A 56605-nucleotide genomic window follows, 5' to 3' on the forward strand; every position below is an offset into this window, starting at 1 on the left:
GCTGAGGAAGGCCACGAGCTGCGAGAGCGTCACGATGGCCGCGTCGCTCCAGCCCGCGTCCGCGAGCGCCCGCAGGTCCTTGGGGTCGGCCTCGCGCGGGCGGAACACCAGCAGGTGCGCGTGCTCGAAGGCGGCGGCGAGCCGCGCCCCGAGCGCTTCGGGCTGCCGGGCCCGGTAGCGCAGCCCTTCGTCGCTCTCGGCGGCGAGCGGTCCGTCGGCGGGGTAGGCGCCGTAGGGGCCGGTCGTACTCCCGGCCTCGATCTCCAGCCGGACCGCGCCGAGCAGTTCGGGAGCCAGCTCGGCGAGCCGGTCGGCGTAGAAGCGGGCGGTACGGGGATCGCTGTGCAGGCCAGTCACGAAGGCCGCCACCGCGTCCCGCTCGACCAGCGAGACCGCGCCGGGCACGTCAGGGGTGAGCAGCGCGTCGAAGCCGCGCTGGGCGTGCTCGCGGGCGTCCGGCCGCCGGTCACGCAGGCGATCGAGCGGGGAGTCCGGCTCGATCCCCACCAGGTGGTCGATCACGTCGATCATGTGGTGCTCAATTCCGTGGTGTTCGGGGCCCAGCCGAACGCGGGGGCGACCTCGGTCGCCAGCAGTTCGATGGAGCGGAGGATCAGCGGGTGCGGTGGGTCGACCGAGTGCACCTGCAGGACCAGGTCGGTGACCCGGTCGAGCGTGGGGTCGGCCTTGAGGCTGTCGATGACGTCCTGCGGGGTCCCCACGTGCACGTCGAAGGCGGTGATGCGGTCGCGGGAGGTCTCGAAGGGCAGCCGGGCGCGGCTCAGCCCGCGTTCGGCGTACCGCAGCGCCTCGGCCCGGCTGTCGGCCACGAACGCGGTCCGCGACGCCACGATCCGGGGCGCGGTGCCCGCCGGCAGGTTCTCGTAGTAGGCGTCCACGATGGGCCGCTGGATCTCCGCCAGCGTCGCCTCGGGATGCTCCTCAGGGCGTGGCTGGGTACGCGACAGCATCAGCCCGTTGCCCGCCCGCCCCGCCCTGGCGCCGCCGCTCACCGAGAACGTCGCCTCCCAGACGGCGTCGAGCAGGCGCGGCGCCGCGGGATAGAGCCGGTTGCCGCCGCCGAGGTCGCGGCCCGACCAGGCGTCGACGAGCACCGCCAGATGCTCGGCGTAGACGGCCGCCCGCCGCGCGCTCTCCTTCCCGAACGCGGTGAACGACGACGGCGTGCCGCCGCTGCCGACGCCCACTTCGAGCCGGCCGCCGGTCAGCAGATCGAGTACGGCGGTGTCCTCGGCAACGCGTACCGGATGTTCGAGCGGCAGCGTGATGATGCCGGTGCCGAGCCTGATCCGGCTGGTACGCGCGGCGACGTGCGCGAGGAAGACCAGCGGCGCGGGCAGTCCGCCCTCAGCGCCGTCGAAGTGGTGCTGCGCCACCCACGCCGTGTCGAACCCGAAGGACTCCGCGTGCCCGATCTGCTCGGCGGCCAGCCGGTAGCGCTCGTCAGCGGGCACCTCGTCGAGCAGTCGGCTGAAGAATCCCAGCCTCATCGCACCGGCTCCGGGATCGCGGCCAGGAGTTCGCGGGTGTAGTCGTGCTGTGGGTCGGTGAAGACCCGTTGTGTGGTTCCGAATTCCACTATGCGTCCCTTGTTCATGACGGAAACGGTGTGTGAGATCTGGCGCACCACCGCGAGGTCGTGCGAGATGAACAGATAAGTCAGCCCCAGGTCACGCTGGAGCTCTTCGAGCAGGTCCAGGATCTGCGCCTGTACGGTCACGTCGAGCGCGGAGACCGCCTCGTCGAGCACCACGACCCCCGGATCGACGGCCAGCGCGCGGGCGATGGCCACGCGCTGCCGCTGGCCGCCGGACAGCTCGCGTGGCCTGCGGTCGAGCAGGCTCTCGGGGAGCGCCACACGTTCCATCAGATCACGCACCCTGCGGCGGCGGGCGGCGCGGTCCCCGAGCCGGAAGTTGCGCAGCGGCTCCTCCACGATCGCGGCGATGGACTGCCGGGGGTCGAGCGAGCCGTAGGGGTTCTGGTAGACGAGCTGCACGTGGCGCCGGAAGTCGCGCCCCGCTCTCCCCCCGACGACCGTTCCCGCTCCGGCGATCGTGACGGTGCCGGAGGTGGGCTCGGCGAAGCGTACGACCATGCGGGCCGTGGTCGTCTTGCCCGATCCGGACTCGCCCACGAGAGCGTGCGTGGTGCCGGGGCGTACCTCGAAGGACACCCCGTCGACAGCGCGGAACGGACGTCTCCCGACGCGGAACTCCTTGACCAGGTCGCGGACCACGATCGCGGGCTCTTCGTCAGTGGCCTCCTCTACCGCGCGGAACTCGCGCACGGACAGCGCGGGCGCGTCGCGCAGCAGCTGCCCGGTGTAGGCGGCCTGCGGAACTGACAGGACCTGGCTCGACGGGCCCTGCTCCTCGATCCGGCCGTCCTTCATGACGATCAGGCGGTCCGAGCGGTTCGCGGCGATGCCCAGGTCGTGGGTGACCAGCAGCACCGCCGTACCGAACTCGGCGCGCAGGTCGTCGATGAGATCCAGGATGCGCCGCTGCACCGTGACGTCCAGTGCGCTCGTCGGCTCGTCGGCGATGACGAGCCGCGGTTCCAGGGCGATGGCGATGGCGATGAGGACCCGCTGACGCATCCCGCCGGACAGCTCGTGCGGGTATTGGCGGGCGCGCGTCTCCGGGTCCGGCAGGCCGACGCGGGTGAGCAGGTCCACGACGCGGCGGGAGATCGTACGACGGTCGCCGCGTTTGTGGATGCGCAGGACCTCGCCGATCTGGGCGCCGACGGTCTTGACCGGGTTCAGGGAGTTGGACGGGTCCTGCGGGATCAGGCCGATCTGGGCGCCCCTGATCGATTCCATCCGGCGGGTGGACCAGGTGGCCAGGTCGGAGTCGCCGAGCAAGATCTGGCCGCTGTCGAGGGTGGCGTTAGGGGGCAGCAGGCCGATGATCGAGTGGGCGGTGGTCGTCTTGCCGGAGCCGGACTCGCCGACCACCGCGACCACCTCGCCGGGCTCGACCGTGAAGGAGATCCCCTGGACCGCCGGCCGGGCGTCGTAGGAGACCGCGAGGTCGCGTACGTCCAGGAGGCTCATTGGTTGGGGCCTCCAATCGACCAGCTCATGTCGTGTTCCTTCCGATCGAGCGGCTGATTCGGCTCGCGGCCAGTACCACGGCCACGACCACCACGCCGGGCAGCGTCGTCAGCCACCACGAGGTGGCCAGGTAGTTGCGGCCCTCCGAGATGAGCAGTCCCCATTCGGGCGTCGGTGGCTCGGCGCCGTAGCCCAGGAAGCCGAGCGTCGAGATGGCCAGGATCGCCACCCCGAACTGCAGGGCGGCCAGCGCGATGACCGGGCCGAGCGAGTTGGGCAGGACGTGCCGCCAGAGCACGGCCGGGAACCGGCCGCCGCTGCCGAACGCGGCCTCCACATAGTCGGACCGGCGCACCCGTACGACCTCCGAGCGCGACAGGCGGGCGAAGGCGGCGACGGACCCGATGCCCACCGCGATCGCCACATTGACCGTGCCGGGACCGAGCAGGATGATCACCGTCAGCGCCAGGAGCAGGCCGGGCACGGACAGCAGGACGTCGGCCACCCGCATGACGGCGTCGTCGAGCAACCCGCCGGTCGACCCGGCCAGCAGACCGAGCAGCGTGCCCGCGAGCAGACCCACGGCGACGGCGACGAACGCGCCCGACAGGGAGTGCACGGAGCCGTGCACCACGCGGGCGAACAGGTCGCGGCCCACGGCGTCGGTGCCGAACAGGTGCTCGGGGCTCGGCGGGCGCAGCTTCTCGGCCGGCACCCCGGCCAGCGGGTCGTACCCGGTGAACAGGGCGGGCACGACGGCCCAGAGCACGACGAGAGCGATCGTCAACCAGGACAGGATCTTCACGCCGCCGCCTTCAGCCGGGGGTCGAGCACCGGGAACAGCAGGTCCACGCCCAGGTTGACCAGGACGAACACGGTGCTCGCGAGCACCACGACGGCCAGCATCACCGGCGTGTCCTGCGCGTTGACCGCCTGCTCGGTCAGTCGTCCGATGCCGTTGCGGCCGAAGACCGTCTCGGTGACGACCGACCCCGCGATGAGCTCGCCGAACGTCATCCCGGCGACGGTCAGCGCGGGCAGCACCGCGTTGCGAGCCACGTGCCGCCACAGGATCCACCACCGCGACGCGCCCTTGGCGGCCACGACGGGTACGAACGGCTGGGTGTACACCTGGTCGATGCCGCGTGCCAGCACCTGCGCGATCGGCGCCGAGATCGGCACGGCCAGCGTCAGCACCGGCAGCAGGAGTTGCTGCGTCGGGCTGCCGCCGATCACCGGCACCAGCCCGAGCCGGAAGGAGAACACCTGGATCAGCAGGATCCCCAGCCAGAAGGCGGGCACCGAGACGAACAGCGACGGCACCGCCAGCAGCGCCCCGCGCAGCCAGGACGTACGGCTGTACCCGGCGGCGAAGGCGAGCACCACGGCGATCAGCAGGGCCAGCGCGAACCCCGCCGTGGCCAGCTTGGCCGTCTCCGGCAGCGCCTCGGCCAGCCGTTCGACCACCGGCGTGCCGGTGTCGATCGAGTAGCCGAAGCCGCCGCGCAGGAAGCCGAGCAGCGTGTGGAGGTAGCCGATGATCGGCGGGTCGCCGCCGCCGTAGTAGGCGCGGATCTCGGCGATCTGCTGGGGCGACAGCCCGAGCTCCGGGTTCTGGAACTTGATCAGGATCGAGTCGCCGGGCAGGAGCTGGAGGAGCACGTAGCCCGCCGTGAAGGCGGCCCACAGCACCAGCGCCGCCTGCCCGACGCGCAGCAGGACGTATCGGGTCACCGCTTCGACAGCCAGACCGAGTAGAACGTGGGCCTGGCCACCGCCTCGAAGGCGACACCCTGGACGTACGGGGCGGCGCCGTAGACCTGCGGCTCCTCGAACAGCGGGATCGCGTAACCCTGGTCCACCACGTAGCGCTGGATCTCGCCGACCTTGGCGTCGCGGGCGGCCTTGTCCGCCAGGGCCGACTCCTCCTCCAGGAGCTTGTCGAGCTTGGTGTCCTTGGACAGGATGACGTCGCGGTTCTGGCTGTGGAAGTGGCTCTTGATCACGTCCTCGTCGGCGCGGCCGACCATCGAGTGGGCGATGGCGGTCTTCTCCGCGTTCTTGATGTCGACGGCCTGGGTGCCGGCGTCGGCGGGGCGGATCTCCAGCTTCACGCCGATCTTGGTCCACTGCTGGGCGATGAGTTCGAGGGTCTGCTTGGACAGCGGCTGCGGGCCCGAGACGAAGACGCCCAGCTGGAGCGGCTTGCCGTCCTTGGCGCGGATGCCGTCGGCGCCGCGTGCCCAGCCGGCCTTGTCGAGCAGGGCGTTGGCCTTGGCCGGGTCGTAGGCGAGCTCCTTGGACAGGTCGACGTACCCATGGGCGAGGTGGCTGAGGACCGAGGTGGCGACCGGGTAGCTCGGGGTGAACAGGGTGTCGACCACCTCCTTGGCGTCGGTTCCGGCCTGGAGCGCCTTGCGTACGTCGAGGTCGCTGAGGATGCTGTTGCCGGGCCGCAGGTAGAGGCCGTTGTTCACGCCTCTGGTCGGCTCCGCATAAATCTTGAAATTCGCGTCCTTGACGGTTTTTTCGTCATAAGCCTGGACGTAGCGGACGTAGTCGGCTTGGCCGGAGGCGAGCGCGCCCACCCGCACGTTGTCCTCGGGCGTCACGATGATCTTGATGGTGTCGAGGTACGCGCGGCCCTGGTGCTTCGACGACGCCGGCGCCCAGTTGTAGTCCTTGCGGGCGGTCAGGTCGATCTCCTTGTCCACGACCTGTTTCGCCACGGTGAACGGGCCGGACCCGATGACGTTCTTGAGCTGGCACTGCTGTTCGTACGGCAGCGAGATCGTCTTCTTCGACACCAGGCCCGCGCCGATGACCGAGGTTCCCTGCAGAAAACCGGGTGACGGCTTCTTGAAATGGAAGCGCACGGTTCTGTTGTCGATGACCTCACTACGTTCGTAGTTGTTGACGAACTCGGCCGGGGGCAGCTTGAGGTCGGTGTCGCCGAGGCCGTACACGTCGAAGTTGGCGGCCACGGCCGAGGCGTCGAGCGGGCTGCCGTCGCTGAAGGTCACGCCGTCGCGCAGGTGGAAGGTGTATTCGGTGGCGTCCTTGTTCACCTCCCACTTGGTGGCGATCCACGGCTCGATCCGCAGCGTCTTCGGGTCCTGCCAGGTCAGCTTGTCGGTGAGCTGGTTCAGCACGCCGCCGTTCGGATAGAAACCGGCGGCGGGCAGGTAGAGGCAGGTGGGCGGCTGATGCTCCAGGTAGGTCAGCGTGCCCCCGTAGACGGGTGCCCCTCCGGCGGCCTGCGCCTGGACGGCGGGACCGCCGCTGCCGCAGGCGGCGAGGAGCCCCGAGACGGCCAGCCCCGAGGCGGTGAGCATGGTGAGCGCGGCGGAACGCATGGGACATCCTTCACGGTGGTCGCTGGAACTAAAACCACCATATCCTACCTAGATAGTAGGTATATAACCCACCTCTGCCCTCTCGGCGGCCTGGCTGAGCGCCGCGTGCTCAGTGGCCTGATCGAGCGCCGCGTGCTCGGCGGCCTAGCTGAGCGCCGCGTGCCGGGCGGGGGACGTCAGCGGGGGACGCTATTCGCCCGTCACACCGTCGATCTGCTCACGCAGGATGTCGGCGTGGCCGTTGTGGCGGGCGTACTCCTCGATCATGTGGACGAGGATCCACCGGTGGGAGCAGTCCTGCCCGTGGCGCTGCTGCTTGCCCAGGGCGTCGAGCGGCACCCCGGCCGACACCTCGCGGGCGTGCTCGATCTCGGTCTGCCAGGTCTTGAACGCCTCGTCGGCCGAGGCGGTGTCAACGTCGTCGAAGTCCGCGTCTTGGTTGGTGTCCTTGCCCCACAGCTTCGGGACGTCCTCGCCGTTCAGCACCCCCCGGTACCAGGCCCGCTCCACGTGAGCCATGTGACGGACCAAGCCGAGCAGCGACATGGTCGACGGCGGGGCGGAACGGTGCCGCAGCTGCTCCTCCGACAGGCCCTCGCACTTGACGGCCAGGGTCTCGCGATGCCAGTCGAGCCAGTTGGTGAGCATGGCGCGCTCGTCGGCGATGAAGGGGGGCGGGATGCGATTGTCACTCATGCTGCGCAAACGTAGCTGACCGGCCGAGTTACCGTCGAAGTAGACCATCCAGGATGGTCTGTTTGGCGAACCAATAGCTGGAACGAGGAGTCGAACGGGTCAGGGGCGGAAACGGCGGGGGGTCGTGATCATGAGGGGTCTGGTGGCCGCATTGGCGGTGGTCACGTTGACATCGACATCGTGCGGGGGGATCGGGCAGGCGTCCGAGGTGTGGCAGGCCTCCGTCCGCTCGGAGGACCCGGTCGTGACGGTCGCGCCGACGTGGATCCGCGGGCTGCGGGTGGTTCGCGACAACGGCAACGAGGGATCCTGTGCCTGGTCGACCACGTACCCGCAGGTGCCGGGCGCGCAGCCGCTGACGGACGCGCTGCGCCGGCTGGTCGAGGCGCGGCGGGCCACGTTCCTGAAGTGGGCGCGGGAGAGCGGGTGCGGCGAGCAGGACGGGAAGGCGCCCGAGCTGAACGTCGGGTTCGGCTTCGTGGCGGCCTCGGGCGATGTGATCGGGGTCCGGTTCACCGTCTACCAGCTCGGGGGCGCGGGCGACGGCAAGTCGACGACGTCGCTCTGGTACGACGGGGTCAAGGGCCAGGTCGTGCCCGCCATGTCGCTCATCGACGCGGCGTCCATGAGCGGGTTCGAGGCGCTGACGGAGAAGGTGCTGACCGAGAAGGCGCTGACCGAGGAGGCGCGGCTCGCCGACCGGAGCGCCCAGACGCTCGACGACCTGGGTTTCACCAAGGACGGCGATCTGGTCGTGACCTTCGACGAAGGGGAGGTGGCGGCGGGGGCCGTCGGCCAGGTGCAGGCCGTGTTGCCGCGCGCCGAGGTGGAGCCGCTGCTGTCGGACTTCGGCCGGCGGGCGCAGGCCCAGGTCATGCGTCCGTCCGGCCGCATGGCGCTGCCCGGATATACGGCGGACGGCTCGGTCGACTGCCGCCGGGTCAAGTGCGTGGCGCTCACCTTCGACGACGGCCCGAGTCCGTACACCCCCAGGTTGCTCCAGTATCTGGCCAGGTACCGGGCGCGGGCCACGTTCTTCGTCGTCGGGCAGAACGTGGTCGCCCGCCCCGGCGTGGTGCGCGGCGCCCTGCGGGCCGGGCACGAGATCGGCAACCACAGCTGGTCGCACCGCGACCTGACCAGGCTGTCCGCCCGTGCGGTGCGAGCGGACCTGGCCAGGACCGACCAGGCGATCCGGAAGGCGACCGGGGTGACGCCCACGCTGGTCCGCCCGCCGTACGGTGCCTTCGACCGCGTCGTACGCAGGCAGTCGCCGCACCCGCTGGTGCTGTGGAGCGTGGACACCCTGGACTGGTTGTACCGCAACAGCGGCCACGTGACCCGTGCCGCGGTCGGCCCAGCGCGACCCGGATCAATCATTCTTTTTCATGACATCAGGCCGACCACCGTGGCGGCGATCCCCCAGGTGCTGAAGAGGCTGTCCAAGCGCGGCTTCCACTTCGTGACGGTCAGCGAGCTGTACGGTGGCCGTCCCCCCGCGGTCGCCGTCCAAGGCCCGAGCCCGAGGCATCCATGACCCCTCAGAGGTGGACGTACTCGTAGTCGAGCGGACGGCCGTTGATGCCGTTGCGCGGCGGGGCCAGCCAGGCGGCGATCTTGCCGGGTTCGTAGACCGGCCGCATCAGGCTGTGGACGTACGCCTTGTCGGCGGGAGTGGGCAGCCAGCGGTCCCGGTCGCGCTCCCAGGTCGCCTGGTCGACGAGGCGGCCGTCCGGGGTGAGGTGGTGCCCGGCGAACGCGCCGACCTGGCGGTTGAAGCCGACATGCGGCAGGTACAGGGTGGCGACGCCATCCAGGATGCGGTTCCACCGGGTCAGGCCGGTGGCGCAGTCGGCGATGTACTCCCCACGCAGGTCGGCGTTGAGCGCGGTCAGCGCGGGCAGGCGCACGTCGGCCAAGCGGCCGTCCACGACCTGCTGGACGGTGGTGGCCGCCTCGGTGAGCAGGTGGTCGTCCTTGCGCCGTTCCTCCTGCCAGCGGCCCTTGAGCCCGGCTGTGTAGTAGTTGGCCACGTTCGTGGAGGTCTCGCCGCCGAACAGGTCCAGGCTGACGCTGTAGTGGAAGTTGATGTACTTCTGGATGACATCAAGCGGGATGCCGCCATATTTCTGGACGTCGTCGGTGTCGTGCTCGCGCATCAGCGTCGCGGTGCGCTCCACCACCCGGTCCACGCCGGTGGTGCCGACGAACATGTGGTGGGCCTCCTCCTTCAGCATGAACTCACACGTACGGCTGAGCGGATCGAACGCGCTCTCCTTCAGCGTGCCCAGCTGGTACTTGCCGTCGCGGTCGGTGAAGTAGGTGAACATGAAGAACGACAGCCAGTCCGGCGTCTCCTCGTTGAAGGCGCCCAGGATGCGCGGCGAGTCCTCGCTGCCGGAGTTGCGCAGCAGCAGCGCGTCGGCCTCGTCGCGACCGGCGCGGCCGAAGTAGGCGTGCAGCAGGTAGACCATGGCCCACAGGTGCCGGCCCTCCTCGACGTTGACCTGGAACAGGTTGCGCAGGTCGTACAGGCTGGGCGCGGTCAGCCCGAGGCGGCGCTGCTGCTCCACGCTGGCCGGTTCGGTGTCGCCCTGCACCACGATGAGCCGCTGCAGCTCGGCGCGGAACTCGCCGGGCACCTGCTGCCAGACCGGCTCTCCCCGGTGCTGGCCGAAGGCGATGCGCCGGTCGGGGTCGCGCTCGGCCAGGAAGATGCCCCACCGGTATTCGGGCAGCGCCACGTGGCCGAAGTGCGCCCAGCCCTCCCGGCCCACCGCCACCGCCGTACGCAAGTAGACGTCCTGGGTCGGCAGCGCCGGTCCCATCTCGCCCCACCAGCGCAGGAAGCCGGGCTGCCACGACTCCAGCGCCCGTTGCAGCCGCCGGTCCTCGGCCAGGTTGACGTTGTTCGGGATGCGCTCGCCGTAGTCGATGGACATCTCACACTCGCTTCCGGTCGAAGGCGGGCCGCTGCCCGGTGCCGTAGCGGCGCAGCGCGCCCTCGGGACCGGCGGCGTTGGGCCGGTTGAACACCCAGTTCTGCCAGGCGGTGAGCCGGGCGAAGATCTTCGTCTCCAGCGTCTCGGGGCCGGCGAAGCGGTGGTTGGCCTCCATCGCGGTCAACGCGTCCGGGCTCAGGGCCGCCCGCTCCTCCAGCGCGATGCGTACCTCGTCCGCCCAGTCGATGTCGTCGAGCGCGAAGGTGACCAGGCCCTGCTCCTCCGCCTCGGCGGCGTCGATCTCGCGGCCGGTCTCCTGCCGCAGCTTGGCGAGGTGGCCGGGATCGCCGAGGAAGCGGGCGGCCAGCCGGGACAGGCCGTTGCCCATGGGGAACGCGCCGAAGTTCGCCTCGGTGAGGGTGATCGCCGTGCCCTCTTCGTCGTACATGTACTGGCGGTCGCAGGCCAGCGCCAGCTCCAGCAGCGGCCCGGCGAAGCAGCTGCCCGGCTCGATCAGCGCGATCAGGCTGCGGCTCGTCACGTCCAGGCGTTTGAGCGTGCGCTTGAAGTAGTGCCGGATCTCGTCGGCCGGCCAGTCGTCGCCCTGCCACGCCTCGAGTACGCGCCGGGCCTCGCCCTCGGTCTTGATCACCCAGGTGCCCAGCGCCGGCTCGTTGGTGCGCAGCCGCAGGATCAGGTCGTCCAGCTCCCTGGTGAGCGCCAGTGGCCAGGACTCGATGTCCTGTCGGGGGCCGTACGCCGTGATGGTGACCAGCCCGTTCGCCCGGTCCAGGTCCGCGGTGACGTTCGGGTAGCGGATCGCGTCGGCGCTCACCTCGCGCTCCAGCGGGGTCAGCGCGATCCCCTTGGCGTCGCGCGGGCGGGTGGAGCGGGCGGCGGCCTCGGCGGCGCGCTGCCGTACCGTCTCCTCGAACCTGCTGCGCGGCACCGCCTCGTCGACCAGGCCCCACTCCACCGCGCGCGAGCCGCGCACGCCCTCGCTGCGCGTGGCGAACACGTCCGCCAGGTCCTTGCGTACGCCGCGCTTGTCGACCAGCCGGGTCAGGCCCCCGGTGCCGGGCAGTACGGCGAGCAGCGGCACCTCCGGCAGCGACACGGCCGTGGAGCCGTCGTCCAGCAGGATGATCCGGTCGCAGGCCAGAGCCAGCTCGAAGCCGCCGCCGGCCGCCGTGCCGTTGATCGCCGCGAGGTAGGTCTGGCCGGAGTTCGCGGTCGCGTCCTCGATGCCGTTGCGGGTCTCGTTGGTGAACTTGCAGAAGTTCACCTTCCAGGAGTGCGATGACCCGGCCAGCATCCTGATGTTGGCGCCCGCGCAGAACACCTTCTCCAGGCCGCCGGTGATGATCACGGCGCGGACCTCGGGGTGCTCGAAGCGCAGGCGCTGGACCGCGTCGTACAGCTCGATGTCCACGCCCAGGTCGTAGGAGTTGAGCTTGAGCTCGTAGCCGGGGACCAGGCCGCCGTGCTCATCCACCTGGAGGACGATGCGGGCGATCTCGCCGTCGTACTCGACGCGGAGGTGGCGGTAGCGGTCGGGGTGGGTGTCGAAGGACACCTCGGGCGCTGTCTCGGACACGTCCCTATTTCGACATCCTTTTTTCGCTGCGTCAAGCATGTGTAGCATTTAATAGGGTGGCTGGGAAAGCGCTTCCCGCCGCCGGAGGTCCGATGCCCGCGCACCGCATTCACGACACAGAGCCCGCGCTGACCTGGGAGGACGCGTTCCTTTCCGGCAACGGCGAGTACGGGATCATGGTCTACGGCGAGCCGCACGCCCAGCGCGTGGTGTTCGACCATCACCGCTTCGTCCTGCCCAACGGCTCCCGCGACCTGCGCCCGCCCGCCATCGCCGACCGGCTGGAGGAGATCCGCGAGCTGATCCTGTCCGGGCGGGCCGCCGAGGCGCAGCGGGTGGTGGCCGATGGGCGGAGTCTGACCTGGACGCAGGCGTTCCATCCGGGGTACGAGCTGGTCGTCGAGGGCGCGTTCGCCGCCGGGCCCTATCGGCGGGTCACCGACTTCGCGACCGGGGAGATCGCGGTCACGTCGGCTGGGCGCGCACACCACGCGTTCGTCTCGCGGGCCGACTCCGTCGTGGTCCAGCGGCTGACCGGTGAGCTGAGGCTGCGTCTGACGGGCGAGCTGCCGGGCAAGCCCGACGACGTCGTCTACCAGACCACTGCTTACGAGAAGGGTGGGCACGTCTTCCTGAGTGCTCGCGGCGCCTATCCGGCCGGGCTGGGCGCCGCCGGGTTCGAGGGGCTGACGCTCGTCCTGGCCGCCGACGTCTCCGTGTCCGGCGACGCGGTGGTGACGCGGGGCGAGACGCTGCTGCTGACGAAGCTGGACCGGTACGAGGAGCCCGGCTGGGGCACCGACCGGCTGGAGGCCGCTCTCACAACCTTGGCCGGGCATCGGTACGACGAGCTGCTGGCGCGGCATGTCGCCATCCATCGGCCCATCTACGAGCGGGTCACCCTCGACCTGGGTGTGGCCGGGGACCCGCCGGTCCGCGAGCTGATCGCTGAGCCTGGTCCCGCGTTGGTCGAGCGGTTGTTCCACTCGGGCCGCTACCTGCTGCTCAGCTCATCGGGCGTGCTGCCGCCCCGGCTCACCGGTCTCTGGCTCGGCGCGTGGGGAGCGGCCTGGTCGGGTGACTTCACCACCGACGCCAACCTCAACCTGCAGATGGCCGGGGTGAACATCGGCGCGATGCCCGAGCTCATGGCCGGGTACGCCGCCCTGATCCGCGACCAGATCGACCACTGGCGGGTCAACGCCCGCGAGATCTACGGCGTCGACGGCATCCTCGCGCCGAGCCGTACCGACGGGGAGAGCGGCTACCTGTTCCATTTCGACGAGGACTGGCCGTGGACGATGTGGCTGGCCGGGGCCGACTGGCTGCTGTACCCGCTCCACGAGCACCACCAGGTCACCGGTGACCTGCCCGAAGAGCTGCCCGGCTGGCTGGCGGAGGCGGCGGCGTTCTGGGAGGAGTTCCTGGCCGGGTCCGACTTCGTGATCGTGCCGTCGTTCTCGCCGGAAGTGGGTCCCGAGGGCTCCTCGTACGCGAGCGTCAACGCGACGATGGACATCGCGGCGGCCCGGCACGCCCTGGGCCTGGCCGGATCACCGCTGGCCGAGCGGCTGCCGCCGTACCGGATCGACGAACGGGGCGCGCTCACGGAGTGGGCGTGGGACGCGGCCCCGCACGAGGATCACCGGCACGTCAGCCACCTCTATCCGGTGTGGCCGCTGCACGAGATCAACCCCGACGACGAGCCGGAGCTGGCCGCGGCCGCGCACCGCGCCCTGGAGCTGCGCGGCGACGAGAACCTGTCGGCCCACGGCAGCCTGCACCGGGCGCTGGCGGCGGCCCGGCTGAAGGACGCGGGGCTGGCCCAGGCCAACCTGATGAAGATCCTGGGCATGGACATGCTGTTCCGATCGCTCATGACCGCCCACAATCCGGGCCGGGAGATCTACAACGCCGACGCCGCGCACACCCTGCACGGGCTGGTCATCGAGCTGCTGGTGGACTCCCGGCCGGGGGTCGTGGAGCTGCTGCCCGCCGTGCCCGAGCTGCTGCCGAAGGGGACGATCCGCGGCGTCACCTGCCGGGGGCGGGTCGTCGTCGAGGAGCTGACCTGGGGAGAGGGGAGCGTGCGGGCGGTGCTGCGCTCGCCCGTGGACCAGCGGATCACCCTGATCCACCGCGCCTCCGGGCACCGGGAGGAGGTCGAGCTGGTCGCGGGCGAACCGCACCTGGTGGCCATCGACGGCTGAGGGCCGTGAAAGCAGATCGCCCCATCGGTTGAGTACAGGTGTGACTGCCAATATGACGGCTCGGCTCCGGCTCGTTGATCCTTCGGGGGCGATCAGCGACGCGGACCTGGTGGAGGCGTCGTACCGAAAACCCGAGCGGTTCGGGGAGCTCTACGACCGCTATATCGGGGAGATCCACGCGTACCTGGGCAGGCGGCTCGGTCAGGAGGCCGCCGACGACCTCGCCGCCGAGGTGTTTCTCACCGCGTTCAGGAAGCGCACCACGTTCGATCGCGAACGCGGGGAGGTGCGTCCCTGGTTGTACGGCATCGCTTCTAATCTGATCGCGATCCATCGCCGTACCGAGACCAGGAAGCTGGCCGCGCTGCGCCGCAGCGCGGCCGCTCCTGCGGGCACGGACCACGGTCACGAGGAACGCGTGGTCAGCCGCGTCGACGCCGCGAACGAGCAGGCGCGGCTCACGGCGGAGCTCCAGGCGCTCTCGGATGGGGACCGGGACGTGCTGCTGCTGAGCGCCCTGGGCGAGCTGAGCCATGGGGAGGTGGCCGAGGCGCTGGGCATCCCGTACGGCACCGTCGGGTCCCGTCTGTCACGGGTGCGCAGGAAGCTTCGTGCCGCCCTGGGCGGCGTCAATCCCTTGCTTGGAGGCTCTGATGGATGATTACCGGGCGGTGCGCGAACTGCTGCCCGCGCCGCCGCTGTCGCCGGAGGTCCGGCGGGCCGGGCGCGAACGGCTGGCCGGCGCGTTCGCTCACGAGGGGGCTCGGCGGCGCCGCAGGGCCGCCAGATGGAGCACGCTGGGGCTCGGCCTGGCCGGGGCGGCCGCCGTGGCCCTGCTGGCCACCACCTCCGTGTCGCCGGGCGGGTCGCCCGCCACGCACAGTGCGGTCGCCCCGATGAGCGCCAACCAGATCCTGCTGGCCGCCGCGACCTCGGTGGCCGCGACGCCCGACGCGGGCTCCTGGTGGGGCAGCAAGGTGGTCGACGGCCGCGAGTTCTACGACCCGGGCCACCACTACCTGCTGCGGCAGAGCAAATCGATGGAATCCTGGATCCCAGCGGATCCGGAGGCCCTTACCTGGTACCGCGAGACCTACCTCGGCGCCGTGCCCGTGGGCTCCGAGGGCGCGGCCGCCTGGCGGGCGGCCGGCGCGCCGACGACCTGGATCTACGGACAGGGCAAGACGCCCGGCCTGATCACCGACGACCGGGCCGAGGGCATCGTCCGGGCGGCGCGGGGCAAGCCGTGGACCTTTTCCAGCGAGGACTGGGACTTCCGCATCCTCCTGGCCGGTAAGCCGCTGACCAGGATGAACGAGGTGCCGACGACTCCCGAGGGGCTGCGTGCGCTCTTCTCCGACGTGGACGATCGGGTGCTCGTCGACAACGCCGTGAGCCTGCTCGTGTACGCGCCGGTGACGAGCGAGACCCGGGCCGCCGCCTACCGGCTGCTCGCGTCGATGCCCGGGGTCTCGGCCGTCGGGCAGGTGACGGACACGCTCGGGCGTATCGGGCAGGCCCTCGAATACCAGTCCGCGCAGCGTCCCGTGACCGAGTACGCGGGGGGCACCCGTACCCGGCTGGTGATCGATCCGGCCACCGGGAAGCCCCTCTCGATCGAGACGCGCGCCACGGACGATGGCCGTCTCCTGGAGTTCACCGCGATCCAGGAGAGCGTCTGGACAGATGACAACCCACTGAAGGAGCACAAGTGAGATCGCTGATCGCCGCAGTCGCCGGTTTGGCCTTCACCGGAGCGCTCGCCGTACCCGCGCAGGCGACCCCGCCCGAGGGCAAGTACTGGCGGGTCGACACGATCCTGAGCAGGACCCATCCGCGTCCGGTCGGCAGCGGCTACTGGCTGGCGGAGCGGCAGGCGTCCACCGTCTGGCAGTCACCTGAGGGCAAGAGCTGGTTCGGTTTCCGGCCGCTCGGGGCTCGGCCCAAGACCGAGAAGGACGAGGCGGCCTGGCGCGCCGACGGCTCCCCGACCTCGTGGACCTACCGTACGGAAGGCATGAAGATCTCCCTGTCCACGGAGCCCGGTGAGGGGCACGTGGGGCCGACGAAAGGCGCCCCCAAGGGCTTCCGCCTGGGCGAGAGGTACGTGACGTACCAGCAGCTCCAGGATCTGCCGTCGGATCCGGTCGCCCTCAAGAAGTATGTCGTCGCCGGCGTGAAGACCTGGATCAAGGAGGCCGCGGACGAGGCGAAGACCACCGCCCCGAATTCCAAGATCGAGGACTGGGAGTCCCACCTCGACCGTTACGTGGCCATCGATCTGAGCCGGATGCTCTGGGAGAACCCGGTCCCGCAGAAGGTCAGGAGCGCCGCCTTCCAGGCGTTCAAGACCACCAAGGGCGTCACCGACGTCGGGCGGGCCCAGGATCCGCTGAACCGCTCCGGGCAGAAGTTCGCCCTGCCGACGCTCACCACCAAGGGCACGGTGCTCAAGCAGCAACTCCTCATAGACGCCAAGACCATGACGCTGCTGGCCGAGTACACCGACACCACGGTCGACGGGAAGCCGTTCCCGGCCAAGACCAAGGTGGAGACGTACAAGGTGGGCTGGACGAACGAGCAGCCCGCCGTCCCGGACGGCAAGTAGGGCCACGAGGACTCGCCCGTCAGGGCGAGTCCTCGTCAGGCATCAGCGCACGACGGTGCAGCCGACCCACTTGATGACGTGCTTGTCCTTCTTCGTGAAGAACTCCGCGCCCTTCTTGCTCTTGAAGGCGCGCTTGTGCAGAACGCCCTTCTCATCGCGGAACCGGACATTGACCCGGCCGCCTTCGCGGTGCTTGACCACGCACTTCATCTTCTCGTCCGGCCCGCAGGCGTCGTCCTCGGGGCCCAGCCGCTCCGAGAAGACGCGCATCTTCTTACCCCTGATGAGCTTGCCGTCCTCATCCTCGAACCGGCCGTCCTTGAGGCTGATCCTCTTGCCCTCCTCGCCTTTGAACATGACGTCGGGCTCCGAGCACTCCAGGATGGGCGCGACCTGGTCGCTGGTGATCAGCTGGGGCTGTGACGGGTCGTCCGAGGCGAATGCGGGGGCGGACACGGCAGCGGTGGTGCCGAAGGCCGCCACGGCGATGATGGCGGCACCGAGTGCGCGTCTCATGTGACTCTCTTCTCTGACGGTTCTCTGAGGGTTGTGAGCTGTGACGACCGGCCGGTCACGATGAAGACTGCCGGGCCGGGTGTTAATTCCGTGTATGACAAAAATTGACCGCCCGTATTGACGATCTCGCAGGCGGCGGCTAGCGTCGTCTCATAATTGACAGGAAACTTTCCTATAAGTTTCTTGTCGGGCCTCCCACCCACCCCCAAAACCGCCGGAGGTCGGACCACCATGAGACACACGATCCTGAAGAAGGGCCTCGCGGTCCTGGCGGCGCTGCTCCTGCCGCTGACCGCGACGGTCGCCGCACCTACCGGCGCGTACGGCGCCAGCTCGGTCGCCTTCGCCGCCGCCTGGGCCCCGTGGACCGCGTACACGGCAGGGACCCGCGTCACCTACAACGGCGTCGACTACGAGTGCGTCCAGAGTCATACGTCCCAGCCCGGCTGGGAGCCGCCGAACGTACCCGCCCTGTGGAAACCGGTCACCGGCGGCGGCACCGACACCACCGCGCCGTCCGTGCCCGGCAACCTGCGTTCGACGGGCACCACCTCCAGCAGCGTCTCCCTGGCCTGGGACGCCGCCACCGACAACGTCGGCGTCACCGGCTATGACGTCTATCGCGGCTCGACGCGGGTGACCACGGTCACCGGCACCTCCTACACCGACAGCGGGCTCGCGGCCGCCACCAGCTACACCTACACGGTCCGCGCCCGTGACGCCGCCGGGAACGTCTCGGCCGCCGGCAACTCCGTCACCGCCACCACCTCGGGCGGCACCGGCGCTCCCGGCCAGCCCGGCACGCCCAGTGTCACCGGCACGACCGGCAGCTCGATCGCCCTGTCGTGGGGCGCCTCTTCCGGAACCGTCACCGGTTACCGCGTCTACGAGGGGAGCACGGTCAAGGCGACCGTGACCGGTACGTCGGCCACCATCGGGTCGCTGGGCGCCTGTACGTCGCATACGTACACGGTCAAGGCGTACAACTCGGTGGGCGAGTCCGCGGCCAGCGCCCAGGTCACCGGCGCGACCACCGGGTGCACCGGCGGCGGCAACAAGGTGCTCGGGTACTTCGTCCAGTGGGGCGTCTACCAGCGCGGCTACCACGTCAAGAACATCGACACCAGCGGCTCGGCCGCCAAGCTGACCCACATCAACTACGCCTTCGGCAACGTGACGAACGGGCAGTGCGCCATCGGCGACAGCTACGCCGACTACGACCGCTTCTACCAGGCGGGCGAGAGCGTGGACGGCGTCGCCGACACCTGGGACGCGGGCGCGCTGCGCGGCAGCTTCAACCAGCTGCGCAAGCTCAAGAAGAAGTACCCGAACCTGAAGGTGCTGTTCTCCTTCGGCGGCTGGACCTGGTCCGGCGGCTTCGGCCAGGCCGCGCAGAACCCGACCGCCTTCGCCAACTCCTGCTACAACCTGGTCGAGGACCCGCGCTGGGCGGACGTGTTCGACGGCATCGACATCGACTGGGAGTACCCGAACGCCTGCGGTCTCAGCTGCGACAGCAGTGGCCCGGCGGCGTTCAAGAACGTCATGTCGGCCCTGCGCTCCCGCTTCGGGTCCGGCAACCTCGTCACCGCGGCCATCACCGCCGACGGCACCAGCGGTGGCAAGATCGACGCGGCCGACTACGGCGGCGCCGCTCAGTACGTCGACTGGTACAACGTCATGACGTACGACTTCTTCGGCGCCTTCGCGGCGCAGGGCCCCACGGCCCCGCACTCGCCGCTCACCTCGTACGCGGGCATCCCGACACCGGGCTTCTACTCCGACAACGCCATCCAGAAGCTCAAGAGCAAGGGCGTGCCGTCGAACAAGCTGCTGCTCGGCATCGGGTTCTACGGCCGCGGCTGGAGCGGGGTCACGCAGTCCGCCCCCGGCGGCACGGCGACAGGGCCGGCGCCCGGCACGTACGAACAGGGCATCGAGGACTACAAGGTGCTCAAGACCCGCTGCCCGGCCACCGGCACCGTCGCCGGCACCGCGTACGCCTACTGCGGGGGCCAGTGGTGGAGCTACGACACCCCGAGCACGATCGGCGGCAAGATGAGCTACTCGAAGAGCCAGGGCCTGGGCGGCGCGTTCTTCTGGGAGCTCAGCGGCGACACCACCGGCGGTGAGCTGATCACCGCCATGAAGAGCGGCCTGGGGTGACCATCCTCACCTTCTGAGGGCCTTGTCCGGGCCGGTTCCGCGTCGCGGGGCCGGCCCTTTCGGCTTTCCTGCCCGGTTGGAGGGTTGACCCGGGAGCTGCGTGGAAATCTTGAAGTCATAACGCTTCGTGATCGCCCACTAACTGTCAGCTCATGATCTCCGGGGGTGATGATGATGGACATGCTTCCGCCGTCAGCGTTCATTCGCAGGACACCGACCCCGCCACGACGGCGGTGGGGATCGGCGTGCATGGCGCTGGCGCTCGCCGGGGCCATGGGCTTCGGTAGCGGGCTCGGATACTCGGTGGGCCGGACCGTACAGGAGCGTCAGTCGTCGCTCCGGCCACGGGTGGCGGCGATGTCGGTCACGACCGGTGAGGCCGCGCCGTCAGCCCCTGAGCAGGTCAACGCGGCGCCGAAGCCCGCTGCCCGCCCAGTTGCCCGTCCGGCTGCTCATCGAGTTGCTCATCGGGTAGTTCGGAAGGCTGCCCATCCTGCTGTCGAGCGGAAACATCGCGTCAAGACCGCGAAGACCCGCCATCATGTGAGGGCCGAGCACCGCTCGGCTTGCGTCCGACTGCAGGGACTCAGGGCACGACTGTGCAGGACCCTGTTCAAAGAACACTGACCGCCGGGGGCCGCCGGGCGAAGAACACGAACTCCAGGCCGGGCCGGTCGGGCGCACCACGGACTTCCTCCACGGTGTACCCATGGGCGACCAGCGCCGCCTCGACCTCGTCACGCTCGCGGAAGCGCAGTGTCGAGTGCGAGGTCAGCACCTGCCCGTCCGAGCCGAAGACGTGCGTCCCGCGGAAGGTCACCAGCGGCCCGCTGACGTCGAGCACATCGCACCAGCTCTCCACCGCGCCGACGCCCTGAATCTCGGTGACCTTGTACGTCGCCGCGCGATCCCACCCCTCCCAAGCGCGTTTCGCCGGATCCCGGGTCTCGAACACGAGATGTCCACCGGGCCGCAACGCGTCGTAGACCCCACGTAACGTCCCCTCCCAATCGCGCGGGTCCATGATCGCTTGGGCGACATTTCCCGTCATGGTGGCCAGATCGACTTGCATCGGGGGAAGGGCCGTCGCGTCACCGTGGAGCCAGCGCACCCGCTCGCCGTTCGGCTTGGCCCGCGCGACATCGAGCGACGCGCGGGCCGGGTCGACGCCTATGACGTCGACGCCGCGACCGGCCAGGAGCAGCGCGAACGTCCCCGTCCCGCATCCCACGTCCAGCAGGGTACGGGCACCGAGCTCATGGACGATGGCCACATACGCGTCCAGATCACCACGGTCGGGGTCGAGCGCGTCATAGATCGAGGCCAGACGCGGATGTTCGAACATATCGTCAGCCATCAGGCCACGGTATGCCGCAGAGCGTGCTCGGCTGTACTCAGTTTCCGGCCAGCTTCTTGGCGAGCTCCTCATCGGAGTTCGCCTTCACGAGCCGGCAGGGCGCGATCGGGCTGCCGGCCTTGGCCAGATAGGGGAGGAACGCATAGTCCATTCCGGCGTAGTTACCCGGTCGGAACTCCAGGACGAGCGTCTCCTCCGGGCGCATGAAACGGGGGGAGATCACGAAGGTGTCCTTGTTGATCGGCGCGGCGACGTCTCGGGAGCGCCAGTTGTCCGGCTTGTCGAACTCCTTGCGCTGCTGCTCGGTCATGTTCTTGGTGCTCGGCGGGTCGTAGGCCAGGTCCGCGCCGACGAAACGCCCACGGGCGCACTGCTTGTCCGCTTCCGTGAACGTCACGTCAGCCACGATCCCCGCGCTCCTGAGCATGGCCTCCAGCCCGTCGGGGTCCCGGAACTCCTTGACCGTCACCTGAACGGTGCCGTCGGCGTTCTTCACCACCGCGTACGCCGCACTCGGCGCCCCGGAGACCAACGGCACGGCCACCAGCGCGGCCGCGGCGATGCCCGCGACGGCCAACCCCGCCAGCACGGGACGACGCATCGGCGTCCAGGAGGGCCGACGGCGGGCGGGCGGGGTCGCCACGATCTCCGCGAGGAGGTCCTGAACGCCCTGGCCCATGGAAGGCTCGGCGTACTCGGCGGCCGGATCGATGGCGGACACCATGCGGTCGATCTTGTTCATCGGGTTTCTCCCCTCAGCGCGGTCATCACAGTGACCTCGTCCGTCGCGGTCGTGTCGAGCAGCCGAGCCAGTCGTTTGCGGGCCCGATGCAGCCGGAGCCGGGCGGCGGTGCTGCTGCAGCCCAGCACCTTGGCGATCTGCGGGCCGGTCAGCTCCTCCCAGCAGGCCAGGGCGAGCACGTCCCGGTCGGCCGCGTTCAGGGCGGCGAAAGCGGTGCGTACGGCCTCGGTCCGTGGGTCGGCGGCCGTCTGCCCCTGTCCGACGGCCAGTTCGCCACGGAGCCGCGAGGCCAGCGCGGTACGGCGCGACTCGCCGCGCCGGTGATTGGCCAGGACCCGCCGGGCCGCGCCGTACAGCCAGAGCACGGCGGCCTCGCCCTCGGGTACGTCATCCAGCCGCCGCCACGCGGCGAGGAAGGTCTCCGCGATCACATCGGCGACGTCGTCCACGGAATCGGTACGACGTATCGCATAGCGATGTACTGCCGGATAACAGGCGAGATAGAGCGCCTCGAAACGATCTCGCGTGTCGGGTGGCACGCGTTGATCCTGCACGGGTGTCTCCTAACCGAAGAATGCCGGAACACCTCACTAGGTGTCCGGCATCTCCGCAAGTGTTTCCACCCGTGCCCGGGGGACCCTTGCGTCTGAATAACAGATAACGGTTGAAGAACGCGGCATGGCGATGCGGTGTGCAGTAGAGCAGCATTGAGGTCGTGGCAGGGATCTCCGTCTGGCGGCGGGCGAGTCTGCGTCACGGGCCCTATGTGGCCCGGGCGATGGCCGAGCTGCGCTCCTGGCCGGCTCTGGCGGTCAGTGACACCCGGCGCGGCGTGGCCTTCGCGGTGCGGGGCACCGAGATCCTGCGCCCGTCCGGCCGGGACGAGGTGCACCTGCGTCTGACGGCGGCGGCGATCGACCGGCTCGAACCGCATCTGCGGGTCTGCGACCAGGTGCACGCCTGCGCCGACAGCGCCTGGGTGGCCGTGCAGGTGGACGCCGAACCCGACCTCGAACTGCTCCTCGCCCTGACCAGCGTGGCGATCAAGGCACACGCCTCGTAAACCTGGAGCCGACTGGCCGCCGCTAACAGGAGGCCGACGTCAGGCCGCCGCGTGAACCCGCAGACCGGCCTTCCGCCACACCTTGAACAGCCGCCTGGCCGAGCCACCCACCGGCCCGACCGCCTCATAGAGCACCTTCGACGAGACCGGCTCGGCAGTCTCCACGGCGGTCATCCTCGAACCCGGCGTCGAGCAGCAGGTTGCGATAGGAACGGGCGGCCCGGGGACTGGTCACCTGGTCGGCGCGCGCGTGGACGATGGTCCGCGTGAGCGCCGGGTCGTCGGAGTCGATGACGAGGGTACTTCATGTCGACATGAAGTCAAGTACCAGCATGAGCAGCGGATGAGTCCTGGGCAGGCTCCTATGGCTGGGCCTGCTCGGCCATCATGCTGGTGATGGCCTGCTCCGCGGTGGTGTGGATGTTCAGGGCCGATGACAGGCCGGTGATCTCGAGGATGCGGGCGGGTGCGCCGCGTACGGCCGCCAGATGGAGCGCGGCACCCTGTTCGCTCAAGGCCGCGTTGAGGCGTATCAGCAGGTGCAGGCCCATGCTGTCGAGGAAGGTCAGCCCGCCCAGGTCGAGCAGCAACGGCTCGCCGGCACGGACCTGCCGACTGAGGTAGGTCTCCAATTGGGCGGCGTTGGTGGTGTCCACCTCGCCGGTCACGGTGATCAGCACGCCGGTGATCAGGCGTTGGCTGTCCAGGCTCAAAGGGGGCATGGCGGCTTGACGGCCCGCTCAGCAGGCGGCCGACTGCGGCACGACGGTCATGACGTCCTCTCAGGGCTGGCCGAGTACGGGCGCGATTCCTTCCTCGCATCCGAACTTTAATCCCGAAGACCGATACCGGAAAGACTTTTCCCCATAGGATCTTCTGGGAAGAGAGGGTACAGTCCGCCCCGCAGCTGCTGTTAACCGCCGGGGGCGGAGAAGGTGAAGACCCGTGAGCGCATCCGACGACCGTTCGTCCACTTGGACGTTCCTGACCCATCACGCCCGCGTCCTGCTGGAGATCGCCCGCGACCCACAGGCGCGGATGCGCGACATCGCCGCCGGCATCGGCATCACCGAACGCGCCGTGCAAGGCATCGTGACCGACCTGCACCAGGCCGGCTACCTCTCCCGCGACCGAGTCGGCCGCCGCAACCACTACAGCCTCAACCTCGACGAGCACTTCCGCTACCCGACCGAGGCCGGCCTGCCGATCCGGCTGCTGATCGACATGTTCACCCAGCACGACCTGCCCGGGCGCCCCACCACCCCACAACCACACGAGTGACGCACGGGTTTCTGGTGGCTAGCGTTCGTCGGCGTCGGCGGGGTAGTCGGCCGAGCGGCTGACGTCGGCCCATTTCTCGGTCTCGGCGGCGCGGATCTCGGCGGCCTTCTGGGCGGAGGCGACGGCGTCGCTACCGAGGAGGAGTCGCCGAGGTGGGTCGTCGTCCCGGACCACGTCAATGATGATCTTGGCGGCGCGGGCGGGGTCGCCGGGCTGGGTGCCGTCGGTGTCGCGTCGGAAGCGGTGGAGGGCGCCCACGGTCTGCTCGTAGTCGGGGCCGACGGGGTGGATCTCCATGGAGGAACCCTGCCAGTCGGTACGGAACGCCCCCGGCTCGACGATGATGACCTTGATGCCGAAGGGCGCGACTTCGTTGGCGAGGACTTCGGAGAAGCCTTCGACGGCGAACTTCGCGGTCTGATAAGCGCCCATTCCGGGGGTACCGCCGACACGTCCTCCGACGGAGGAGAACTGTACGAAGACTCCTGATCCTTGGGTGCGCAGGACGGGCAGGGCGGCCCGGGTGACGTTCACGACGCCGAAGAGGTTGGTCTCGATCTGGGCGCGGAAGTCGTCTTCGGCCATCTCTTCGATCGGTGCGCTGTTGCCGTAGCCGGCGTTGTTGACGACCACGTCGAGGCCGCCGAAGGCGTCGGTGGCCGCCTTGACCGCTCGGGAGGCCGCGGCGGCGTCGGTGACGTCGAGTGCGACAGCTCGGATCCGGTCGCCATGGCGGGCCACCAGGTCATCGAGTTGTTTGGGGTTGCGTGCGGTGGCGATGACCTGGTCGCCCGCTTCGAGGACGGCTTCGGTGAGGCGGCGTCCGAGGCCGCGTGAGGCGCCAGTGATGAGCCATGTCTTGGTCATGGGTGGTTCCTTTGCTCGATTAGCTGTCACATAAATGTAGCACTTACTGACTTAATCTCAGCATAACTGTGACGTAAAGCTATGCCATGTGCTACGCGAGGGGGGTATGTTGGGCAGGTGAGAGCAGACGCGACACGCAACCTGGAACGCGTCCTGAGCACGGGCGCCCGCATGCTCGCAGACGACCCCTCAGCGACCATCGCCGCCATCGCCGCCGAGGCGGGGGTGGACCGCCGCACGGTCTACCGCCGCTTCGCCTCCCGCGAAGACCTCATGGCCGCCGTCTACGGAGCCCGCTACGACGCGGTCGAGCAGGCCATCGAGGCCGCCAGACTGCGCGAGGCCCCGGTCGCGGTCGCGCTGCATCGCTACGTCGAGGGCATCATCGCCGTCAACCGCAAATGGCCCGTGGAAACGAGCCTCATGCTCCGCGAGATGGCGATCCGCGAGCGTCGCCGCAGTCTGATCGACGAGGTCGACGCCTTCCTGCGGCGCGCCACCGACGAGGGCCTGCTGCGCTCCGACCTGCCGCGCGGCTGGGTGGCCACGGTCCTGCCGTCGCTGATGGAACACGCCGCGGCGAACCTGTCCGAGCTGAGCGCCGCACAGGCCGCCGACATCGTGGTCGACACCCTGCTGCGAGGAGTCGGCACCCCACCGGCCCGCTGACCCGGCTGCTTACCGGGCTGCGCGAGAAGAAGTGGCAGACGGCCGACGCGCTCTGGCCCCGACGGCTGCTACGGTGATAAACGCTCGTGTTCAGACCTTAGGAGACCAGACATGGCAGGTGACGACGACATCTCCGGGTGATACCGGAGGTTGACCGGCCCCGGCAGGCGCGCATGACCGCCGCCGACGTGGCCCTCGTCGTCGTACCCCCAACCCTGTCCCCTTGCCGGGCCCATTCGCGCGCCCGGGTCTCGTATCGAGGTCTGTCGCATGTCCGATGCGTTCATCATCTGTTCCGGCCTGTCCTTCTCCTGGCCTGACGACACCCCTGTCTTCAACGACCTGTCCTTCACCGTGGGCGGTGGCCGTACCGGCCTCGTCGCCCCGAACGGCGCGGGCAAGAGCACGCTGCTCAAGCTGATGGCCGGCGAGCTGCGGCCCTCCTCCGGCGGGGTCGCCGTCGAAGGGGTGCTCGGCTACCTGCCGCAGAACCTGCCCCTCGTCGGTGAGCCGACCGTGGCCGAGGTGCTCGGCATCGCACCGGTGATCGCCGCGCTGGATGCCATCGAGTCAGGCGACGCGAGCGAGGAGCACTTCACCACGATCGGCAACGACTGGGACATCGAGGAGCGCACCCGTGCCCAGCTCGACCGGCTCGGCCTCGCGGATATCGGTTTCGACCGGCGCCTGGGCACGCTCAGCGGTGGCCAGGTCGTCTCGCTCGGCCTGACCGCGCAGCTGCTCAAAAGTCCCGAGGTACTCCTGCTCGACGAGCCGACGAACAACCTCGACCTCGGCGCGCGCCGCAGGCTCTACGACGTACTCGGCGAGTGGACCGGCTGCCTGCTCGTCGTCAGCCACGACCGGGCCCTGCTCGACCGCATGGACCGCATCGCCGAGCTCGACCGAGGCGAGGTCCGCTTCTATGGCGGCGACTTCACCGCGTACGAGGAGGCCGTACGCGCCGAGCGGGAAGCCGCCGAACGGAACGTGCGCAGCGCCGAGCAGGACCTCAAGCGCGAGAAGCGGGAGATGCAGCAGGCCCGCGAGCGGGCCGAGCGCCGGGCGGGCAACGCCGCCCGCAACCTCAAGAACGCCGGGCTGCCGCGCATCTTCGCCGGGAACATGAAACGCGGCGCCCAGGAGTCGGCCGGCCGGGCGGGCCAGATGCACGCCTCACGGGTCAGCGACGCCCAGGCCCGGCTCGACGAGGCCGGGTGGGCGCTGCGCGACGACCAGAGGATCGCGCTGGAGCTGCCGGGGACGAACGTACCCGCCGGACGCACGGTCTTCCTCGGCGAACACCTGCGGACTCGCGGCCTGTTCGCCGAGCCGGGCGTCGACCTGACCGTACGCGGCCCCGAGCGCATCGCGCTGAGCGGCCCCAACGGTGCGGGCAAGTCCACCCTGCTGCGCCTGATCAGCGGCGAGCTGGAGCCGGACGGCGGCACGACCAGGCGGGCAGACGGGCGGGTCGCCTACTTGTCGCAGCGACTCGACCTGCTCGACGTCGAGCGCACCGTGGCGGAGAACCTGGCCGCCTTCGCCCCCGGCATGGCGGCGGCGGAGCGGATGAACCTGCTGGCCCGCTTCCTGTTCCGCGGCGCGCGTGCGCACCTGCCGGTGGCGGCGCTGTCCGGCGGCGAACGGCTGCGGGCCACCCTGGCCTGCGTGCTGTACGCCGAGCCGGCGCCTCAGCTCCTGCTGCTCGACGAGCCGACGAACAACCTCGACCTGGTCAGCGTGGCGCAGCTGGAGGGCGCGCTCATCGCGTACCAGGGAGCGTTCGTGGTGGTCAGCCACGACGAACGCTTTCTCGCCGCGATCGGCGTACAACGGTGGCTGGAGCTGGCGGACGGTCGCCTCCTGGAGACCGGAGGTCCCGCCGGTGAGTGACGCGCTGGTTGCGCGCCCGCTGGCAGGGCCACCACATTCGCCTGCCATGAACGTCCTCAGGAAGCCCGGACGAACGCGGGGAGCGCCTGCTTGAGCTGGGACGAGAACGGCAGGGGTTCTGTGTAGTGGGCCGCGGTCCGGCTGGGGTCCTCCTTGAGTACGTGGTTGATCCCGGTCAGGCGGATGAAGTCGGTGGCGGCGGGGGCCTTCGCCAGCCCAGCGGCCAGGTGCTCGACGTCGTCGCAGCTCACCTGGATGTCCGCATCGCTGCAACTCAGCAGAACCGGGGTGTGCGCCTTGAGCCGGGCCGCCACTTTGGCCGGGTCCTCGCGGTCGACCTCCGACAGGAATTTCGCGTTCGCCGGGGACAACACGTTCGACAATCCGCCGGGCAGGTTCGCCGCGACCGTGCCGTTGGCGCGCAGCGACGCGACAGCCCTGGCCAGGGCGTCCTCGACCTCGGCCGCCTGAGCGCCGGTGATCGTACCTGCCTGCTGTTGGGCCTTGATCTGGGTGGTGATCTGACCGCTGAGGATGTCGAGGTATCGGCGGCTCAGCGGTTCGAGCAGGCCGAGGCTGTGGATGCGCGTCTTCGATCTCGATTTCGTGGCGAGCAGGAGGGCGAACAGAGCGCCCTCGCTGTGCCCGATGACCGTGAGCCGCCGCTTGTCGGTCTCGGGCCGCCGGGCCAGGAAGTCCAGCGCCGCCCTGGCCTCGTGTTCGAATGGGGCGATGCCGATGTCGGCGATCTTGGACGCGTACGGCCCGAGGCCGGTCTTGCCGCTCCCGAGCTTGTCGTAGCGCAGGCTCGCCACGCCGCCGGCAGACAGCACCCCGGCTAGGGTCTTGTACGTGTCGATCCCGCTGAGCCCGGCGCTGTTGCCGTCGCGGTCGGTGGGACCGCTGCCCGCGATGATCAGGGCAGCCGGGACCTTCGCGCCCGGCCGGGCCGGATGGCGCCAGGTGCCGTAAACGATCATCCCGTCCACCTGGAAGCTCACTTCCTCCTCGACCCAGGCGGGGGTCGTACGAGAAACGGCGGCCATGGGGGAGGCGGTTACGCGGGTTGCCGATCCGCTCCCGCACCCGCTCACCAGAAGGGCGAACGCGCACAGACCGGCGCCCAGACGCGGCGCGCGATCATTCCGTGCGCGTACGAACTCACGTAAGAACATCACAGGGTCACTTCATCTCTTTGATCCGAGTGGTTTACGCAGTGTCGGGACGCCGGAGGAAAAGCCCGGCGACCTTGCCGTCCCCGTCGTAGGCGACGCGGGCGGTCAGCTCGCCCGCCTCGAAGGAAAGCGGGATGTCCACGATGGTGTGGTCGCCCGCCTGGTGGGGCACCGGCTCGCCCATGCCTTCGTACGCGCCGACCATGCCGACCGCCTGTGCCCAGGTCGCGGCCAGTTTGGTCGCGCTCAGGCCGGTGGCGACCGTCTCGTCGAAGTCGCGGCGTACTTCCTCCCAGCGGCCGTCGGTGAGGTCCGCGACCAGGGCGGCAGCGCGGTCGGCGGCGCCGGGCAGCATCTTGTCGATCATGGGTGTTCCTGTCCTTGGGTCGAGTGGCCGGCCGAACCGCTGGAAGGCCGCCTGCCGGCTGGAGCCGAGCACGTCGCCGATCTCCTGCCAGGTGTGTCCCGTCGCGCGTGCTCTGTCGACCGCTGCCCGCATGGCCTGGTCGACCGCCCGCGCGAGATCCCGGGTGGCGACCACCGCGTCCAGCGGGGACGCATCCGGAGCGCTCAGTCGCTCCGCCAGCCTCCGGGCTGTGTCCGCCAGGTCGGTCGGCGCCGCCACTTCCGTCACGTCGTCAATATTTGCTTTACGAGGTGAGAATGTCAAGCTTTCATTTACATCCTTGGCGCGGTCGCGGATGCGTCGCGCGGCGCTACGGCAGGTGGAGTCGCAGTATTCGCGCTTGCGCCCGCGTCCTGGCAGGGAAGGCATTGGTTTGCCGCAATGCCGACAGGCCTCGGTGTCATGCGGTTCCGGCACGCCGCCGCTCCTTAATATCGTGCTGTTTTCAGTGGCACGTAATAATACTCCGAGGCAGCACGAAAAACATCCGGCGACTGCTCGCCTGGGAAAGGCCGGTCCTTCCAACGCGAGTGGATTCGGTGATCGAGATCGCGCCGCGAGGCTGTTTCAGGAGCGGATCCGGCCGGCGCCGGTCAGGCGGCCGGGCGGGGCAGTGTGCAGTCCGGGAGGGACAGGTCCAGCACTGAGCCGGGCGCCAGGCAGGCGGGCACGGCCGCGACCTGCTGCCCATAATGGGCGCCCTTGCGCACCGTCAGGTGGCCGGCCGCGTCCACTTCACACGGATTGTTCTCCGTGCAGCTCTTCCCGTCGTCGTTGCTCGTGCTGTGCAGCCCGACCACGGTCTGCCCGTCCGGGGCGATCAGCGGTGACCCCGAGGCGCCGTGCCCCGGTTCGCAGGCGCTGGTGTACGTGAGCGCGTTCTCCTGCTCGTACCCGCCCTCACGCAGCCCCGGCACCACGGCCTGCACCGCGCAGCTCCAGCGGCGGCCCCAGTTGCCGGACAACAGGTCCACCCGGTCACCGGCCGCGGCCGGGGTCGTGGTGAGGTCGAAGACCTTGGCGTCGGCGGCGGCCAGCTCCGCGTAGGTCCGGTTCAGGCGGTACAGGGCGATGTCGGTGCCGGTCATGGTGGCGTACACCAGCCGGGTCGTCCTGGCCTCGACCTTGGGGTAGCCCTCGCGGTCGGTGATCGTGACCGGCTGGGCGGCCGGCTGATCGACCAGCGCCGACCCCGGCGCGGGGCGGGTGCCCTGGACGCAGTGGCCGTTGGTGAGGAGCAGGGCCGGATCCTCCGCCCGGTCGCTCCCGGTGCGGACCACGGCGCCGGAACATTCACCGAACTGCGCGGCACCCTCCAGGGACGGCATATGCGGTTCCGGCGGAACCGCGCTGCCCGTGACGATGCCCCGGATCCACTTCCGGTACACCGACACGTCGCTGTACACGGTCGGTGTGTCATTGCTGTTGCTGCCGCTGACCGCCCCGGCCAGCAGCCAGCTGCCACTGCGGCGGACCAGCGCCGGGCCGCCGGAATCCATGTTGGTGGCCGAGATGCTTCCGTCCGGGCTGCCCACGCACAGCTCACGCTTCGCGGTGATACCGCTCACTTCACATTTCGAGTCGGGCTGCACCACAGTGTCGGCCTCGCGCAGGCGGTCCGGATAGCACTTCGGCGCGCGCTCGTCACAGGTCACGCCCCAGCCGATGATGCGGGTGGCGGTTCGGTCGGCCGGCGTGACCGGCGCGATCCGCGCCGGCTTCGCCCGAACCGGGGTACGCAGGTGCAGCAGCGCGAGATCCTTGCCGTAGACCTCGGTGGAGTACCGATAGAACCTGTCGACCTCGGCCAGTTCGCCGCCGGAGGTCACGCTCAGGGAGCCGACGCGCACCCGCCAGCCCCGAGGGGTGCCGACCGGCGCCTGATTGGGCGTACGGGCGCAGTGGCTCGCGGTGACCACCCACTGCGGCGCGATCAGTGTGACTCCGCAGACATGGCCGTCCGCGCGCGGGGACTCGGCGCGCTGTAACGAGCCCATGAACGAGTACGGCCGTACCGACTCGACGCCGCCGCGCAGGGCGAACGACGGAGTCGCGGTCGCCGCCAGCGCGGCCAGCGCCACGGGGACGACGAGAAGAAGACGATTTCGCATTTGCGACACCCTGCGCGGTACAGGTGTCCATGCGGCGGCGGTCACGTATCGGCGGCCGCTTGGCTACGTATTGGGGATGTATCAGGGGCTGACACACACTCGATACGTAGCCAAGCGGTCGTGGATACGCGACCGCGACAGCGCGGACACTCGCACCGCGCAGGGTGGCCAACCATGCCCAACACACTTCACCTCCCTCGTACTCGCGTCGCATTCGCGGCTTTCGCCTGCCTCGCGGGCCTGCTGGCCGGTTGCGGCGACGCCAACGGGTCGAGCGGGCCGCCGAACAACTCGTCGGCTTCCGCCGGTACGGCCGACCAGAAGTACACCGAATGGGAGGTCAAGTTCCGGTCGTGCCTGAGTGACAAGGGCTTCGTGCTTCCGAAGGAGGCCGGAAAGATCGACTTCGGCGACCGGCAGGACGCGTACGAGGTAGCGAGGGACGCCTGCATCAAGGAGATCGGCAAGCCGCCCACGGCCTCTGACGACCAGCCGAAGATGTCCGACAAAGAAGCGAAGGAGAAAGAGCTCAAGACCCTCCAGTGCCTCCGCGATCACGGGTACAAGGTCAAAGACCCCGCTCCAGGGCAGGCCGCACAGGTCGAGGTGCCTGATGGCGTCTCGCAGGACGGCTTGACGGAGTGCTACCGCAAATGACCTCCGGAAAGCCAGAGCGCGCCCTGCGGGGACACGGCCGCACGTAGGGGCCGGCGATCACCCCCCTCGCTGGCATCGCCCTCGGCGCGGTCGCGACCTTGACGGTGAAAGACCGTCATGAACCTCCTCATCAGTGACTCTCCGAGAGGCGGCTCCAGGGACGTGGTGTCTGTCCGCCGGACCGCCCCGCATCATGGCCGTTGGGTGGTGGCCCCAGGTCGGCTGTTAACGCTCACACGTCTTCTTCTTGGTCGCGGTTCCTTTTCTGTCAGATGGTCGTGGTGACAGGTCGGAGCCAATACGAGAGGAAGAGGCGACGTCAAGGACGGCACTTCGCGCCCACGAGGGGGCGGCGGACGGGCGTGCGGCTCATCAGGCGTTATCGGGGGTCGCCGCCCGTGGCGGCGAGAGCGTCACTCTGAAACTTTCGCCAAAACCTTGACACATTTCGGGATGGTTTCCAGACTGTGGCCCAAGGCGGCCTCCTCCTGCTCGTGGTGGTGCGCGGCGAGGACCGCCGTTCGCGATGCCCTGGTGGTGTGCGTTCCCTGATCACGGGACGCGGCGTCGATCGTGCGGGATGACCCCCGCGTGTCCGCTTTCTCGTGATTCAGTCTGGAGCAGCCAGTCATGGGGATCAAAGCCATACTTCCGCCGCGGCCTCTCAGGAGCCCGCGGGTGCTGATCGCCGCCGCCGTCGGCGTCCTCGGCGTGGTCACCGCGGTGATCGTACCGACCATGCCGGCCGGAGCGGCGGCGAGTACGCTCGGCGCGGCCGCCGCGCAGAGCGGGCGATACTTCGGCACCGCCATCAGCGCGGGCCGGCTCGGCGACTCGCAGTACACCACGATCGCCGGCCGCGAGTTCAACATGGTGACGGCCGAGAACGAGATGAAGATCGACGCCACCGAGCCGAACCGGGGCCAGTTCAACTTCGCCAACGGCGACCGCGTCTACAACTGGGCCGTGCAGAACGGCAAGCGGGTGCGCGGGCACACGCTGGCCTGGCACGGCCAGCAGCCCGGCTGGATGCAGTCGCTGTCGGGCAGCTCGCTGCGCCAGGCGATGATCGACCACATCAACGGCGTCATGGGCCATTACAAGGGCAAGATCTACGCCTGGGACGTGGTCAACGAAGCCTACGCCGACAGCGGCGGCGGCCGGCGCGACTCCAACCTCCAGCGCACCGGTAACGACTGGATCGAGGTCGCCTTCCGCACCGCGCGCGCCGCCGACCCGGCCGCCAAGCTCTGCTACAACGACTACAACATCGACAACTGGACCTGGGCCAAGACGCAGGGCGTCTACAACATGGTCAAGGACTTCAAGGCCCGCGGCGTGCCGATCGACTGCGTCGGCCTGCAGTCGCACTTCAACAGCGGCAGCCCGTACAACAGCAACTACCGCACCACCATCTCCAGCTTCGCCGCCCTCGGGGTGGACGTGCAGATCACCGAGCTGGACATCCAGGGCGCCTCTCCGCAGACCTACGCCGCCGTGGTGAACGACTGCCTGGCGGTGGCCCGTTGCGCCGGCATCACGGTGTGGGGGGTACGCGACCAGGACTCGTGGCGGTCGGGTGACACCCCGCTGCTGTTCAGCGGCGGCAACAAGAAGCCCGCCTACGACGCGGTCCTCAACGCCCTCAACTCCGCCTCGCCGGACCCCGACCCCACTCCGACCCCGACGCCCACCCCGACTCCGACACCGACACCGGTCCCGGACGGGTGCGCGGCGACGATCACGACGACCAACAGCTGGCAGGGCGGCTTCCAGTCGACGGTGACCGTCCAGGCGGGCGGCGCGGCGATCAGCGCATGGACCGTGCGGTGGACCTGGCCCGGCGGGCAGAGCATCAGCAGCCTGTGGAACGGCCAGCAGAGCGTGTCCGGCTCCAGCGTCACCGTACGCAACGCCGCCTACAACGGCTCCATCGCCGCCGGCGGCTCCACGACCTTCGGGTTCACCGCGAACGGCACCGCGGCCACCCCGACCGCCACCTGCACCAGCCCCTGACAGAGGCCGGACATGATGATGAGGAGAATACTGATGCGTCTGCCCTGGCCAGCGCACCCCTCCGCCGTCACGGCCGCGGCGCCGACCCGGCGGGTCTCGCGCCGCGGCCTGGTGATCGGCGCCATCGCGGTCCTGCTGGCCGGCGCCGGCCTGCTGATCACACAGCCCGCCCAGGCCGCCGTGGCCTGCCGGGTCGACTACACGATCAGTTCGAGCTGGCAGGGTGGCTTCGGTGCCGGCGTCACCATCAACAACCTCGGTGACGCGGTCGACGGCTGGCGGCTGACCTGGTCCTTCGGCGCCGGCCAGCAGATCACCCAGATCTGGAACGCCACCCAGACCCAGTCCGGCTCGTCGGTGACCGCCACCAACGTCTCCTACAACGCCTCCATCCCCTCCGGCGGCAGCACCACCTTCGGGTTCAACGGCTCGTGGAACGGCAGCAACCCGGTGCCCACGTCGTTCGCTCTGAACGGCGTGACCTGCGGCAACCCCGGCACCCCCACGCCCACCCCCACACCGACTCCGACGCCCACACCGACGCCGACCGGCACGTGCGCTCTTCCATCGACGTACCGCTGGACATCGACGGGCCCGCTGGCGACCCCGAAGTCGGGATGGGTCTCGCTCAAGGACTTCACCAACGTCGTCTACAACGGCAGGCATCTCGTCTATGCGACGACGCACGACACGGGGACGAGGTGGGGTTCGATGAACTTCGGCCTCTTCAGCAACTGGTCCGACATGGCCTCGGCCGGCCAGAACACGATGTCCATTTCCACTGTCGCGCCGACGCTCTTCTACTTCGCCCCGAAGAACATCTGGGTGCTCGCCTACCAGTGGGGTGGGACCGCCTTCTCCTACCGGACCTCCAGCGACCCCACCAATCCGAATGGCTGGTCAGCGCAGCAGGTGCTCTTCTCCGGCAGCATCTCCGGCTCCAGCACAGGACCCATCGACCAGACACTCATCGGTGACAGCACCAACATGTACCTGTTCTTCGCCGGCGACAACGGCAAGATCTACCGGGCCAGCATGCCCATCGGAAATTTCCCGGGCAGTTTCGGCGCGACCTCGACGACGATCATGAGCGACACGACGAACAACCTGTTCGAAGGAGTTCAGGTCTACCAGCTCCAAGGCCAGAACCGATACCTCATGCTCGTCGAGGCGATGGGCTCGCAGGGTCGCTACTTCCGCTCGTTCACGGCCACCAGCCTGGGCGGTACGTGGACACCGCAGGCCGCGACCGAGGGCAATCCCTTCGCCGGCAAGGCTAACAGCGGCGCCACCTGGACCAACGACATCAGCCACGGCGATCTGGTTCGCACCAACCCCGATCAGACCATGACCGTTGATCCCTGCAATCTGCAGTTGCTCTACCAGGGACGGGCCCCCAGCTCGGGCGGCGACTACGGTCTCCTGCCCTACCGGCCGGGTGTGCTGACACTGCAGCGCTAACGGCATGGCTTTCAGAGCGGCTGCAACGCGGGGTTCCGTGTCGCAGCCGCTCTTTCGCGCGTAGCGTGCCAGGAAGGCGGGCGAAGCGCCGTTACCGGGTCTTTTGCTCAAGCATTCCCGGGACGGATCGCCACATCATCGATCTGGAAAGCGGGCCCGGCGGTGCTCGCGTTCCAGACAAAGGTCCAGTCGACGCGGGTCGTGCCCGCGGGCGCGGTGAACGTGCCGGCCGCTTCGGTCCAGGCGGTCTTCTGGGCCAGGGAGATGGCGTCGGTACGCAGCACCGTGCCGGACTCGTCGCGCCACCGCACGTTCCACGTGACGGCGGGCATGGTCGCCACAGCCTCCCGATACCACAGCGACACGTGGTAGCTCGTACCGGCGACCACACCGCTGTAGCCGGGGAAGTTGTCAAGCGCCACCGCGCTGCCGCCCGACTGGGTGCTGGTCATCTGCAGCGAGCCCGTGCCACCATGCGCGCCGCCGGTCTGGTGCGCGACGCTGGTCCCGTACCACGGGGAGTAGGGCGAGATCGTCGAGCCGGACTCGAAGTCCTGCTCGGTGATCGCCGGCGGGACGGGCGTGCCGCCGTCGAACGTGCTGCCGGCGTCCTGGCCGTACTGGGGGCCGACCCACTGGCCGGGCGCGATGCGGGTGCCCATGTCGGTGACCCTGAACTGCCACGGTCCTGTGTAGGTGTTGTCGTGCCAGGAGTTGTTCGACCCGTGGACGATCGACTGCTGGATCACGGCGCCCTTGTACGGGGACCAGTCCGGGTACGTGCCCCAGTTGGACAGCAGGGCCATGTGCCCGCAGTACTGCGTCGGGCAGCCGCCGTTGACGGCACTGGGGTTGAAGGCGAACGTGTTGTGGTGGACGTCGACGTTCTTCGTCCACCAGCGGCAGTTGGTGTAGAGCGGCTCGCCGGCGATGGCGGGAGCCGAGCACTGTGAGGTGTTGGTCGGCCCGACGATCAGCGTGCAGTCGCGGGTCGTCGAGGCGGGGCTGTTGCAGAACCGGTCGGCGTTCGCCCACGCGGTGATCCCGCCCCAGTTGTTCTCGAGCCGGTTGCCAGTGATCTCGATCTTGCTGGTCCGCGCCTTCAAGCGGGGCTCACCATCCGCCTCGGACAGGTAGATCGCCGCTTCGGGGAACGGGTCGCCCTTCGTTGCCCGCTCGGCACCGGAGGCCCAGGCGTTGCCGCGGATGGTGTTGTTGCGGATCACGGCGTTGTAGCTGATCTCGTAGAAGATCGCGAGCGAGTCGTTGGCCTCGATGAGGTTGTTCTCGATGAGGAAGTCGTTGTTGTTGGTGTCCGCCCAGACCCCCGGCCCGTGGTTGCCGTGGACCCAGTTGCCGGTCACGTCGGCGCCGTTGACCGCCCAGAACTTCATGCCACCGGTACATCCGCACCCGGGCTCCTGGTGCTCCCAGTCCTCGGTGTTGTTGCCGGCGAACTCGTTGTCCGCCACAACCAGGCCGGTGATGGTGTTGCCCTCTTTGTACGCGTTCAGGCCGTACTGTCCGTTGTCCTTGAGGCAGTTGCCACGGATCTGGTTCGTGGCTCCGGCCATCAGCCCCGCGCCGGAGTTGTCGCGGATCGTGTTGTGCTCCACGATCCAGCCGTCGCCGGAGTCGTGATTGACCACACCCTGATCGCGCGGCGCGACGAACCCGGTGATGGTCAGGTACCGGATCGTGACGCCGGTCGCCTGCTGGGTGAACGCGTACCGGTTCAGCCGCTGCCCGTCCAGCACCGCGCCGGGCGCGCCGATGAACGTCGCGCCGTTGCCGGGCATGATCTGGGAGTACTGGTCGGTGCCCAGCGTGTGCGTGCCGGTCTGGAAGTAGTACGTGGTGTTCGCCTTGCGTAAGTCCACGCCGCTGTTGTCACCCGCAGGGACCACGACCGCGCCGGCGGGCGGTGTGGTCGGGCCGTTCAGCGACGAGCTGCCGCAGACCGCTGCCGTCGCCGTCGTCGAATTCGTTGCCTTGACGACCGCGTCGCCACTCGCCGGCGTCGCGCCGCCCATGACAACCGTGGCGAGGGCCATCAGCGCCAGTGGCCAGGTTCTTCGCATTCCTGTTCTCCTCTGGATTTCGGCCAGCCTTAACTCCATTTGACTGCTGGCCGTCGCCACTGTAGCCAGCTCGCGCCTACCCCTCAGATCGAACTCTGAAAATGGCCTGCGGGCCGATGTCGGCGTCCTGTGGATCAAGGACAGCGATAGACATCACGTCCCTGAGATGTCCTCCTCCCGTGGCGCACACATCCGCAGGTCAGGCGTGGATGAGGGACAGCAGGGACAGGGGAGACCGAGGTCTTCGGCTTCCGGCCGTATCCGCAACTTCCGGGACCTGACCTTCCACCGGCCGAACGCCCCAACTGGCCTCATGGCCGGTTCTACCCGTATCTCGGCTGGACCCGGGGCCGGCCTGCGCCCCGTCCCCATGCCGGTCCCCTCAACGAATCCTCAACAAGTTCTCAACACCGTCCGGCGCACCATGTGGATCGCCAGCTGGTCAACAGGACAAAGAGGGCAACATGCGATTCGGGACCAAGGCGGTTGGCATGCTGGTTACGACCGGCGCGATCATGGCGGCGACACTCGTGAACGGGCCGGCCGCGTCGGCTCTCCATGTGCCGTGTACGACGACTCCATCTCCAACTTGGACGGCGGCTACGGCGTGATGAAGGGCTCCTACAACCTCAAGAAGGGGCCCTACATGGACCGGTGCGGGAACGTGACCAGGCTCGGCAGGGGCAGGTGATCTACTTCCACTGCAACCTCGGGTCGAGAGCAGCGGCGACCCTTTTCTCACTGGTCCTGGCAGCAAGCCTCGTTTCCAGTTCAGCGACCGGCGAACAGCGCGGGCCGGAAGCAGACACCGGTCGGGGTCTTCGGAGACTAGTTCTCCACGCTCGGCGACACTGCCGCGTTCATCGAGTGGCGTTGAAAATCGAGTGGCGTTGAAAGAGAGTGCCCCCGGCGGGGACTCCGGATCAAGGATGCCCATCTATTGGCGCCCGATACGTTCTGTTTTTATGGAGGACTCGCGTGAATCGGCCCAGGCGCGTAATCGTGGCAGTGGTGGCCGCAGGTCTTCTCACCTCCTGCGGAGGAGGTGCGGGAAGCGATGATTCGGGAAAGTCGCACGGGCCCCGGACCGGCACGCCGACGCCGTCCTCGTCCGCCTCTCCTGAGCGTGTCGCGCCGAAGACACAGCTGTCGGTGCCCAGCCTCTATGACACCTCCCGCGGCTGGGAGTCGGACCTGCCGGGGGACCAGCTCACCCTGCCGCACTCCGGGGCGGTCGCCGTCTTCCGGCAGGGCGGCAAGAACGACGGCACCTTCACCGTGCTCGATGTGACCAGCGGCCAAAGCCTGTGGAAGAGCGAGGTGAAGGGCCCTGGCCTGATGTCAGCGCTCTCGGTCACCGTGCAGGGAATGGACTACCTGGTCGCCTCCGCGTCCGGCTTTCAGGGCGCGGACGTGGTCAGCAAGGGCCGGCAGGTCACGACGATCGACATCTTCCCGGCCCGTGCCGCTGGAGACGGCGTCAAACCGGCTCACCATCTCGAACTGGACGGCGAGGGTGCGGTCACCAACGGCGGTGGCGGACTGCTGGTGCGGCTGGACAACGACGTGGTGGTGACCGTGGATCCGGCCACCGGCGCGACGAAGACGTACGACCTGAGGAAGATGAAACCCCCAGCCAGCGAGTGCAAGCTGTGTTTCGGCTCGACCAAGGCCGTAGCGGTCACCCCTCGCGGGCCGCTGCTGGCTACCAACACCCAGCCCCGCCGCCACTACTGGGTGCCGGGAGCCTGGTCAGGCGGAACTCTCACCACCAACAGCGACCACAAGCTCTTCATCGCCCCGGTCAAGGACTCCCTCGTCGCGCAGTGGCGCGATGAAGGCGTGCCCAACGACACGTGGGCCGTCCTGGACCCCGCCACGGGAAAGGCTCGCGCCAAGGTCGACTGCGCGCCGGATCAGGGCGTGACGGCCGACGACTCCAAGGGGGCCTCCCTGTCTGCCGACGGCCGCTATCTCGTCCGCAGCCACACGGCCTTCGACTTGGACAAAGGCACCGGCCACTGCTTCGAGGAGACCGACCGCGACAAGCCGGTCCATCTGACCGGTGTGACCGATGACGGCGTCGCCTTCGGCATCGGCGCCTCGACTGCCGACCAGGCCGACCCGCGGGTCACCATCGACCTCGCCACAGGCCAGGTCCAGCTCGGCAACTACGTCGTGGCTCCCTTCGGCGACTACTCCGGATACGGTCTGTTCTGGGAAGACTCCACAAACACCATGGTCGCCTATCCACACGCCAAGTGACCTCACGCGTAGGAGCCCGGTCCGCTCAGTGGTGCGGGCGGCCCCAGCGAGGGCACGGCTCGTGCCCGGCACAGGTGATCCGCCGTCGGCGCACGCGAAGGAGCTCCTGCATCGCACTCGGCCGCTGCATCTGTTCCGCTGGGCGGCGTTCGCTCTGGTGCTTGTCGGCGGACCGCTCGACATGCTCGCCGCATGACTCGTCGCGCCCTGGCCGACCCCGCGTACGCTCTCGGCGTGCTTGGGCTCCACGCCGGTGTTCAGCACCTGGTTGATGTCCTTGATCTTCAGCCCATCCGGAGTTTCCCGAAATGGCACGCTCAATAGCTCCTCTCACCCCATCCGACCCGCGGCGTTTGGGTCGTTACTGGCTGGCCGGCCGGCTGGGCGCGGGCGGCCAAGGCGTCGTCTACGAGGGCTACGGGGAGGCGGGAGAGCGGGTCGCGATCAAGGTCCCCCGGTACGACAGCGCCGAATCACGCGCCAGACTCGCGAAGGAGGCGGCGGCGGCCCAGCAGGTGGCCTCGTTCTGCACTGCCAAGGTGATCGAGGCACAGGTCGATTCGGCGCCGCTTTACATCGTCAGCGAGTTCGTGCCAGGGCCGAGCCTGCGGCGGGTGGTGGCGGAGTCGGGGCCGTACGAGAAGGACGCGCTGCGCCGGCTGGCGATCGGGGTGGCGACCGCGCTGACCGCCATCCACCAGGGCGGGATCGTGCATCGCGATCTCAAGCCGGACAACATCATCATGGGGCCGGACGGACCGCGCCTGATCGATTTCGGCGTGGCCCGTGAGGTGGGGCCGACGACGAGCGGGCCGATCATGGGCACGCCTGGATACATGCCGCCGGAGGTGTTCTCGGGGCGGGGCGCGAGCGAGGCGGCCGACCTGTGGGCGTGGGCGATGGTGGTGCTGTTCGCGGCCCGGGGCAAGGACGTGATCGAGGAAGGGGATCCGGCCGCCGTCATTGGGCGGGTGATGGAGTTCGAGCCGGACGTGTACGGCCTGCCTGAACCCCTGGATGCGCTGGTGGCCGCAGCGCTTGCCCGCGATCCCACGGAGCGGCCGGCCGCTGGGAAGGTGCTGCTGCGGCTGCTGGGCCATGGCGGTGAGGCGCCGCTCGGCCGCGGCGATGACCTGCTCGAACGCGGCCTTACGCAGGCTGGTGCCCTGACCGGACGGTCCGAGCCCGATCTGGGCGCGATCGCGGAGGAGCTCTACGGTGAGCTGACCGAGGCCGAGCGTGTGACCGCGCCCGAGGTGTTCCTGCGGATGATCGACGGTGACGAACTCCGGCCCGTCGGCAGGGACGAGCTGCCGGACTCGCAGGCCGTGGACGCGATGCTCACCGTGTTCGGCGCCGCGGGCCTGGTCACCCGGTCCGGTGCCGCGTACGAACTGGCCGCCCCCGGGCTCCTGCACGCCTGGCCCCGGCTGCGCGATTGGGTGGCGGGCAACCGCGAAGGGCTGCCCGTTCACCGGCGACTCGCCGAGGCGGCCGCGCTGTGGAATGAGCACGGCAGAAGACCGGCCGACCTGCTGCACGGCTCGGCACTCGACCGGACGCTGCAGTGGGCCGCCACCGCGCACAAGGACCTCACGCTGGGACGGCGCGAACGCGAGTTCCTCGACGAGGCGGTGAGCCTGGCCCGTACGAGGGCGAGGAGACGCCGTCTGGTCGCGGCGGCCCTGGCCGTACTGCTCGTGGTCGCGCTCGGCGGGCTCGGCACCGCGGAGTACCTGCGCAGGGAGTCGAGCCGCCAGCGCGACGACGCGCTGGCGCGGGAGCTCGCGCTGCGAGCCGCCGACCTGCGGCAGAGCGATCCTCAGGTCGCGAAGCTGCTGAGCGTGGCCGGCTGGCGGTTGAGCCCGGAGTTGCCCGAGACCCGCGGCGCGCTCTACGACTCGCTCTCTCAGACGGCGGTCTCCGTCTTCCTCGACCCCGACTACACGGCCGCGACCGTGCAGAACCTCAGCCAGGACGGCCGTGTGCTCGTGTCCGTGGACGGCGGGACGGCCAGGATCTGGGATGTCACCGGCCAACGGCGGATCGGCGTGCTGTCCGGGGTGAGCGCGGGGGTGTTCCAAGCCGCGCTCGCCCCCGATGGGCGCACCCTGGCCCTCCTCGACCAGGAGGGGGTACGGCTGTGGGACACGCGCACCGGAAGACCGCTCGGCGCCCCCATCGCCCGTCAAGGCAGGCGATCGGGCGGCGGCACACTGAGCTTCGACGGCTCCGGGCGCTACCTCGCCATCCCCTGGGGAGCGAAGGCCCTGCCCGAATGGTGGGACGTCGCCAAGCGTAAGCGGCTCACCGCTCCCTCGGGAGCCGCGCTCAACGCGATCAGCCGCGACGGCCGCTTCGGCTACGTGGTGAAGGGCTATAACGCGGAGTTGTGGGACCTGCGCCGGGGCAAGAGGACGCCGATCCCGCCCGAGCGGGACAAGGGCGTCATCAACCAGACCACCTTCAGCGACGACGGCAAGATGATGATGACCACGGAGCTGGTGAATTCGAGAGAGACGAGCAGGATCCGTATGTTCGAGCTGCCGTCCGGCGAGGGGGTGATGGGCCAGGAGGGCGGGGCGGGCCCGGGGGGCGGGGTGGGCCCGGAGGCCGGGTTCGTCTTCGGCGACGCATTCATCGCCAACTGGGGCGGCCGGGAGCGACTGACCTTGCAGCGGCGCTCCACCCCTAACACGGTGGACAGCCAGGCCATGCCCAGCTTCTTTGACTCGGTGTACAGCCAGGCCATGCCCGCCTTCGTCGGCGGGCTCCGTTTCGACCTCGCCGACCGGGCCGTCCGCTATCTGGACGAACATGGCGCCGTCCACACCGAGGACGTCTCGATGGTGTTCGACCGGCCGATCGGCGGCGGCAGCGAGAGCGGGAACGTACGGCTGGCCCCCTCCGCGCACGTGCTGGCCGCGATCTGGGGGGACCGGATAGAGGCCAGGGACACGGCGACGGGCCGCGCTTTGCTGAAACTGATCAGCCGGTCGGGCGGTGGCGGCGCGACCGCTTTCAGCCCCGACGGCCGCCGGCTCGCCCTGGCCGCCGACGACACAGTCCACATTGTGGATCTGCCCGGGTATAAGGTGTCGGCCCGGCTCAAGCTGGGGGGCGGCGTCGAGCAGGGCGCCCAAGCGCTGGCGTTCAGTCCGGACGGACGCACGCTGGCCGTGTCGCGCTCTGGGGAGCGCGGTCGCGTCGAACTGTGGGACCTCGAACGCGGATCTCGACGAGCGGAGACCGGGACGGGCGCGAAAGACCTCGCCTTCCGCCCCGACGGACGGCTGCTCGTGACCGGAAACCCGCTCCAGCTCATCGATCCGGCGAAGGGCGCCACCCTGCCTCCCGAACAGGGCACCGGGCAGCTCGCCGGCGCCTTCGCCTTCAGCCCGGACGGCCGGCAGGTGGCCTTCTCCGGGCCCGGCCGGCTCACTCTGTGGGACGGCGACGTCAGGACCAGAATCGCCGAGTTCCCCGCGGTGCCGGGCAGCGAGGTCACCATGCTGGCCTGGTCGCCTGATGGGCGCACGATCGCGACGTACGAGAAGGGCTTGCGCGTACGTCTCTGGGACGTGCCGAGCCGGCGACCGCTGGGCGTCGTCTTCGACGGCAAGCAGGCGGCGGACGGCGCCGACGGCGGGTGGGTGGCATTCTCCGCGGACGGCACGAAACTCCACACCGCCGCCCCCGACGGCACGATCCGTGTGTTCGACGTGGACGAGCGGCACGTGGCCGCGACCCTGTGCGTGCGCGCCGGTCGTACGCTCACCGCCAGTGAATGGTCCCGCCACCTGCCTGGCATCGAACCATTCACGATGTGCCCCTAGCCAGTAGGGCCTTGGTGAGCCCCTCCGCTCTGTTTCCACGACCTTGGATCGAGACGGACGCGCCAGCGCAAAGCTAGCCGAAGGCCCTTCGGGGTACTGTGGCGCTCACCGTGGTGCCATTTCCTGGTACGCCATTGACGGTGAGGCGGCCGCCTATTCCCGCGAGCTCGTCCCGTCTGCCGCTCAGGCTGGCCCCATATGCCTTGGCCGACGTGCCTAGGCCGTCATCGCTGATGGTCAAGCGCAGCCCGCCGGGAGCCACGGTGAGGGCGATGGAGACGGTACGGGCCCGTGCCTGCCGTTCCACTTCCTGCAGAACGTCACGGATCGTGCCATGGACGATCTCGGTGATGAGGGCGGGAAGCGGTTGTTCCGGCAGAGCCCATATCTCCACGGTGATCCCGGTCTGCAGCGACCACTCCGCCAGGTGATCTTCCAGGGCGTGTGAGGTGGCCATGCGACTGCCTGATTCAGAGCTATTGATCATCTGCTTCTTCCACTTCTGGGCAATAAGTCGAGTACGCCTGATCAGGCCCGTCCGGCGGGCGGTCGCGGGCTGCTCTGCGCGATTCGGCCTAGCGGACCATCTTGAGCCCGGTGTGCCAGACGTACCCGTGTCCCCCGCCGCCCAGGTTCCAGACTTCGGTCCACTTCCAGGTGGGCTTGTTGTCCCAGCAGTAGCCGTGGAACTTGGTGCCCTTCTTGGCCACCCGGTAGCCGGAGCTGAGGCTCTGGCGCTTGTGCACCTTGACCGCCCACTTCGCCTGGACGACGCAGGGCCACAGAGCGGCCGAGGCCTTGGTGGCGCCTTCGGTGGCGCTGGTGGCGTGCGCTGAGGAGACCAGCACGCCGGAGGTGAGCGCGGTCGCCACGGCCAGCGTGGCGATCTTTCCTACGGATCTCATGTCCGGAAATGTAGGTTTACAGGTGTTGAGGATTTGTTGAGAATCCGTCGAGTAGTCACAGAACCCAGGAAACGGCCCTTAGCTCAGGTAGCTCACGAGCATGTGCTTGAGCTCGTCCACGAGCTCGGCGCTGCGCTCGGGCGACCCGGTGGTGATCATAGGCATCACCGCCTTCACCATCGACAACACCATCGTGCCCATGAGCAGGGCCCGGTGCTCGGACAGTCCCGGCCGCAGGCGGCGCAGCATGCCCGCGATCTGCCCGGCGATGTCCTCGTGCAGCCGCTGCGAGGCCCCGGCGAACCTGTCGCCCGTGGCCGAGCCGTAGAGCAGCGACCAGTATGCCGGTGAGCGGCTCTTGAACCGCACGCTCTCGTCCACGAGCTGCCCCACCAGCACCTCCAGCGGGACGTCCGGGGTGACCTCGGCCAGCCTGGCGGCCCAGAACTCCTGGCGGTCGTCGGTGTAGCGGGACACCAGCCCGTCCAGGATCTCCTCCTTGTTGCGGAAGAACTGATACAGCGAGCCCGGCGACATCCCCGCCCGCGCGGCGACCTGGTTCGTCGTCATGTCCGGGTAGCCGACCTCGGCGATCACCAGTTCGGCGGCGTCGAGGATCTCCGCCATGCGCTTCAGACCCCGCGCCTGTCGGCGGACCGTGCGTTCAGCCATGCGGCACCTCGTTGACAAATACGAGCATTTACTTGTATTTCTGGTTCGGGACAGCAAACACGAGTAGTTTACCGAGTTTTGATCGGAGACCCCATGCGAACCTCCCTGGGACTCACGCGATGACGGTCAGCGCGCGGCTCCGCCCCGTCCACGCGGCCACCGCGGAGCCGCCGCTGCGCAGGCTCGGCTACTTTCTGGTACGCCGCCGCCGGCTCGTCCTGACGCTGGCCCTGCTCGGCCTGATCGCGGCCGGAGTGCTCGCCGCGGGCGCGGTGCCCCGGCTGTCGCTGGCCAGGTTCGAAGCCCCGGGCTCGGAGTCCGACCGGGCGCAGGCCGAGCTGGTCGAGCGGTTCGACACCGGCAACCCCGACATGATCTTCCTGGTGACCGCCAAGAGCGGGACGGTGGACGCTCCGGCGGTCGAGGCCGCGGGCAGGGAGCTGACCGCCCGGATCGGGGACGAGGCCGACGTCGCCGAGGCGGACTCGTACTGGACCCGCGGCAGACCCGCCACGATGCGCAGCGAGGATGGCAGGCACGCGCTCATCGTGGTCCGCATCCCGGGGGACGCCGACCACGTGCGGGCACAGGTGCTGCCCAGGCTCATCCCCGAGATCACCCGGGGCACCGACCTGCTGCAGGTGCGGGCCGGGGGAGGGGAGGAGGTCTTCCGTGAGACCGTGCCGCTGGCCAGGCAGGACTTCGTCCGGGCCGAGCTGGTCATCTTCCCGCTGGCGTTCGTGCTGCTCTGGCTCTACCAGCGGCGCGCGATGGCGGCCCTGGTGCCGATCCTGGCCGGCCTGTTCGCGATGATGATCGGGCTCGCGCTGCTCCGTGGCGTCCTGACATTTACTGAAATTTCGACGTTCGCTCTGAATCTCACGCTGGCCATGGGGCTCGGCCTCGGCATCGACTACTGCCTCTTCGTGATCCAGCGCTTCCGCGAGGAGACGCGGGGCGGCAAGGACCGGGCGGCGGCCGTCGCGGGGGCGGTCGAGCACGCCGGCCGGACCGTGTTGTTCAGCGGCCTGACCGTGGCCACGTCACTGGCCGTGCTGTTCGCGTTGCCGTTCGACTTCCTGCGCTCTTTCGCGTACGCAGGCATCGCCGTCGTCATCGGCGGCCTGGTCGCGGCCGTGCTGGTGCTGCCCGCCGTACTCGCCTCCATCGGCGGCACGATGCTGCCCAGACGGGAGCGGCCGGAGCGGGCGGCGGGGTTCTGGCACGGGCTGGCCACCCGCGTGATGCGCCGGCCACTGGTGTTCGGCAGCCTGGCGACCGTGCTGCTGCTGGTGCTGGCCTCGCCCTTCCTGGGCCTGCGCTTCGGCGTGGCCGACGACCGCATCCTGCCCCTGGAGGCGTCCTCCCGGCAGACGCAGGAGGTCGTGCGTCAGTCGTTCCCCGCCGAGGAGACCGACGCCATCCAGCTGGTCTCGCGCGAGGCGGTGACGGCGGACGTCACGGCGTACGCGACGAGCCTGTCCCGGCTGCCCGGCGTGGCCCAGGTGGACTCTGCCGCCGGGTCGTTCGCCGGCGGGCAGCGGGTGGGTGACGGGGACCCGTCCAGGTTCCAGGGCGAGGGCACGTGGCTGTCGGTGGTCCCGTCGGCCGCGGCGCTGGCCGACGACCCCGTGCGGCTCGTCCAGGCCGTACGCGCGGTGCCGCCGCCCTTCGAGGTGCTGGTCGGCGGCTATCCCGCCGAGCTGTCCGACTACCGGGCCTCGGTAGTGGAACGGCTGCCGCTGGTGCTCGCGCTCATGCTGGGCGTGACATTCGTGGTCCTGTTCCTCATGACGCGCAGCCTGATCATCCCGATCAAGGCGACCCTGCTGAACGTCCTCAGCCTCGGCGTCATGTTCGGCGCCATCGTCTGGATCTTCCAGGACGGCAACCTGTCGGTTCTCGGCTTCACCCCGACGGGCACGCTCGACCCCAGCATCCCCATCCTCATGCTCTGTGTGGCCTACGGCCTGTCGATGGACTACGAGGTGTTTCTGCTGTCGCGGATCAAGGAGGAGTACGACAGGACCGGCGACACCGAGCAGGCGGTGGCCGCCGGCCTGCAGCGGGGCGCTCCGCTGATCACCGCGGCCGGCGGCATTCTGGCGCTCACCTTCGCCGCGTACGCCACCGCGCAGGTGATGTTCGTGCAGATGCTGGGCGTCGGTATGGCGGTGGCCGTGCTGGTGGACGCGACCGTGATCAGGGCGGTGCTGGTGCCGAGCCTTATGCGCCTGGCCGGACCGCTCAACTGGTGGCCTAGAGGTCGCGCGTCCACCCCTGCTCGGTGACGGCGATCCCGTCCTCCAGTTGGAACCCGGAGGCGTTGCCGTGTGCAAGCGAGGGCCATCGGTCCGCGGCCCACTCCGGCCAGCCCAGCCACCCCGGTGGCGGGCCAGGGATGTCGCCGCCGCCGAGTTCGGCGGCATCTGGTGCCTGGAACTGCTTCCGCCAATTGTCGATGTCCGCCTCGCTCATCGGAAATGTCGTGTGCGGTGCGGTGACTTGGCGGTGTGCGATCCGGGCGCGTTGGACGTCCTTGTCGATAGGCAGGTAGATGACTTGGCAGGATGCCCCGGCCGATGTTGCCAGCCAGCGCAGTGCCGACCGTTCGTCGCGGCTCCAGAGCCCGAAGTCGAGCACGACGTTGGTGCCCAGTCGCAGCGCTTGCAGGGCTAGTGCGATGAGCCGTCCTTCCAGCATGTCGCGCTTGCCGTCGGGCTGCGACCCGTCGTACAGGGAGATCATCCACTCGTCCGGGGTCAGCCGCAGCGCGCGGTGCGCCGCGGCGAGTTCTTCGGCCCGGGTGGTCTTTCCGGCGCCGGGGAGCCCGACCATCAGGAGAAGCTTGGCGGGTTCGGGCCGCACGTCATGGTCCGGCTCCGCTTTCGCGGTGGCTGCGGCCGGCTTGTCGGCGACGGTGAGGGATGCCTCGGACGTACGAGGGAAAGGATCTTGGTGCGTTGGATGGAACTGCTGCGACATGGATGTGCTCCCCGGATCACGCAGGACGATCCGGCAGCACAGCGAGACACGCGATTGGGCTGCCGGCGGGACACTGATCCGGCGGTACGCCCTGGCACTGACCCCAGCGGGGCAGGCAATGAGGCCGCGGTTTAGGCAGCCGCGATACCGCCGCTAAGCAGCGGCGCGGATGTTCATAGCGGCGAAACAACCCATGCCGCCACCATAACCGACAGCACCAGCATGGTTGTCGACCGCGAGCTCGACTTCGCTAAGCGGTCGGTCTGGCCGGACCCCGGCGGGGCAGTTAGCTGGGCCGGATTCGCCCCGTAACTAGCCGGATTAAGAACGCAACTCTGTAACTCCAGAACTTAATCTGGGAGAGACTCCCGATGGACCCATTCGCAGCCCTGCTGGTCGCTGCGGTGTTCAACACCATCTGTAGGTCCATTCAAAGCTCCTTGAGTGGGGTTGGGGAGGCCCCGCCTGGAAGCCCTCCAGCCGTGAGAGATGGGGCCGCCCCGCCTCTCCTGAGGGAAGACGCCGTTGGCGAAGTAGATCGAACGGGAAGAGCCCCGTGATCACTAACGTGATCGCGGGGCCTTTCCCGTGCTAGGAGCTGTATGCCGAGCCAGCTTCACCGCTGAAAGCAACAGGATGAGAGCGGGGCTCGGGATGAGGATCAGGTCGGGGATCATCCCAAGCCTTTGATCTTGGCTGGCTGGCTGGCGGCGAACTGCGATCAACGACAAGCCCACGCGGTCCGCTGCCAATGCCGACCCTTGGTCGTTAATGCTGTGACCGGTAACCTTCACCGGCTGGTTGCACCTAGCAGCTGCGGTTGGCAGGGACTTCAAAGATGAGCCCGAGACCGAGTTGTTCGTCCCAGTCTTCTCCGACCTGGACGAATCCGAAGCCGGCGATCGTGGCCAGGGACGCCACGTTATCGGGGCTAATCGTCGCCCGTACGGTCTTGACCGCCGGTTCGTCCGCGGCCCGACGCAGCAACTCGATCAGGATGGCTCGGCCATACCCCTGGCGACGGAAGTCGGGAGCAACCGCGTATCCGATCTCTATCATGCTCGCCTCATCGGGCGGTCCGTGAAACCCGGCGTGACCGATGACGACACCTTCAGGCCCGGTTACCGCCTGCCGTACCATCCACTGTGCGTGGCCGGGATCGGCGGCCATCTGGTCGATCCGAAACCGCCACAGCTCCCGTGCCGTGTCTGTCACAAAGTACTCGGTCAGAGCGACCCCAGTCGTATTGCTGGCTGTGGGCAGATCCCCATCGAGCAGGGCGGACATCGCGGTGCTCGACAACTCGACAAAGCGCACATGCTTCGGACTGGTGGGGAACGACATCTGGCGATCGGCTTCATCTGTCACCGTGCGGATGCTCGCAGAATGCCCGGCAGACGTCCAACGAATTTTGGAGTGATTGATCAACAGAACTTGCTCACGACAGCATCCACCACCACGAGTACCAACCGCTGAAAGATCATGTCGGGCACAGATCCTTCAGGAGCTGCTCGGCCACGAAAGTTTTGAGACCACGATGCGTTACAGCCATCTCGCTCCGGACGCGCACGAGAAGGTCATCAAGTCGTGGGCGCGGCGTAACGCCGACACCGCAAATTAGCGATCTTGGCGCATGTGTGACGCACGATCATGTGAAAGGCCCTCCCCGGATTGCTCCGGAAAGGGCCTCTGACCTGCGGGTCGGGGTGGCGGGATTTGAACCCACGGCCTCTTCGTCCCGAACGAAGCGCGCTGCCAAGCTGCGCTACACCCCGGTGCACGCCCTCTTGCGCGTGCTTGAGAAGTCTAGCTGACTTCGCGGGTGCTTGTGACCGCGTTTATCGGCGCGGGACCAGGGTGAGCAACGAGGCCTCCGGGAAGCAGGCGAAGCGGACCGGGGCGTACGGCGAGGTGCCCAGACCGGCCGAGACGTGCAGCCAGGCGTTGTCGTGGCGGTTGAGGCCCTTGACGCGAGGTCGGTCGATGCCGCAGTTGGTGACCAGGGCGCCGTAGAACGGGATGCACAGCTGGCCGCCGTGCGTGTGGCCGGCCAGGAGGAGTTGGTAGCCGTCGGCGGCGAAGCGGGTCATGTTGCGGGGCTCGGGGGAGTGCATGACGCCGAGGCGGAGGTCCGCGTCGGCTGGGGCGGGGCCGGCGACCAGGTCGTAGCGGTCGCGGTCGATGTGGGAGTCGTGGATGCCCGCCACCGCCACGTCGAGGTCGCCGATCTTGAGGCGGGCGGTGGTGTTGTTCATGTCGAGCCAGCCCTCGGCCGCCATGCCGGCGCCGAGCTCCTCCCAGGGGAGGGTCGGGACGTGTTGGCGGCGCTCGTTCTTGGAGGTGCGCCAGAGGTAGCGGGCCGGGTTCTTGGGCTTGGGCGCGTAGAGGTCGTTGGAGCCGTACACGAACATGCCGGGGCGGGCCAGCAGGGGCTCCAGGGCGTGCAGGAGCGCGGGTACGGCCTCAGGGTGGGCGATCGAGTCGCCCGTGTTGACGACCAGGTCGGGCTCCAGGGAGCCGAGCGAGCGGACCCAGTTGATCAGCATCCTGCGGCCCGGCGTCAGGTGCAGGTCGGACAGGTGGAGGATGCGTACGGGCCGCTGCCCGCGCTCCAGCACGGGCACGTCGAAGCGCCGCAGCCGGAACCAGTTGCGTTCGACGACGGAGGCGTAACCCAGACCGGCCAGGCCGAGGCCGAGGATGGACAGTGGTATGGCGGCAGCTTTCCTCACCCATTCATGATGCCCGACATCCGGCGCCAGGCGTCCCGAGTACGTGAGATGGGGCTACGTGAGCGCGTAGCCGTCCGTACAAGCGGCAAGATGGACCGCATGAGCGCATTGAAGGACAAGCTGAAGGCCGATCTCACGGCCTCGCTGAAGAGCCGGGACGAGGTACGTCTCCGGACGATTCGTATGGCACTGGCCGCGGTCAACGTCGAGGAGGTCGCCGGCAAGGCGGCCAGGGAGCTCTCCGACGACGAGATCATCAAGGTGCTGACCAAGGAGGCCAAGAAGCGCCGGGAGGCGGCCGAGGCGTTCGGGAACGCCGGGCGCGCGGAGCAGGCGCAGGCGGAGCTGGACGAGCAGGCGGTGCTGGAGGAATACCTGCCGGCGCAGCTCTCCGACGAGGAGCTCGGCCGCCTCGTCGACGAGGCCGTCGCCGAGACGGGCGCCGCCGGCCCCCAGGCGATGGGCCAGGTCATGAAGGTCGTCAACCCGAAGGTCGCCGGTCGCGCGGAGGGGGGACGGGTCGCCGCCGCCGTTCGCGCGCGACTGTCCGCCTAACCAGGTCTCGGGTGCCCGCCACGATCGCGGGCACCCAGGGCACTCAGGTCAGTTGCGCCCGCGACCGCGTCCCCGGTCGTTGTTGTCATCGCGGTTGAACTGGTCGAACTGGTCGAAGAAGTCGTCCGGCGGGCCGCCCCGCTCGTCGTCCTTCTTCTCCTTCTTGGGCTTGGGGGCGCAGTTGTCGGCGCAGCCGCCGAACCGCTCGTGGTTGACCGGCGTGAACTCGGTGGGTTCGACGCCCTTGAGCGCCCCCATCATCGCCTGCTTCCAGATGCGGCCCGAGATCGTCGCCCCGTACACGTAGCCGTAGCTGCGGCCGCCGATGGTGACGCCGATCAGCGGGTGGGTGAAGGCGCCGCGCGGGTCGCCGAGGCTGACGGCGGAGGCCAGGTTCGGGGTGTAACCGGCGAACCAGGCGGCCGTGTAGCCGTCGGTGGTGCCCGTCTTGCCCGCCGCGTCCCTGCCGATGCCGCCGACCTCCTGCATCGTGCCCTTGGTGAACACGCCCGAGAGGATGCCGGTGACGGCGTCGGCAACCTCCTCCTCCATGACCTTGGAGCACTTGGGCTTGTACTGGGTGGCCTTGCCGTTGCGGTCCTTGATCTCGGTGATCGCCAGTGGCTTGCAGTACTGGCCGCGTGAGGCGAAGACCGCGTAGGTGCTGGAGACGGTGACCGGGTCCACCTCGTTGATGCCGAGCGTGAACGTCTCGAACTCGCGTAGCTTCGAGCCGTCGGCCCGCTTGAGCCCGATCCGCTTGGCCAGCTTGACCACCTTGCAGAGCGTGACGCGCTCCTCCAGCCGCATGAAGAAGGTGTTGACCGAGCCCCAGGTGCCGGTCTGCAGCGTCTTGAAGCCGCCGCCGCCCTCGCTGGAGTTGCGCACCTCGTGCGTGGGGTCGCCGACCCGCTTGCCGTCGCAGTTCTTGAACGCGCCGTAGCCGGACGCGGTGAAGCCGGCGGGCGCCGGGTAGCCGTCGCCGTACTTCAGGCCCTCCTCGAGCGCTGTGGCGAGCGTGTAGGCCTTCGCCGTCGAGCCCTGCTGGAAGCCGCCGCCACCGCCGTGCTTGGCGTCGGCGACGACGTTGTAGCTCATCTCGTTCTTCTTCTTGCTGCCGCCGAACTTGCGCGAGGCCGCCATCGCCTTGATCTCACCGGTGCCCGGCACGACCATCGCCTGCGAGGCCACCGGCTTGTCCTTGGTGCTGACGTACTCCTTGATGGCCTTGTCGGCGGCTTTCTGCATCTTCGGGTCGATCGTGGTCTTGATGGTGAGACCGCCGCGCTGGAGCAGCTTGAGGCGCTCCTTGGGGGTCTTGCCGAAATCCTCGTCGTTGAGGATCTCGTTCTGGACGTAGAGGCAGAAGTACGGGTACTTGCTCTCCTCGCAACCGCCTTCGACCTTGGTGTCCTTGAAGACGAGCTTCTTGGCCTTGGCCTCGGCGGCCTCCTGCGGCGTGATCTTGCCGAGTTCGGCCATCCGGTCGAGGACGACGTTGCGGCGGGCCTTCAGCAGCTCCCTGGACGCCTTGCTGACGTTCGGGTCGGTTCTGTTGGGGTTCTGGACGGCGCCCGCGAGCGTGGCCGCCTCGACGAGGTTGAGGGCGGAGGCCGGCTTGCCGAAGAAGCGCTTGGCGGCGGCCTGGATGCCGTGCGCGCCGGCGCCGAAGTAGGCGATGTTCAGATACTTCTCAAGGATCTGGTCCTTGGAGTATTTCTTCTCGACCGCCATGGCGTAGCGCAGTTCGTTGAGCTTGCGGCCGACGCTGGTCTCGATGGCCGCGGCCTGCTCCTCTTTGGTCTCGGCCGAGTTGAGGAGCACCTGCTTGACGTACTGCTGTGTGATCGACGAGCCACCCTGGGTCACGCCGCCCTGGGTGAGGTTCTTGACGAGGGCGCGGGCCGTTCCCTCCACGTCGATCGGGCCGTGCTGGTAGAACCGGAAATCCTCGATCGAGATCAGCGCCGTCCGCATGATGGGGGCGACCTTGTCGAGACTCACCGATTCGCGGTTCTCGTAGAAGAACTGGGCTATCTTCTTGCCGTTGGCGTCCAGCAGCTCCGTGCGCTCGGGCAACGGGGGTTCGGCCAGGTCCTCGGGCTTCAGGTTGATCCCTGTCATCGCGGATTTGGCGGACATCCCCGCTCCACCGACCGCGGGAAGGGCTATGGCAGCCGTGAGCACTCCCGCGACCGCGCCCGCGGCGATCAGCCGCACGATGTTCAAGATCGGCGAGGAACGATCTTTGCCCTGAGCTTGCACAAGTCCAAGAGTACGTCGAATGAGTGACCTTATCGGTAACTCGGCACCATTTCGCCTTGACTGACGGGGGTGACTAGTCATTCCCGGTCAAGACTCCAGCGAGAAATTGGTCCTCTGGGGTCTGTCGGCCCGAACGTCTAGTTGCGTACGTTCTCCTCTGCGGCAACTGAATACGGAGGCTCGGCGCCCGCGCCCGTCGGCCCCAAATGACGACTGACCACCTAAGGGGAGTGGGGTCGAAATGTGGATCACGGATTGGACCTCCCGTGCCGCCTGTCGAGGAGCGGACCCGGACGCACTGTTCGTCCAGGGAGCCGCCCAGAACAGGGCGAAGCTGATCTGCCGAGGATGCCCGGTCCGTACCGAATGCCTCGCCGATGCGCTGGACAACCGCATCGAGTTTGGCGTGTGGGGCGGCATGACGGAACGGGAACGACGGGCTCTGCTACGGCGGCGTCCTGACGTGGACTCATGGCGAGAGCTGCTCGAGTCTGCCAAGGAAGAGTACGAACGGACTAACGAGCTGATCGCAGGCTGACCCTAGCCTCGGGCGTACGGCCGGTGCTCGCACCGGCCGTACTCTCATGTGCTCGCGAGGAGTTCCCCGATCCGGCGCAGACCCGCTAGATCGTGGACATCCTCCGACATCGCACGTACCTGGACGACCGGCACTGTGGGGTGGGCCGACAGGAAATGGTCCTGCTCCCGGTGTTCGCGGGCGGCGAGTTGCATTCTGCCGGTGTGCAGCCGCAGTACGGCGGCGGTCAACTCGTGTTCGCCCCGCGACTCCAGGTCTTCCGCCGCGGCGGCGCTGCGCGCGGCCGAGAGCGCCGCTGCGGTGGGTTCATGCACCCGGTTGACCACCAGGCCGGCCAGGGGCATGCGCTCCTCAGCGAGCCGCTCGACGAAGTAGGAGGCCTCACGCATCGCGTCGCGCTCCGGCGCGGCCACCACCACGAAAGCCGTACCCGGCGCCTGGAGCAGCCGATAGGTCATCTCCGCGCGCTGCCTGAACCCGCCGAAGACCGCGTCCAGCGCCGACACGAACGTCTGCAGGTCCTTGATGACCTGCGCGCCCAGCAGCTTGGTCATCGCGCCCGCCATGATCCCGAACCCGGCGTTGAGCAGCCGGAACGCGCTCCGCCCTCCCGCCTTGGCCGGCGCGGTCAGCAGCCGGATGAACCTCCCGTCCAGGAAGCGGCCGAGCCGCTCAGGGGCGTCGAGGAAGTCGAGCGCCGACCGCGAGGGCGGCGTGTCGACGATGATCAGATCCCACTCGTCCGAGCGGCGCAGCTGGCCCAGCTTCTCCATCGCCATGTACTCCTGGGTGCCGGCGAAGCTGGAGGACAGCGACTGGTAGAAGGGGTTCGACAGGATCTGGCGGGCCCGGTCGGGGTCGGCGTGCGCCTCGATGATCTCGTCGAACGTACGCTTCATGTCCAGCATCATCGCGAACAGCTGGCCGCCGCCCTCGGGTGAGCTGATCAGGCGCGGGGTGTTGTCGAGCTCGGTGAGCCCCATCGACTGCGCCAGCCGCCGCGCGGGGTCGACGGTCAGCACGACCGCGCACCTGCCGCGCTCGGCGGCCCGCAGCCCCAGCGCGGCGGCCGTCGTGGTCTTGCCCACGCCGCCGGCGCCGCAGCAGACGATGATCCGGGTGCCCTGGTCGTCGAGAATGGCGTCGACATCGAGTACGGGGGGCTTCTTCACGCTGCTCCCTGGGTGCGGATGGCCTCGGCCAGCTCGTACAGGCCGCTCAGATCGACACCGTCGGCCAGCAGCGGCAACTCGTATGACGGCAGCGTCGCCTCCGCCAGAGAGGCGCGTTCGGCCCGCTCCAGCTCGGTACGGCGGGCGTGCTCGGCGACCTCTTCCGCCAGAGCCTCCGCAACCGTGGAGGCGCCGTCGGACAGACCGGCCGCCTTGAGCCCGAGCGTGAGCTCGGCGACGTCGAATCGACCCTTGACAGCACTGTCAAGTGCGGCCTGTGGAAGCAGTGATTCACGAACCATGTTGATGAAGATTCCGCCGGGCGGCAGCCCCGCCGACCGCAATTCGGCGATGCCGTCGAGCGTCTCCTGAACCGGCATCTCCTCCAGCAAGGTGATGAAGTGCACCGCCGTTTCCGGAGATTTCACGACCTTGCTCACCAGATCGGAGTGGTTCTTGATCGGGCCGACTCTGGCCAGCCCGGCGACCTCCTGAGTGACGTTCAGGAAGCGCGAGATGCGACCGGTCGGCGGCGCGTCGAGTACGACGGCGTCATAGATCCGCTTGCCGTTCTTGCCGCGCCTGCGTACGGCCTCGGAGGTCTTGCCGGTGACGAGGACGTCGCGGAATCCGGGGGCGACGGTGGTCGCGAAGTCGACGATGCCCATCTTGGTCAGCGCCCGCCCCGCCCTGCGCATGCCGTAGAACATCTCCATGTATTCGAGCATGGCCTCCTCAGGGTCTATGGCCAGCGCGTAGACGTCGCCGCCTGATGGGGCCACGGCGATCCGGCGCTCCTCGTACGGCAGCGGTGGCAGGTCGAAGATCTGCGCGATGCCCTGCCTGCCCTCCACCTCGACGAGCAGCACCTTGCGCCCGCCCGAGGCCAGTGCCAGGGCGAGGGCCGCGGCGACCGTGGTCTTGCCTGTGCCGCCCTTGCCGGTGACCACGTGCAGTCGCACGCCGTCCCAATCGGTGTCCCGAGAGTCCACGTTTCGAGGCTACCGAACGGTCACTTGTCGAAAGCCGACGACCACCCTTTGAGATTGCTCACATCGTGGCGTGCGGTGCGCCGCGGGTTGAGCTTCTCCTACGCTGGCCCTCATGAAGAAATGGGAGTACCTGACGGCTCCGGTGCTGATCCACAACACCAAGATGATCCTGGACAACTTCGGGGCCGATGGCTGGGAGCTGGTCCAGATCCTGCAGGGTGCCACGCCCGAGCAGCTTGTCGCCTACTTCAAGAGGGAGAAGCAGTGACGCCCGAAGAGAAGATCACCGAACTCGGGCTGACGCTGCCCGAGGTCGTCGCGCCGCTGGCCGCCTATGTGCCGACCGTACGGACCGGCAACCTCGTCTACACCTCGGGCCAACTGCCCATGGTCGACGGCAAGCTCGCGCAGACCGGCAAGGTCGGCGCCGAGGTCGGCCTCGACGACGCCCGCGAGCTGGCCCGGATCTGCGCGCTCAACGCGCTGGCCGCGCTGAAGTCCGAGGTCGGCGAGCTGGGCAACGTCGTGCGGATCGTCAAGGTCGTGGCGTTCGTGGCCAGCGACCCGGCCTTCACGCAGCAGCCCCAGGTCGCCAACGGGGCCAGTGAGCTGCTCGCCGAGGTGCTGGGTGATGCGGGCAAGCACGCCCGCAGCGCCGTGGGCGTCGCGTCCCTGCCGCTCGACGCCCCGGTCGAAGTGGAGCTGATCGCCGAGGTCTCCTGAGAGTCCGGAT

The 56605-nt window shown here is 68.8% G+C and carries 50 protein-coding genes and 1 tRNA gene (1 of these 51 only partly in view); 21 read left to right on the forward strand and 30 right to left on the reverse strand.

Annotation, left to right across the window (positions count from 1 at the left end; genetic code table 11):
• From ACGFJ2_RS28480 to ACGFJ2_RS28510, 7 genes are all read right to left on the reverse strand, one after another.
• Nucleotides 1–531, reverse strand: partial view of a CMD domain protein gene (locus ACGFJ2_RS28480; RefSeq protein WP_357957455.1) — the 5' portion only. 66 nt of this gene lie to the left of the window's left edge; the window shows 531 of its 597 coding nt (coding positions 1–531); it begins with the start codon at nucleotides 529–531; its stop codon lies beyond the left edge, outside the window.
• The gene (locus ACGFJ2_RS28485; RefSeq protein ID WP_357957454.1) at nucleotides 528–1511 is read right to left on the reverse strand and encodes a putative FMN-dependent luciferase-like monooxygenase; all 984 of its coding nucleotides are present in this window, start codon (nucleotides 1509–1511) and stop codon (nucleotides 528–530) included. Before ACGFJ2_RS28485 ends, ACGFJ2_RS28480 begins: the two co-directional genes overlap by 4 nt.
• Complete coding sequence (locus ACGFJ2_RS28490; RefSeq protein ID WP_393473278.1) at nucleotides 1508–3082, reverse strand: dipeptide ABC transporter ATP-binding protein; 1575 nt, start codon at nucleotides 3080–3082, stop codon at nucleotides 1508–1510. Before ACGFJ2_RS28490 ends, ACGFJ2_RS28485 begins: the two co-directional genes overlap by 4 nt.
• Before the next feature lie 25 nt (nucleotides 3083–3107).
• A complete protein-coding gene (locus tag ACGFJ2_RS28495) occupies nucleotides 3108–3887 on the reverse strand; it encodes an ABC transporter permease (protein WP_357957450.1) in 780 nt (259 codons plus the stop codon).
• Nucleotides 3884–4816: an ABC transporter permease gene (locus ACGFJ2_RS28500; protein ID WP_357957448.1), complete on the reverse strand. Its 933-nt coding sequence runs from the start codon at nucleotides 4814–4816 to the stop codon at nucleotides 3884–3886. The genes ACGFJ2_RS28495 and ACGFJ2_RS28500 overlap by 4 nt, the downstream gene beginning before the upstream one ends.
• On the reverse strand, nucleotides 4813–6438 hold the full coding sequence (locus tag ACGFJ2_RS28505; protein WP_393473283.1) for a TIGR04028 family ABC transporter substrate-binding protein: 1626 nt from the start codon (nucleotides 6436–6438) through the stop codon (nucleotides 4813–4815). The genes ACGFJ2_RS28500 and ACGFJ2_RS28505 overlap by 4 nt, the downstream gene beginning before the upstream one ends.
• 189 nt (nucleotides 6439–6627) lie before the next feature.
• The gene (locus ACGFJ2_RS28510) at nucleotides 6628–7134 is read right to left on the reverse strand and encodes a DinB family protein (RefSeq protein WP_393473286.1); all 507 of its coding nucleotides are present in this window, start codon (nucleotides 7132–7134) and stop codon (nucleotides 6628–6630) included.
• A gap of 130 nt (nucleotides 7135–7264) precedes the next feature.
• Here ACGFJ2_RS28510 and ACGFJ2_RS28515 point away from each other — a divergent pair, with 130 nt between their 5' ends.
• On the forward strand, nucleotides 7265–8671 hold the full coding sequence (locus tag ACGFJ2_RS28515; RefSeq protein WP_357957444.1) for a polysaccharide deacetylase family protein: 1407 nt from the start codon (nucleotides 7265–7267) through the stop codon (nucleotides 8669–8671).
• Between the two features lie 4 nt (nucleotides 8672–8675).
• Here ACGFJ2_RS28515 and boxB read toward each other — a convergent pair whose 3' ends face one another.
• Together boxB and boxC are read right to left on the reverse strand one after the other, a co-directional pair.
• Nucleotides 8676–10076, reverse strand: coding sequence for a benzoyl-CoA 2,3-epoxidase subunit BoxB (boxB, locus tag ACGFJ2_RS28520; RefSeq protein WP_393473289.1), 1401 nt, complete (start codon nucleotides 10074–10076; stop codon nucleotides 8676–8678).
• Between the two features lies 1 nt (nucleotide 10077).
• Nucleotides 10078–11673: a 2,3-epoxybenzoyl-CoA dihydrolase gene (gene boxC, locus ACGFJ2_RS28525; protein WP_393473292.1), complete on the reverse strand. Its 1596-nt coding sequence runs from the start codon at nucleotides 11671–11673 to the stop codon at nucleotides 10078–10080.
• A 92-nt stretch (nucleotides 11674–11765) separates the two neighbouring features.
• Between boxC and ACGFJ2_RS28530 the strand changes: the two genes are divergently transcribed.
• The 4 genes from ACGFJ2_RS28530 to ACGFJ2_RS28545 are packed head-to-tail and all read left to right on the forward strand — an operon-like array spanning nucleotide 11766 to nucleotide 16491.
• A complete protein-coding gene (locus ACGFJ2_RS28530; RefSeq protein WP_393473295.1) occupies nucleotides 11766–13883 on the forward strand; it encodes a glycoside hydrolase N-terminal domain-containing protein in 2118 nt (705 codons plus the stop codon).
• A 52-nt stretch (nucleotides 13884–13935) separates the two neighbouring features.
• Nucleotides 13936–14544: an RNA polymerase sigma factor gene (locus ACGFJ2_RS28535; RefSeq protein ID WP_357957438.1), complete on the forward strand. Its 609-nt coding sequence runs from the start codon at nucleotides 13936–13938 to the stop codon at nucleotides 14542–14544.
• Nucleotides 14537–15598, forward strand: a complete 1062-nt coding sequence (locus tag ACGFJ2_RS28540) for a CU044_5270 family protein (RefSeq protein ID WP_393473300.1) — start codon at nucleotides 14537–14539, stop codon at nucleotides 15596–15598. Before ACGFJ2_RS28535 ends, ACGFJ2_RS28540 begins: the two co-directional genes overlap by 8 nt.
• The gene (locus tag ACGFJ2_RS28545) at nucleotides 15595–16491 is read left to right on the forward strand and encodes a hypothetical protein (RefSeq protein WP_393473303.1); all 897 of its coding nucleotides are present in this window, start codon (nucleotides 15595–15597) and stop codon (nucleotides 16489–16491) included. Before ACGFJ2_RS28540 ends, ACGFJ2_RS28545 begins: the two co-directional genes overlap by 4 nt.
• A 42-nt stretch (nucleotides 16492–16533) precedes the next feature.
• On the opposite strand, the gene ACGFJ2_RS28550 is transcribed toward ACGFJ2_RS28545, so the two are convergent.
• Nucleotides 16534–17007, reverse strand: coding sequence for a hypothetical protein (locus tag ACGFJ2_RS28550; protein ID WP_357957433.1), 474 nt, complete (start codon nucleotides 17005–17007; stop codon nucleotides 16534–16536).
• A gap of 231 nt (nucleotides 17008–17238) precedes the next feature.
• Between ACGFJ2_RS28550 and ACGFJ2_RS28555 the strand changes: the two genes are divergently transcribed.
• Nucleotides 17239–19173, forward strand: a complete 1935-nt coding sequence (locus ACGFJ2_RS28555; protein WP_393473306.1) for a glycosyl hydrolase family 18 protein — start codon at nucleotides 17239–17241, stop codon at nucleotides 19171–19173.
• Between the two features lie 613 nt (nucleotides 19174–19786).
• Here ACGFJ2_RS28555 and ACGFJ2_RS28560 read toward each other — a convergent pair.
• Genes ACGFJ2_RS28560 through ACGFJ2_RS28570 form a run of 3 tightly spaced genes read right to left on the reverse strand, consistent with a single transcriptional unit; the run spans nucleotide 19787 to nucleotide 21826 of the window.
• Nucleotides 19787–20530 (reverse strand): class I SAM-dependent methyltransferase, encoded by a 744-nt coding sequence (locus ACGFJ2_RS28560; RefSeq protein ID WP_393473309.1) that lies wholly within the window; start codon nucleotides 20528–20530, stop codon nucleotides 19787–19789.
• A gap of 37 nt (nucleotides 20531–20567) precedes the next feature.
• Nucleotides 20568–21272, reverse strand: coding sequence for a hypothetical protein (locus ACGFJ2_RS28565; protein WP_393473312.1), 705 nt, complete (start codon nucleotides 21270–21272; stop codon nucleotides 20568–20570).
• Nucleotides 21269–21826: an RNA polymerase sigma factor gene (locus tag ACGFJ2_RS28570; RefSeq protein WP_358180238.1), complete on the reverse strand. Its 558-nt coding sequence runs from the start codon at nucleotides 21824–21826 to the stop codon at nucleotides 21269–21271. The genes ACGFJ2_RS28565 and ACGFJ2_RS28570 overlap by 4 nt, the downstream gene beginning before the upstream one ends.
• Nucleotides 21827–21987: 161 nt before the next feature.
• Between ACGFJ2_RS28570 and ACGFJ2_RS28575 the strand changes: the two genes are divergently transcribed.
• A complete protein-coding gene (locus ACGFJ2_RS28575; RefSeq protein ID WP_357653615.1) occupies nucleotides 21988–22335 on the forward strand; it encodes a luciferase family protein in 348 nt (115 codons plus the stop codon).
• Nucleotides 22336–22374: 39 nt separating this feature from the next.
• Here the strand turns inward: ACGFJ2_RS28575 and ACGFJ2_RS28580 are convergent, their stop codons facing one another.
• Both ACGFJ2_RS28580 and ACGFJ2_RS28585 read right to left on the reverse strand, forming a co-directional pair.
• Nucleotides 22375–22500, reverse strand: a complete 126-nt coding sequence (locus ACGFJ2_RS28580; protein ID WP_393473317.1) for a hypothetical protein — start codon at nucleotides 22498–22500, stop codon at nucleotides 22375–22377.
• 197 nt (nucleotides 22501–22697) lie between these two features.
• On the reverse strand, nucleotides 22698–23048 hold the full coding sequence (locus ACGFJ2_RS28585; RefSeq protein WP_357957421.1) for an STAS domain-containing protein: 351 nt from the start codon (nucleotides 23046–23048) through the stop codon (nucleotides 22698–22700).
• A gap of 232 nt (nucleotides 23049–23280) precedes the next feature.
• Here ACGFJ2_RS28585 and ACGFJ2_RS28590 point away from each other — a divergent pair, with 232 nt between their 5' ends.
• Nucleotides 23281–23616 carry a helix-turn-helix domain-containing protein gene (locus ACGFJ2_RS28590; RefSeq protein WP_357957419.1) on the forward strand — a complete coding sequence of 112 codons (336 nt, stop codon included), beginning with the start codon at nucleotides 23281–23283 and terminating at the stop codon, nucleotides 23614–23616.
• 18 nt (nucleotides 23617–23634) lie between these two features.
• On the opposite strand, the gene ACGFJ2_RS28595 is transcribed toward ACGFJ2_RS28590, so the two are convergent.
• Nucleotides 23635–24483 carry an oxidoreductase gene (locus ACGFJ2_RS28595; RefSeq protein WP_393473321.1) on the reverse strand — a complete coding sequence of 283 codons (849 nt, stop codon included), beginning with the start codon at nucleotides 24481–24483 and terminating at the stop codon, nucleotides 23635–23637.
• A 117-nt stretch (nucleotides 24484–24600) separates the two neighbouring features.
• Here ACGFJ2_RS28595 and ACGFJ2_RS28600 point away from each other — a divergent pair, with 117 nt between their 5' ends.
• On the forward strand, nucleotides 24601–25152 hold the full coding sequence (locus ACGFJ2_RS28600; RefSeq protein WP_358180250.1) for a TetR family transcriptional regulator: 552 nt from the start codon (nucleotides 24601–24603) through the stop codon (nucleotides 25150–25152).
• Nucleotides 25153–25422: 270 nt separating this feature from the next.
• Nucleotides 25423–27048: an ABC-F family ATP-binding cassette domain-containing protein gene (locus tag ACGFJ2_RS28605; protein WP_393473325.1), complete on the forward strand. Its 1626-nt coding sequence runs from the start codon at nucleotides 25423–25425 to the stop codon at nucleotides 27046–27048.
• Between the two features lie 56 nt (nucleotides 27049–27104).
• On the opposite strand, the gene ACGFJ2_RS28610 is transcribed toward ACGFJ2_RS28605, so the two are convergent.
• The 3 genes from ACGFJ2_RS28610 to ACGFJ2_RS28620 all read right to left on the reverse strand — a co-directional run bounded on the left by ACGFJ2_RS28610 (nucleotide 27105) and on the right by ACGFJ2_RS28620 (nucleotide 30740).
• The gene (locus ACGFJ2_RS28610; protein ID WP_393473328.1) at nucleotides 27105–28094 is read right to left on the reverse strand and encodes an alpha/beta hydrolase family protein; all 990 of its coding nucleotides are present in this window, start codon (nucleotides 28092–28094) and stop codon (nucleotides 27105–27107) included.
• A gap of 163 nt (nucleotides 28095–28257) precedes the next feature.
• Nucleotides 28258–28857, reverse strand: coding sequence for a DUF3887 domain-containing protein (locus ACGFJ2_RS28615; RefSeq protein ID WP_393473331.1), 600 nt, complete (start codon nucleotides 28855–28857; stop codon nucleotides 28258–28260).
• A 365-nt stretch (nucleotides 28858–29222) separates the two neighbouring features.
• Nucleotides 29223–30740: a trypsin-like serine protease gene (locus ACGFJ2_RS28620; RefSeq protein WP_393473334.1), complete on the reverse strand. Its 1518-nt coding sequence runs from the start codon at nucleotides 30738–30740 to the stop codon at nucleotides 29223–29225.
• Nucleotides 30741–30914: 174 nt separating this feature from the next.
• On the opposite strand from ACGFJ2_RS28620, the gene ACGFJ2_RS28625 reads away from it, so the two are divergent.
• The 3 genes from ACGFJ2_RS28625 (at nucleotide 30915) to ACGFJ2_RS28635 (ending at nucleotide 34874) form a co-directional block, all read left to right on the forward strand.
• Nucleotides 30915–31397 (forward strand): hypothetical protein, encoded by a 483-nt coding sequence (locus tag ACGFJ2_RS28625; RefSeq protein ID WP_393473337.1) that lies wholly within the window; start codon nucleotides 30915–30917, stop codon nucleotides 31395–31397.
• A gap of 678 nt (nucleotides 31398–32075) precedes the next feature.
• Nucleotides 32076–33413 carry an endo-1,4-beta-xylanase gene (locus ACGFJ2_RS28630; RefSeq protein ID WP_393473340.1) on the forward strand — a complete coding sequence of 446 codons (1338 nt, stop codon included), beginning with the start codon at nucleotides 32076–32078 and terminating at the stop codon, nucleotides 33411–33413.
• Nucleotides 33414–33446: 33 nt separating this feature from the next.
• Nucleotides 33447–34874: a non-reducing end alpha-L-arabinofuranosidase family hydrolase gene (locus tag ACGFJ2_RS28635; RefSeq protein WP_358180268.1), complete on the forward strand. Its 1428-nt coding sequence runs from the start codon at nucleotides 33447–33449 to the stop codon at nucleotides 34872–34874.
• A 107-nt stretch (nucleotides 34875–34981) separates the two neighbouring features.
• On the opposite strand, the gene ACGFJ2_RS28640 is transcribed toward ACGFJ2_RS28635, so the two are convergent.
• Nucleotides 34982–36955: a right-handed parallel beta-helix repeat-containing protein gene (locus ACGFJ2_RS28640; RefSeq protein ID WP_393473343.1), complete on the reverse strand. Its 1974-nt coding sequence runs from the start codon at nucleotides 36953–36955 to the stop codon at nucleotides 34982–34984.
• 565 nt (nucleotides 36956–37520) lie between these two features.
• Between ACGFJ2_RS28640 and ACGFJ2_RS28645 the strand changes: the two genes are divergently transcribed.
• The 3 genes from ACGFJ2_RS28645 (at nucleotide 37521) to ACGFJ2_RS28655 (ending at nucleotide 43056) form a co-directional block, all read left to right on the forward strand.
• Nucleotides 37521–37646, forward strand: coding sequence for a hypothetical protein (locus tag ACGFJ2_RS28645; protein WP_393473346.1), 126 nt, complete (start codon nucleotides 37521–37523; stop codon nucleotides 37644–37646).
• Nucleotides 37647–38107: 461 nt separating this feature from the next.
• Complete coding sequence (locus ACGFJ2_RS28650) at nucleotides 38108–39220, forward strand: hypothetical protein (protein ID WP_393473349.1); 1113 nt, start codon at nucleotides 38108–38110, stop codon at nucleotides 39218–39220.
• A 353-nt stretch (nucleotides 39221–39573) separates the two neighbouring features.
• Nucleotides 39574–43056: a protein kinase gene (locus tag ACGFJ2_RS28655; protein ID WP_393473352.1), complete on the forward strand. Its 3483-nt coding sequence runs from the start codon at nucleotides 39574–39576 to the stop codon at nucleotides 43054–43056.
• A gap of 73 nt (nucleotides 43057–43129) precedes the next feature.
• Here the strand turns inward: ACGFJ2_RS28655 and ACGFJ2_RS28660 are convergent, their stop codons facing one another.
• The 3 genes from ACGFJ2_RS28660 to ACGFJ2_RS28670 all read right to left on the reverse strand — a co-directional run bounded on the left by ACGFJ2_RS28660 (nucleotide 43130) and on the right by ACGFJ2_RS28670 (nucleotide 44633).
• Nucleotides 43130–43513: a hypothetical protein gene (locus ACGFJ2_RS28660; RefSeq protein ID WP_358180276.1), complete on the reverse strand. Its 384-nt coding sequence runs from the start codon at nucleotides 43511–43513 to the stop codon at nucleotides 43130–43132.
• A gap of 118 nt (nucleotides 43514–43631) precedes the next feature.
• Nucleotides 43632–43961 (reverse strand): hypothetical protein, encoded by a 330-nt coding sequence (locus tag ACGFJ2_RS28665; protein ID WP_357954447.1) that lies wholly within the window; start codon nucleotides 43959–43961, stop codon nucleotides 43632–43634.
• A gap of 78 nt (nucleotides 43962–44039) precedes the next feature.
• The gene (locus ACGFJ2_RS28670; RefSeq protein WP_357954449.1) at nucleotides 44040–44633 is read right to left on the reverse strand and encodes a TetR/AcrR family transcriptional regulator; all 594 of its coding nucleotides are present in this window, start codon (nucleotides 44631–44633) and stop codon (nucleotides 44040–44042) included.
• Nucleotides 44634–44752: 119 nt separating this feature from the next.
• Between ACGFJ2_RS28670 and ACGFJ2_RS28675 the strand changes: the two genes are divergently transcribed.
• A complete protein-coding gene (locus ACGFJ2_RS28675; protein ID WP_393473357.1) occupies nucleotides 44753–46924 on the forward strand; it encodes an MMPL family transporter in 2172 nt (723 codons plus the stop codon).
• Here the strand turns inward: ACGFJ2_RS28675 and ACGFJ2_RS28680 are convergent.
• The 4 genes from ACGFJ2_RS28680 to ACGFJ2_RS28695 form a co-directional block, all read right to left on the reverse strand.
• On the reverse strand, nucleotides 46893–47618 hold the full coding sequence (locus ACGFJ2_RS28680; protein WP_393473360.1) for an AAA family ATPase: 726 nt from the start codon (nucleotides 47616–47618) through the stop codon (nucleotides 46893–46895). The two genes, ACGFJ2_RS28675 and ACGFJ2_RS28680, sit on opposite strands and share 32 nt — an antisense overlap.
• Nucleotides 47619–48425: 807 nt before the next feature.
• A complete protein-coding gene (locus tag ACGFJ2_RS28685) occupies nucleotides 48426–48986 on the reverse strand; it encodes a GNAT family protein (protein WP_358180285.1) in 561 nt (186 codons plus the stop codon).
• Nucleotides 48987–49319: 333 nt separating this feature from the next.
• Nucleotides 49320–49393, reverse strand: a tRNA-Pro gene (locus ACGFJ2_RS28690).
• 63 nt (nucleotides 49394–49456) lie between these two features.
• A complete protein-coding gene (locus ACGFJ2_RS28695; RefSeq protein ID WP_357954461.1) occupies nucleotides 49457–50350 on the reverse strand; it encodes a metallophosphoesterase in 894 nt (297 codons plus the stop codon).
• A gap of 99 nt (nucleotides 50351–50449) precedes the next feature.
• On the opposite strand from ACGFJ2_RS28695, the gene ACGFJ2_RS28700 reads away from it, so the two are divergent.
• Entirely contained in the window at nucleotides 50450–50905 is a 456-nt protein-coding gene (locus ACGFJ2_RS28700) for a GatB/YqeY domain-containing protein (protein WP_358180288.1), read from the forward strand.
• 48 nt (nucleotides 50906–50953) lie between these two features.
• On the opposite strand, the gene ACGFJ2_RS28705 is transcribed toward ACGFJ2_RS28700, so the two are convergent.
• Nucleotides 50954–53125, reverse strand: a complete 2172-nt coding sequence (locus ACGFJ2_RS28705; protein WP_393473365.1) for a transglycosylase domain-containing protein — start codon at nucleotides 53123–53125, stop codon at nucleotides 50954–50956.
• A gap of 286 nt (nucleotides 53126–53411) precedes the next feature.
• Here ACGFJ2_RS28705 and ACGFJ2_RS28710 point away from each other — a divergent pair, with 286 nt between their 5' ends.
• Nucleotides 53412–53708: a WhiB family transcriptional regulator gene (locus ACGFJ2_RS28710; RefSeq protein WP_148036282.1), complete on the forward strand. Its 297-nt coding sequence runs from the start codon at nucleotides 53412–53414 to the stop codon at nucleotides 53706–53708.
• 44 nt (nucleotides 53709–53752) lie between these two features.
• Here the strand turns inward: ACGFJ2_RS28710 and ACGFJ2_RS28715 are convergent, their stop codons facing one another.
• Complete coding sequence (locus ACGFJ2_RS28715) at nucleotides 53753–54880, reverse strand: ArsA family ATPase (protein WP_357954467.1); 1128 nt, start codon at nucleotides 54878–54880, stop codon at nucleotides 53753–53755.
• Entirely contained in the window at nucleotides 54877–55872 is a 996-nt protein-coding gene (locus ACGFJ2_RS28720) for an ArsA-related P-loop ATPase (RefSeq protein WP_358180291.1), read from the reverse strand. The genes ACGFJ2_RS28715 and ACGFJ2_RS28720 overlap by 4 nt, the downstream gene beginning before the upstream one ends.
• A 112-nt stretch (nucleotides 55873–55984) precedes the next feature.
• On the opposite strand from ACGFJ2_RS28720, the gene ACGFJ2_RS28725 reads away from it, so the two are divergent.
• On the forward strand, nucleotides 55985–56140 hold the full coding sequence (locus ACGFJ2_RS28725; protein ID WP_165959776.1) for a hypothetical protein: 156 nt from the start codon (nucleotides 55985–55987) through the stop codon (nucleotides 56138–56140).
• Nucleotides 56137–56595 carry a RidA family protein gene (locus ACGFJ2_RS28730; protein ID WP_393473370.1) on the forward strand — a complete coding sequence of 153 codons (459 nt, stop codon included), beginning with the start codon at nucleotides 56137–56139 and terminating at the stop codon, nucleotides 56593–56595. The genes ACGFJ2_RS28725 and ACGFJ2_RS28730 overlap by 4 nt, the downstream gene beginning before the upstream one ends.
• The last annotated feature ends 10 nt before the right edge of the window (nucleotides 56596–56605 follow it).

This window comes from Nonomuraea sp. NPDC049028 (assembly GCF_043197735.1).
Lineage (GTDB): Bacteria > Actinomycetota > Actinomycetes > Streptosporangiales > Streptosporangiaceae > Nonomuraea.

Excerpts from the sequence above, each read along its gene's own strand:
- ACGFJ2_RS28485 (WP_357957454.1), bottom strand. The coding sequence starts at position 1,511 with ATGAGGCTGGGATTCTTCAGCCGACTGCTCGACGAGGTGCCCGCTGAC.
- ACGFJ2_RS28490 (WP_393473278.1), bottom strand. The coding sequence starts at position 3,082 with ATGAGCCTCCTGGACGTACGCGACCTCGCGGTCTCCTACGACGCCCGG.
- ACGFJ2_RS28505 (WP_393473283.1), bottom strand. The coding sequence starts at position 6,438 with ATGCGTTCCGCCGCGCTCACCATGCTCACCGCCTCGGGGCTGGCCGTC.
- ACGFJ2_RS28510 (WP_393473286.1), bottom strand. The coding sequence starts at position 7,134 with ATGAGTGACAATCGCATCCCGCCCCCCTTCATCGCCGACGAGCGCGCC.
- ACGFJ2_RS28515 (WP_357957444.1), top strand. The coding sequence starts at position 7,265 with ATGAGGGGTCTGGTGGCCGCATTGGCGGTGGTCACGTTGACATCGACA.
- boxB (WP_393473289.1), bottom strand. The coding sequence starts at position 10,076 with ATGTCCATCGACTACGGCGAGCGCATCCCGAACAACGTCAACCTGGCC.
- ACGFJ2_RS28530 (WP_393473295.1), top strand. The coding sequence starts at position 11,766 with ATGCCCGCGCACCGCATTCACGACACAGAGCCCGCGCTGACCTGGGAG.
- ACGFJ2_RS28535 (WP_357957438.1), top strand. The coding sequence starts at position 13,936 with ATGACGGCTCGGCTCCGGCTCGTTGATCCTTCGGGGGCGATCAGCGAC.
- ACGFJ2_RS28540 (WP_393473300.1), top strand. The coding sequence starts at position 14,537 with ATGGATGATTACCGGGCGGTGCGCGAACTGCTGCCCGCGCCGCCGCTG.
- ACGFJ2_RS28550 (WP_357957433.1), bottom strand. The coding sequence starts at position 17,007 with ATGAGACGCGCACTCGGTGCCGCCATCATCGCCGTGGCGGCCTTCGGC.
- ACGFJ2_RS28555 (WP_393473306.1), top strand. The coding sequence starts at position 17,239 with ATGAGACACACGATCCTGAAGAAGGGCCTCGCGGTCCTGGCGGCGCTG.
- ACGFJ2_RS28560 (WP_393473309.1), bottom strand. The coding sequence starts at position 20,530 with ATGGCTGACGATATGTTCGAACATCCGCGTCTGGCCTCGATCTATGAC.
- ACGFJ2_RS28565 (WP_393473312.1), bottom strand. The coding sequence starts at position 21,272 with ATGAACAAGATCGACCGCATGGTGTCCGCCATCGATCCGGCCGCCGAG.
- ACGFJ2_RS28595 (WP_393473321.1), bottom strand. The coding sequence starts at position 24,483 with ATGACCAAGACATGGCTCATCACTGGCGCCTCACGCGGCCTCGGACGC.
- ACGFJ2_RS28605 (WP_393473325.1), top strand. The coding sequence starts at position 25,423 with ATGTCCGATGCGTTCATCATCTGTTCCGGCCTGTCCTTCTCCTGGCCT.
- ACGFJ2_RS28610 (WP_393473328.1), bottom strand. The coding sequence starts at position 28,094 with ATGGCCGCCGTTTCTCGTACGACCCCCGCCTGGGTCGAGGAGGAAGTG.
- ACGFJ2_RS28620 (WP_393473334.1), bottom strand. The coding sequence starts at position 30,740 with ATGCGAAATCGTCTTCTTCTCGTCGTCCCCGTGGCGCTGGCCGCGCTG.
- ACGFJ2_RS28625 (WP_393473337.1), top strand. The coding sequence starts at position 30,915 with ATGCCCAACACACTTCACCTCCCTCGTACTCGCGTCGCATTCGCGGCT.
- ACGFJ2_RS28635 (WP_358180268.1), top strand. The coding sequence starts at position 33,447 with ATGCGTCTGCCCTGGCCAGCGCACCCCTCCGCCGTCACGGCCGCGGCG.
- ACGFJ2_RS28640 (WP_393473343.1), bottom strand. The coding sequence starts at position 36,955 with ATGCGAAGAACCTGGCCACTGGCGCTGATGGCCCTCGCCACGGTTGTC.
- ACGFJ2_RS28660 (WP_358180276.1), bottom strand. The coding sequence starts at position 43,513 with ATGGCCACCTCACACGCCCTGGAAGATCACCTGGCGGAGTGGTCGCTG.
- ACGFJ2_RS28665 (WP_357954447.1), bottom strand. The coding sequence starts at position 43,961 with ATGAGATCCGTAGGAAAGATCGCCACGCTGGCCGTGGCGACCGCGCTC.
- ACGFJ2_RS28670 (WP_357954449.1), bottom strand. The coding sequence starts at position 44,633 with ATGGCTGAACGCACGGTCCGCCGACAGGCGCGGGGTCTGAAGCGCATG.
- ACGFJ2_RS28675 (WP_393473357.1), top strand. The coding sequence starts at position 44,753 with ATGACGGTCAGCGCGCGGCTCCGCCCCGTCCACGCGGCCACCGCGGAG.
- ACGFJ2_RS28680 (WP_393473360.1), bottom strand. The coding sequence starts at position 47,618 with ATGTCGCAGCAGTTCCATCCAACGCACCAAGATCCTTTCCCTCGTACG.
- ACGFJ2_RS28700 (WP_358180288.1), top strand. The coding sequence starts at position 50,450 with ATGAGCGCATTGAAGGACAAGCTGAAGGCCGATCTCACGGCCTCGCTG.
- ACGFJ2_RS28710 (WP_148036282.1), top strand. The coding sequence starts at position 53,412 with ATGTGGATCACGGATTGGACCTCCCGTGCCGCCTGTCGAGGAGCGGAC.
- ACGFJ2_RS28725 (WP_165959776.1), top strand. The coding sequence starts at position 55,985 with ATGAAGAAATGGGAGTACCTGACGGCTCCGGTGCTGATCCACAACACC.